Below are 44,738 nucleotides of genomic sequence, written 5' to 3' on the forward strand. Positions count from 1 at the left end.
CCGCCGGTCTGGACGCCGCCGAGACCGAGGCCCTCGCCCGGATCCTGGCGGCCCTCGCCGCCGACGGCCTGACCGTCCTCGTCGTCGAGCACGACCCGGAGCTCGTCGCGGGCCTCGCCCACACCGTCCACACCATGGAAGGGGGCCGGATCGTGTCATGAGCGTCGAGATCGCGCTGCGCGCGGCCCACGTCCGCTACGGCCCCCTGGAGGCCCTGCACGGCCTCGACCTGCCCGTCCCGGCCGCGACCGTCACCGTCCTCGTCGGCCGCAACGGCTCCGGCCGCACCTCCGCTCTGCGCGCCCTCGCCGGTACGGTCCCGCTCGCCGCCGGCCGGGTCCTGTGGCGCGGCGCGGACGTGACCCGACTGCACGCCCACGCCCGGGCCCGGCGCGGACTGTGCTTCGTACCGGATCTCCGCGCGGTGTACGCGACGCTCACCGTGGCGGAGAACCTGGACCTGGCCCCCGGGGACCGGGAGCGGGCCCTCGCCGCGTACCCCGAACTCGGCCCCCTTCTCCCCCGCACCGCCGGCACCCTCTCCGGCGGAGAGCGCCGGATGCTGGCGCTCTCCCGGGCCCTGCTGACCCCCGCCCGCGTGGTCCTGGTCGACGAGCCGTCCCTCGGTCTTTCGCCCGAGGTCTCCTCGCGTACGTACCGGCTGCTCGCCGCCCTCGCCCGACCGGGCGGCGCCGCCGTCGTCCTCGCCGAGCAGCGCCCCCCGCCCGGTCTGCCGTCCGGCACGCTCCTGCACGAACTGCGCCGCGGCTCCCTCGCGTTCAGCGGGGAGGCGGCGGAGTTCACCTCAGCACGGTGAGCGGCGAGATCCGCAGCATCGTGCCGACGAGCAGCCGGTTCGGGTCCGCCCCCACCAGGCTCCGGTTCGCCTTGTAGAGCGCCTGCCAGCCGCCCGCGATCCCGAATCGCTTCGCGACCTTGCTGAGTGTGTCGCCCGGCTGCACCACATGGGCCCGTCCGCTCAGCCCGTACCGCTTCGAGCAGACCGGCCAGGCCCCCCAGCCCTGGGTGCGGAGCACCTCCTCGGCGACCAGGATCTGCTGCTGGCGGGTCGCCAGGTCGGCGCGCCTGGCGTACTTCAGGCCGCCGTGCTCCTCCCAGGTCGGCTGCCAGAACTGGAGTCCGCCGTAGAAGCCGTTCCCGGTGTTGATGTGCCAGCGGCCGCTGCTCTCGCACTGGGCGACGCAGCCCCACGGCCACTGGTCCTTGGCGCAGGCGTAGGCGGGCGCCGCGGGCGTCTGCCGTTCGGCCGCCGCCCGGGCCGGCGCCGCCGCCTGGGCGGGTGCGGGAACGAGCGCGAGAAGCGCTGCCGCCGACGCGCCTGCTGTCCACCATCTGATCTTCGACATCGCGGCAGGCTAGGCAGCACGACGGGGTGCCGGCGTCGTGCCGCGCGGGAGGACGCGCGTGCCCCACCCGGTCGGAGTCACACAAGTTGCCGCACCCGGACGCGTGACCCCGGCCGATCCTTCCCCGTTGAACTCGTCATGAGACGAGCCGGGAACCGCCCGGCGTCGCACGTACCGAGTCCAGGGAGCCCCCCGTGCCGCGCATGCTCGACGTCAGCGAGGACGTACGCGCCGAGATCGGCGACGAAGAAGCCGACCGGCTGCTCGCCGGCGACAATGCCCCGGGCAGCTACGACTGCACCTCCTGCCGCACGCCGGGCGACTCCGAGCAGGAGCGCACGAGCACGGTGCTGTTCGTCGGCGAGGAGACCGCCGTCCTGGCGTTCGCCCACGCCAGCTGCATCCCGTCCCAGGTCGTCAAGGTCGCCGAGGAGCAGCTCCAGGGCGCCGTCCGCTCCATCGCCGCCACGGACGCGGCGGACGAGCTGAGCGCCGCCCACCCCGAGCAGGCGGTCCTCGGTGTCACCAGCGGTCTCGTCCTGATCGAGGGCGAGCTGCACCCGGCGCTGGTCGTCGAGCCGACGGCTCCGGTGGCCCGCCCGGGTACGGACGGGCTGAGCGACGAGTTCCTGCCGCTCCTCGTCGAGCAGGGTTTCCAGCCGGTCGCCGACGTGAACCAGAAGCCGGGCACCCTCGCGGGCTGGTCGGTGCTCGTCGCCATGGGCCAGCTGCACTCGGTGCTCCAGCCGGGCACGGGCGGCACCGGTCAGGCCGCCTGGTGGCAGGCGCACCAGCCGCTGCAGGTCACCGAGGGCTGGCGCGCGGCGGCCAACAAGTCGCACACGGTCCTTGTCTTCGCCGCCCCGGTGGGCTCGATCGGCCAGCAGCCGCGCGAGGACCTGCTCCGCGACGCCCTGGAGAAGGCCGCGGCGAACGGCCGTCTGGTGGCCGCCGCGATGCCGCTGGCCGGCACGTGACGGAGCACGGGCGCCGAGGCATAGGACCAAAGGGTTTCGGCCCCTGGGTCCCGACCGTGCCCCGGCCTCGGCAGGCGCCTCTTTCGGAGAGCCGCCCGCATCCGACGGAGGGCGGGGTCGTTGGCACGTACGTGCACACATACGACCCACTCCGCCAGCCCGTTCCGAGTCCGATCCCGTCCATGCGCCCGGCGCAGGACCTCGTGGGAGGCCAGTCGGCGACGCCGATCTACGACGCGCTGTACTCGGAGTACCGCCGGTCGTTCCGCGCGCTGCCGGGTGATCGCAGCGGCGAGGAGGACCTCGGCTTCCGGGCCTTCGGGACGCCGGTGAGCACGGGTCTCTACGGGAACCACGGGAGCCAGGGACACCGGTACACGGCGCACCCGACGGCGTGGTCGGCGCAGCACCACGTCCCGGCGGCACTTCCGCCGGGGCCCCGCAGGGGGCTGTAGGACCGAGCGGGACGGACCCTTGGACAACGGCGGAGGGCCGGGGCAGATCGCCCCGGCCCTCCGCCGTTGTCCGTACCGCCGTGCGGCCTGCTACTTCTTCCGGCCGCGCTTCTCGCGGACCCGCACCGAGATGTGGATCGGCGTGCCCTCGAAGCCGAACTCCTCGCGCAGCCGGCGCTCGATGAAGCGGCGGTAGCCGGCCTCGATGAAGCCGGAGGCGAAGAGCACGAAGCGGGGCGGCTTGGTGCCCGCCTGCGTGCCGAAGAGGATGCGGGGCTGCTTGCCGCCGCGGACCGGGTGCGGGTGGGCGGCGACCAGCTCGCCGAGGAAGGCGTTCAGCCGGCCGGTGGGGACGCGGGTCTCCCAGCCGGCGAGCGCGGTCTCGATCGCCGGGACGAGCTTCTCCATGTGGCGGCCGGTCTTGGCGGAGACGTTGACCCGGGGCGCCCAGGAGACCTGCTGCATCTCGGTCTCGATCTCGCGCTCCAGGTAGTAGCGCCGCTCCTCGTCCAGCTCGTCCCACTTGTTGTACGCGATGACGAGCGCACGGCCCGACTCCACGGCCATCGTGATGATGCGCTGGTCCTGGACCGAGATGTTGTCGGTGGTGTCGATGAGGACGACGGCGACCTCGGCCTTCTCGACCGCGGCGGCGGTGCGCAGGGAGGCGTAGTAGTCCGCGCCCTCCTGGAGGTGGACCTTCTTGCGGATGCCGGCGGTGTCGACGAACTTCCAGACCTTGCCGCCGAGCTCGATCAGCTCGTCGACCGGGTCGCGGGTGGTGCCGGCCAGCTCGTTGACGACGACCCGGTCCTCGTTGGCGACCTTGTTCAGGAGCGAGGACTTGCCGACGTTCGGACGGCCGATGAGGGCGATACGGCGGGGGCCGCCGATGGCGTTGCCGAAGGTCTGCGCGGGCGCCTCGGGCAGGGCCTCCAGGACGGCGTCGAGCATGTCGCCGGTACCGCGGCCGTGCAGCGAGGAGACCGGGTGCGGCTCGCCGAGGCCGAGCGACCACAGGGCGGTCGCGTCGGCCTCGCCGGAGGGGCCGTCGACCTTGTTGGCGCACAGGACGACGGGCTTGCCGGCCCGGCGCAGCAGCTTGACGACGGCCTCGTCGGTGTCGGTGGCGCCGACGGTGGCGTCGACGACGAAGACACAGGCGTCGGCGGCCTCGATGGCGTACTCCGCCTGGGCGGCGACGGAGGCGTCGATGCCGAGGACGTCCTGCTCCCAGCCGCCGGTGTCGACGACCTTGAAGCGGCGGCCGGCCCATTCGGCCTCGTAGGTGACGCGGTCGCGGGTGACGCCGGGCTTGTCCTCGACGACGGCCTCGCGGCGGCCGATGATCCGGTTCACCAGGGTCGACTTGCCGACATTGGGGCGGCCGACGACGGCAAGGACGGGGAGCGGGCCGTGCCCGGCCTCCTCGATCGCGCCTTCGACATCCTCGACGTCGAAGCCCTCTTCCGCGGCGAGCTCCATGAACTCCGCGTACTCGGCGTCGCCAAGTGCCCCGTGGTCGTGCTGGTCGTTCATGAAGTCCGTTCCTTGATCATTCGTGGTCGGTGGGTCTTCGGCGGTCCGATCCGCCGGGCCCACTACTGAGAGTGTCGCTCAGCGCCCGGTGAGGCGCCTGGCGTTTTTCAGGTGGCCGGTCAGCCGCTCCTGAATGCGTACGGTGGCCTCGTCCAACGCCTTGCGGGTGCGCCGGCCGGTGCCGTCGCCCGCCTCGAAGGCCTCGCCGAAGACGACGTCGACGCGGCTGCGCAGCGGAGGCAGCGCCTTGACCAACCGTCCGGAGCGCTCGGAACTTCCGAGCACCGCCACCGGGACGATCGGCGCGCCGCTGCGGACGGCGAAGTAGGCCAGGCCCGCGCGCAGGGAGGCGAAGTCTCCTTCACCGCGGGTGCCCTCGGGGAAGATCCCGAGGACTCCGCCGTGCTCCAGGACCGCGAGTGCGTTGCCTATCGCGTTCCGGTCGGTGCTGTCCCGGTCGACCTTGAGCTGCCCGATGCCCTCCAGGAAGGGCCCGAGGGGCCCGACGAAGGCTTCCTTCTTGATCAGGAAGTGGACCGGCCTGGGGGCCGTGCCCATGAGCATGGGGCCGTCGATGTTGTGCGCGTGGTTGACGGCGAGGATGACGGGTCCGGCGGCCGGCACCCGCCAGGCGCCGAGGACGCGCGGCTTCCACAGGCCGTACATCAGCCCGATGCCGATGCCACGCCCGACGGCGGCGCCCTTCGCGGAGGGCTGGGTCACTTCGCGGCCGCCCTCTTCTCCTCCACCAGCGTGACGACGCACTCGATGACCTGGTCGAGCGTGAGGTCGGTGGTGTCGACCTCGACGGCGTCGTCGGCCTTGGCGAGCGGGGAGGTCTTGCGGCTGGAGTCCGCCGCGTCCCGCTTGATCAGGGCCTGCTGGGTGGCGGCCACGTCGACGCCCTTGAGCTCGCCGGAGCGGCGGGCGGCACGGGCCTCGGGGGACGCGGTGAGGAAGATCTTGAGGTCGGCGTCGGGCAGGACGGTGGTGCCGATGTCCCGGCCCTCGACGACGATGCCGCCCTCGGCGTTCCGCGCGATGGACCGCTGCAGTTCCGTGATCAGCGCCCGCACCTCCGGGACGGCGCTGACGGCGCTGACCTTCGAGGTGACCTCTTCGGTACGGATGGGTCCGGCGGCGTCGGCGCCGTCGACCGTGATCGTCGGCCGGGACGGGTCCGTGCCGGAGACGATCACGGGCTTGGAGGAGGCGTTGGCGACGGCCTCGGTGTCGTGGACGTCGACGCCGTTGCTGATCATCCACCAGGTGATGGCCCGGTACTGCGCGCCGGTGTCGAGGTAGCTCAGCCCCAGCTTGGCGGCAACCGCCTTCGAGGTGCTCGACTTGCCCGTGCCGGAGGGCCCGTCGATGGCGACGATCACGGTTTCCACGGTGGGGAACACCTTCCTGGGGTGAGCGGAGAGGCCTCGCGGAACGCGGGGGGCCACCCCAAGGTTACCGAGTCCCGGCCACCCGTCCGGCCGAGTACCCCTGAGGGCGGCCCCGGTCACCCCGCTGAGGGCCTCCCGGTCACCCCGCCCGCAGCGCCCAGCCCCGCTCCCGCAGCGCCGCGCCGAGCGTGGGCGCGGCCGACGGCTCCACCATGAGCTGGACCAGACCCGCCTGCTGCCCGGTCGCGTGCTCGATGCGGACGTCCTCGATGTTGACGCCCGCGCGGCCCGCGTCGGCGAAGATGCGCGCCAGCTCGCCCGGCTGGTCGCTGATGAGGACGGCGACGGTCTCGTACGTCGTCGGGGCGGCGCCGTGCTTGCCCGGGACCCGGGCGCGCCCGGCGTTGCCCCGGCGCAGGACGTCCTCGACGCCGTCGGTGCCCTCGCGCCGCTTGTCCTCGTCGGAGGACTGGATCGAGCGGAGCGCCCGGACGGTCTCGTCCAGGTCGGCCGCGACGCCCGCGAGGACGTCGGCGACGGGTCCGGGGTTCGCCGACAGGATCTCGACCCACATGCGCGGGTCGGAGGCGGCGATCCGGGTGACGTCGCGGATGCCCTGCCCGCAGAGCCGTACCGCCGTCTCGTCGGCCTCCTCCAGTCGGGCGGCGACCATCGAGGAGACCAGCTGCGGGGTGTGCGAGACGAGGGCGACCGCGCGGTCGTGGGCGTCCGCGTCCATGACGACCGGGACGGCGCGGCAGAGCGCGACCAGCTCCAGGGCCAGGTTCAGGACCTCGGTGTCGGTGTCGCGGGTCGGGGTGAGGACCCAGGGGCGCCCCTCGAAGAGGTCGGCGGTGCCGGCCAGCGGTCCGGAGCGCTCCTTGCCGGACATCGGGTGCGTGCCGATGTAGGCGGTGAGGTCGAGGCCGAGCGTCTCCAACTCCCGCTTCGGGCCGCCCTTGACGCTGGCGACGTCGAGGTAACCGCGCGCGACGCCCTCGCGCATGGCGGCGGCCAGGGTGGCGGCCACGTGCGCCGGGGGTACGGCGACGATCGCGAGGTCGACGGGTCCCTCGGGCGCCTCGTCCGTGCCGGCGCCGAGCGCGGCGGCCGTGCGGGCACGGGCGGGGTCGTGGTCGCGGAGGTGGACGGCGATGCCGCGGCCGGCCAGCGCGAGCGCCGCCGAGGTGCCGATCAGGCCGGTTCCGATGACGAGCGCGGTTCTCACTGGGCGATGTCCTTGCGCAGGGCGGCCGCGGCACCGAGGTAGACGTGCGCGATCGCGGACTTGGGCAGCTCCGACTCGATGTGCGCGAGGAGTCGGACGACCCTCGGCATGGCACCCTCGATGTCCAGCTCCTGCGCGCAGATCAGCGGCACGTCGACGATGCCGATGCGGCGCGCCGCGGCGGCCGGGAAGTCGCTGTGCAGATCGGGCGTGGCGGTGAACCAGATGCTGATCAGGTCGTCGGGGTCAAGGCCGTTGCGTTCGAGGACGGCGGTGAGCAGCTCCTCGACCTGCTCGCTCATGTGCCCGGCGTCGTCCCGTTCCAGCTGGACGGCGCCTCGGACCGCTCGTACCGCCACGTCGTGCTCCTTACCTGACCTGCCCATGACCCGCGCGCTCGGTGCGAGAGTGCTCCGATCAGCCTAGTCAGCCGCGCGGACAGCCCGTCGCGGCGACCGCCCTCCGAGACGAGGGGGCCGCCGCGGGGTGGGCCGGGTCAGAGCTGCTGTGCCTTGATGAGGTCCTCCAGGGAGCCCGACGGCACCTGGCCCGAGGGGGTCAGCTTGTCGACGGCCTGCGGCAGGAGGTGGGCGATCTCGTCGGCGGCCTGCTGGGGGCTGACCCCGTTCTCCTGGGCGACCTTCTGCAGGGCCTCGTCCGGGAGCGCCTCGGCGATCTGGGCGCCGCTGACGGGCTGGTTCTGGCCGTTGCCGACCCAGGACTGGGCCTGGTCGGCGAGGCCCGACCTGGTCAGCATCTCCATCAGCCCGCCGAGCGGGTTGGAGCCGCCGCCCGCGCCACCGCCCGCGCCGCCGCCCATCAGCGCGCCGAGCAGCGAGCCGAGGATGTTGCCGCCGCCGGCGCCCTGCTGACCGCCGCCGCCCAGGAGGCCGCCGAGCAGACTGCCGAGATCGTTTCCAGCCATGGTCCTGCCTTTCACTCCGGTACGGAACACGGCCAATGTCACCCAGACCACCCCCTTCCGCCACTCGGGGTATCCGGCGCCGACGGGAGGCGCGGTACAACTGTCGGCATGCTGCTGCACGTCGTACCGCTGGACGAATGGTCCGCCGATCCCGAACTCCCCTACGCCCCGCCCTCGCTGGCCTCTGAGGGCTTCGTGCACTGCTCGCCGGACGAGCACGCGGCCCTGACGGTCGCGGACGCGCACTACCGGGGGGTGCCGGGACCGCTGCTCGTCCTGGTCGTCGACGAGCGCCTGCTGGGCGCCGAGGTGCGCTGGGAGGGCTCGGAGGACGCGCTCTTCCCGCACGTGTACGGGCCGATCGAACGGGCGGCCGTCACGGGCCTCCTGGAGGTGCGCCGGGACTCCGACGGCCGTGCGAGGGAGCTGACGCCCTGGGCATAGGGCGTGTTGCCCACCCGGGGCGGGGCCCGCGGCCAAGCTGTACGGCATGAATCCTGAAGCCACGAACCGCCGTACCGTGCTCCTCGCCGGGGCGGGTTCCGTCGCCGTGCTCGCCACCGGCTGCGGCTCCGACGGCGACAACGGCGGGACGACCGAGAGCCCGACGCCGAGCGGCCCGGCCACCACGGCCGAGCCGACCGCCTCGGCGTCGGAGACCGCCGTGCCGCCGCCCACGGCTCCGGGCGGCGACGCCCTGACGAGCACGACCGACGTCCCGGTCGGCGGCGGCACGATCTTCAAGGAGGAGAAGGTCGTCGTCACCCAGCCCACTGCCGGTGACTTCAAGGCCTTCTCGGCGATCTGCACCCACCAGGGCTGCATCGTCGCCAAGGTCGAGAACGGCACGATCGACTGCGCGTGCCACGGCTCCAAGTTCCGCATCACGGACGGCTCGGTGGTCAACGGGCCGGCCACGCGCCCGCTCCCGGCCGAGGAGATCACCGTGTCGGGGGACAACATCACCCTCGCGTAGCCTGACCCGCATGACTTCGGCAGACCTGGTGCGCGACCACACGATCTACTCCTGCGTCATGGGGTCGCGTGCCTTCGGTCTGGAGACCGAGGACAGCGACACCGACCGCCGGGGTGTCTTCCTCGCCCCGACCCCGCTGTTCTGGCGCTTCGACAAGCCGCCGGCGCAGGTGGAGGGGCCGGCCGAGGAGCAGTTCAGCTGGGAGCTGGAACGATTCTGTGAGCTGGCGCTGCGCGCGAACCCGAACGTCCTGGAGTGCCTGCACTCCCCCGTCGTCGAGCACATCGACGACACCGGCCGCGAGCTGGTCGCGCTGCGCGAGGCCTTCCTCTCCCGCCGGGCGCACCAGACCTTCGTCCGGTACGCGGGCGGGCAGCGCAGGAAGCTCGACGCGGACGTCCGCCAGTACGGCCGTCCGCGCTGGAAGCACGCGATGCACCTGCTGCGGCTCCTGATGAGCTGCCGCGACCTGCTGCGCACCGGTGAGCTGACCATCCACGTCGGCACCGACCGCGACCGCCTCCTGGCGGTGAAGCGCGGCGAGGTGCCGTGGGCGGAGGTCGAGACCTGGATGAACCGGCTCACCGAGGAGGCCGACGCGGCCGCGAGCGGTTCGCCGCTGCCGGCCGCCCCGGACCACGGCCGCGTCGAGGACTTCCTGATCCGCGCGCGCCGCGCCTCGGCCCTGCGCGCCCTGGGGGCCTAGCGGCCCAGGACGCCGTCCTGCCGCACCCGTACGACGAGGTCGTGCAGTGCCTCCTGGGCCTTGGGCGCGTCCCCGAGCGCCGTCGCCGCGTGCGCGGCGTCCAGCACCCCGTGCAGCGCCTCCACGTCCTCCCGGACCCGGACCAGGTCCACCTCGGCGAGCCCGTGCTCGGCGTCCGCCTTGGCGGCGATCAGCTCCGCCCCGTAGGCGGGCGCCTCGGCGACCTCCCCGAGCAGCGTGGGCAGATGGGCCTGGACCTCGCCGGAGCGCATCAGGTGGATGCCGGTGAGCAGCGCCCGGAAGGTGTAGAGCAGCGGCTTCAGCTCCTCCGTCTTCTCGAAGAGCCGCCACTGTGTCGCGGCGAATCCACGGTAGTGATGGGCGTGGTGGTGGGTGAGCACATCGGGTGCCAGGGCGACGAGTTCGGAGTGTGCCTCCGAGGTGTGGGCCACCAACGGGGAGAGCAGCTGCTCCAGTACGTATCCGTTGCGGCGCAGCATGAGCCGGACGAACTTGCGCAGGTCGTGCGTGACGAGGTCCATCTCCACGCCGTCCCGGTCCCACATCCGGCTGCGGGTCTCCTCGGGCTCGCGCAGCCCGATCAGCCCCGCCACCGGCAGCAGGTGCACACCGCGCAGGTCCACGTCCGAGTCGCGGGACGGGAATCCGTACAGGTGCGCCCCCGAGACGGTGGCGAAGAGCTGGGGGTCCCCCCACGCCCGCAGGGCGTAGGGGGAGGATCGGGCTGTTCCGCGACGACGGCGGAGAGGTCGACTTGCGGTACCAGGGCTACGGTCATGGCCCCAGCTTCCCAGTCCCGGCTCACGCGTCCCAGAGGGCACCGAACGTGAGGAGTTCGGAGCGGTGCTCGACCTGCTCCTCCCACTCCTTCGGCCATGCCCCCGCGCCCAGGTGCGCGCCCGCGAAGGCACCCGCCAGGCAGGCGATCGAGTCGGAGTCGCCGCGGGTGCAGGCGGCCCGGCGGAGGGCGGTGAGGGGCTCCTCGGGGAAGAGCAGGAAGCAGAGCAGGCCGGTGGCGAGGGCCTCCTCGGCGATCCAGCCGTCGCCCGTGTAGGTGCAGGGGTCGAGCTCCGGGTCCGCGGTGCGCTGGACGGCGTCGAGGCGTTCCAGGACCGCCAGGCACTCGTCCCAGCCGCGCTCGGCGAAGTGCCGGGCCGACGGGTCCTGGGAGCGGGTCCACAGGTCGCCGAGCCAGCTCTCCCGGTACACGGACCGGTTCTCGTACGCGTACGAGCGCAGGTGCCCCACCAGGCCCGTCGGGTCGACGCCCTGGGCGAGCAGGTACACGGCGCGGGCGGTCAGGTCGGAGGCGGCGAGCGCGGTGGGGTGGCCGTGGGTCAGGGCCGCCTGGAGCTGGGCCGCGCCGGCCCGCTGCTCCTCGCTCAGTCCGGGCACGAGCCCGAGCGGCGCCACGCGCATGTTGGCGCCGCATCCCTTGGAGTGGATCTGGCTGGCGTCCTGCCACACCCGGTCGCCGTCGAGGAGGTCGCAGGCGCTCAGACAGGTGTTGCCGGGCGCCCTGTTGTTGTCCGGGGAGTGGTACCAGGCGACGAACTCCTCCCGGACCGGCGGCTCCATCGACTGCGGGGCGAGCACGCCCCGGTCCATGGCGGTCCTGATGCCGCGCGCCAGGGCGAGCGTCATCTGGGTGTCGTCCGTGATGTACGCGGTGCCGCGCTGCACCGGCAGCTCCATGGACCTCCAGGGTCCGGACTTCGCCAGGATCGCGGGCACGTCGTGGAACTCGGTCGGGAAGCCGAGCGCGTCCCCGAGCGCAAGCCCGATCAAGGCGCCGGTGGCGCCCTGCTTGGTCGCGCGCTGTGTCATGGGCTGGGTCATGTGGATCGTCCCTCCGGTCGCAGCAACGGCGGGTGGAGGGCCGTGGCCTCCCCCGCCCGGTAGAGAGCGGCCGGTTTCCCCCGTCCGCCGGTGAGGCGCGGCGGTCCCTCCACGGCCTGGACGAAGCCGGGCGTGGTGAGGACTTTGCGCCGGAAGTTGGGGCGGTCGAGTTCGACGCCCCAGACGGTCTCGTACACCTGCCGCAGCTCGCCGAGGGTGAACTCGGGCGGGCAGAAGGCGGTGGCGAGACCGGTGTACTCGAGCTTGGCGCCGACGCGGTCGTGCGCGTCGGCGAGGATCCGGTCGTGGTCGAAGGCGAGCGGCGCCCCGGACGCCCGGCGCCCGTACGGCACCCACTGGGCGTGCGCCGCGTCGCCGCCGCCGCGCGGTTCCGGGGCGTCGGGGACGAGGGCGGCGAAGGCGACGGAGACGACCCGCATCCTCGGGTCGCGGTCCGGTTCGCTGTACGTCCGCAGCTGTTCGAGGTGGAGCCCGGAGACGGTGGCGTCGGACAGTCCGGTCTCCTCGGCCAGTTCGCGGCGGGCGGCGGACTCGGCGGACTCGCGCGGCAGGACGAAGCCGCCGGGGAGCGCCCAGACCCCCGCGTACGGCTCCTGGCCGCGTTCCACGAGCAGGACGTGCAGCTGCTCGTGGCGGATCGTGAAGACGGCCAGGTCCGCGGTGAGGGCGAAAGGCTCGAAGGCACGGGCGTCGTAGCCGTGCGCGGTCGGGGTGGGGTTCATCGGCGCTCCGGAAGAGGATCGGCGAGGTCCCAGCCCTCGGCGAGCAGCGCGTCCACGGCGGCGACCGCCGCGGCGAGGCGTTCCTCGTGCGGTCCGGTGAGCAGGGCCGTGCGGCGCCCGGTGTGGGCGAGCTGGGTGTGGAAACGGGCCGTCATCCAGGGCCGCAGGTGCTCCCCGTCGCGCAGCCCGTCGTCCTCGAAGGCGACCCCCCGGTGGTCGGTGAGCAGCCACAGGTGCTGCCGACCGCGCGCGGCGATCTCGCCGGTCGCGGGGCTCGTGGTGCCCATGTACCGCTCGTGCCAGATGGTGGTGGCGAAGGCGTCGGTGTCGCAGAAGAGGACCGGCGAGCCGGTCCGGGCCGCCTCCTCCTCCCGCTCGGCCTGGCGCAGCGCGATGAGCGGGAAGTCCTCGGAGTGGAAGGACACGTCCTCCCAGCCGGCCTCGGGGCGCAGGGCCCGCAGCTCGGCGAGCTTGAGCTCGCTGAACTCGCGGCCGAACTCGGGCACCCAGCGCGTGCGCGCCCAGACCCCGCCGCGGGCCCGGTAGTACTCGGCGAGGGCGCGGGCCATCGTGGTCGTGCCGGTGGACTCCGCGCCGAGGACCACCACGCGACGGGTGAGCGCGGCGCGCACCGGGGCTTCGAGGAAGTCCCAGGAGCCGACGGGGTCCTTGCGGACGCCGGTGCCGGAGACGGGGAAGAGAGTGCGGTCCGGGTCGACGCAGACGGCGTCGGCGCCGAAGCGACGGCCCAGCTCCTCCCCGTACGGCTCGGAGGTGAAGACGGCGTCGACCGGCTCGCGCACCGCGCCCCGGAAGACCGCCATGTGGGCCTCCCACACATCGGGGTCGTGCAGATCGACGGGGATGTCGTCGACGGCCCCCACGACCAGCGCGTCGGGGTGGACCTCGCGCATCCAGGCCACGCGCTCGTCCAGGGTCAGGCTCTCCACGGAGGAGGCGCAGACGAGCACGGTGAGGCGCTCGCACCGGTCGCGGGCGGTGCGGACGAGGTGGTGGTGGCCTGCGTGCGGCGGATAGAACTTGCCGAGGACCAGGCCGTGTCCGTAGCGCTTCATGCGACCGCCTCCCTCTCGACCGTACGGCCGCGGGCGGCGAGGTCGCGGCTCCAGCCGCGCAGGCCGAGGACGCAGAGCGTCATGAAGCCGACGTACAGCAGGGCGGTCAGGTACAGCTCCTTGTACGCGTACAGCGGCACGTACACGACGTCGGCGGCGATCCAGAGCCACCAGGACTCCAGGCGCTTGCGGCACTGGCCGTAGGTCGCCATGAGGGAGAGCGCGGTCGTCAGGGCGTCCCAGAACGGGACGGTCGAGTCGGTCGCGCGGTCGAGGAGCAGGGTGAGGCCGAGGGTCCCCACCACCCCCGCCGTGAGCAGCCAGGTCCATTCGGCGCGCGTGGTGCGGCGCACCGGGAGGGTGCCGGAGCCTGGTCCACCCCCGTGGGTCCAGGTCCACCAGCCGTACACGGCGAGGGTGATGAAGACGATCTGGAGGCCCGCGTCGGCGTACAGACCCGCCTGCGTGAAGAGCAGGACGAAGAAGAGGTTGTTGGCGATGCCGACGGGCCAGTTGGCGAGGTGCTGGCGGGCGACCAGCCAGACGCAGAGCGCCCCGCTGCCGAAGCCGAGCACCTCGGTCCAGCTGACCGGGGTGTCGAGCAGGGTGAAGAGCGGCTGCTGCAGGGGTTCGAGTACGTCGGCGAGGCTCACGCCCACCTCCTTAAGAGTCATGTTGACTATAAAGGTCTGCGGGCTTCGCCCACAAGTACGAAGAAGCCCGCGACCGCCGAGCGGTCACGGGCCTCTTCGTGTCGGGCGTGTACGGACTACATGCCGACTTCCTTCATCAGCATGCCGACCTCGGTGTTGGTCAGGCGGCGCAGCCAGCCGGACTTCTGGTCGCCGAGCGCGATCGGCCCGAAGGCCGTGCGGACCAGCTTCTCGACCGGGAAGCCCGCCTCGGCGAGCATGCGGCGCACGATGTGCTTGCGGCCCTCGTGCAGCGTGACCTCGACCAGGTAGTTCTTGCCGATCTGCTCCACGACGCGGAAGTGGTCGGCGCGGGCGTAGCCGTCCTCCAGCTGGATGCCGTCCTTGAGCCGCCGGCCGACCTCGCGGGGCAGCGGTCCTGTGATGGCGGCCAGGTAGGTCTTCTTCACGCCGTACTTCGGGTGCGTGAGGCGGTGGGCCAGCTCACCGTGGTTGGTGAGGAGGATGATGCCCTCGGTCTCGGTGTCGAGCCGGCCGACGTGGAACAGCCGCGTCTCACGGTTGGTGACGTAGTCGCCGAGGCACTGGCGGCCGTCGGGGTCCTCCATGGTGGAGACGACACCGGCCGGCTTGTTCAGCGCGAAGAAGATGTACGACTGGGTCGCCACGGTCAGACCGTCGACCTTGATCTCGTCCTTCTCCGGGTCCACGCGCATGCCCTGCTCGAGCACGATCTCGCCGTTGACCTCGACCCTGGCCTGCTCGATGAGCTCCTCGCAGGCACGCCGCGAGCCCATGCCGGCCCTGGCCAGCACCTTCTGCAGCCGCTCGCCCTCCTGCTCGGCGCCGGGGAAGGTCTTCGGGAGCTTCACCTCCGGCTTGTTCGCGTACCGCTCCCTGTTGCGCTCCTCGGCGCGGGCGTCGTACTCGCGCGAGCGCGCCGGGGCCGTACGCCCGCCACCGCGCTGCGGGGACTGCTTCGGTCCGCCCTTGGCGCCGCCGCGGGCGGCCGCGCCACGGCCGCGCCTGGGGCCGTCGGAGGGGCCGCTCACGTCGTACTGGCGCTCCTCGGGACGCGGCTTGCGCGGGCGACCGCCGCCACCACTGCCACCACTGCCGCCGCCCTGCCGGTCGTCACGGCTGTTGCCGGCGCCCCGGTAATTGCCGCGGCCACCGCTGTTGCCACCACGGCTCCCGCCGTTGTTTCCGCTGTTCCTGCCGCTGCTGCTTCGCATCAAATGTCCGTCGTCTTGTCGTCTTCGTCTTCGCGGTCCGGGAGATCCGGATCGAACGACGGGACCCCTTCCAGCGTGTCCGCCTCGATCGCGTCCGCCTCGGGGAGGAAGGGCGCGAGCTCCGGGAGCTCCTCAAGGCCGCGCAGGCCCATCCGCTCCAGGAAGTAGTTCGTCGTCCTGTACAGGATCGCACCTGTTTCGGGTTCCGCGCCCGCCTCCTCCACGAGACCGCGCTGAAGGAGGGTGCGCATGACCCCGTCGCAGTTCACTCCGCGCACGGCGGAGACGCGGGAACGGCTCACCGGCTGGCGGTACGCGACGACGGCGAGGGTCTCCAGGGCCGCCTGGGTGAGCCGGGCCTGCTGGCCGTCGAGGACGAACGCCTCGACGGCGGCGGCGTGCTCCGGACGGGAGTAGAAGCGCCAGCCGCCCGCGACGAGCCGCAGCTCGAAGCCGCGCCGCTGGACGGTGTACTCGTCGGCCAGCTCGCGCAGGGCGTCGCCGACCTCGCGCGGGGTCCGCTCCAGGACCTTGGCCAGGTGGACCTCGGTGGCCGGCTCGTCGACGACCATGAGGACGGCTTCGAGGGCGGGCTTGAGGTCGTGCTCGGTCTCGCTCACGCCTTCTCCTCCACTACGTGGTCGAACTCGTCGGTGACCTGGGCGTCCTGCTCCCCGCCGACCCACGTGACGGTCAGCTCGCCGAGCGCGTCCTCCTGGTCGAGGGCGACGGCCTTCTCCCGGTAGAGCTCCAGGAGGGCGAGGAAGCGGGCGACGACGGTGAGGGTGTCGGCGGCGTCCTCGGCGAGCTCCCGGAAGCTGACGCTCCCGCGCTCGCGCAGCAGGGCCACGACGAGACCGGCCTGCTCGCGGACGCTGACCAGGGGGGCGTGGATGTGGTCGACGTACACCTGCGGCTTGGCCCTGGGCTGCATGGCCTTCACGGCGAGCTTGGCGAAGCCCTCGGCGCCGATGGAGATGACGACCTCGGGGAGCAGCTCGGCGTGGTGCGCCTCCAGACCGACGGTACGGGGGTGGCGCCGGCCCTCGGTCTGCCAGCGGTCCTCGAAGATCGCCGCGATCTGCTTGTACGCCCGGTACTGGAGCAGGCGTGCGAAGAGCAGGTCCCGCGCCTCCAGGAGCGCGAGGTCGGCCTCGTCCTCCACCTCGGCGGCGGGCAGCAGCCGGGCGGCCTTGAGGTCGAGCAGGGTCGCGGCGACGACGAGGAACTCGGTGGTCTGGTCGAGGTCCCAGTCGGGACCCATGGCCCGGATGTGCGCCATGAACTCGTCGGTGACCTTGGAGAGGGCGACCTCGGTGACGTCCAGCCTGTGCTTCGAGATGAGCTGGAGCAGGAGGTCGAAGGGCCCCTCGAAGTTCGCCAGCCGAACGGTGAACCGCCCGTCGTCGCCGGCCCCCTCGGGGCGCGACGGCGTCGTGGAGACCGACGGTTCGACGGGCTCCGCGACGGCCGCCGCAGGGGCGTCCGCGAGCGCTTCGGGTTCGGTCTCCGCCGGGTCCTGTGCCGCCGCTGCCGGGGGCTCGGTGGCCCACGGTGTTTCCGGCCCGTCGGCGGGCGGCCCGTCGGCGGGCAAGGGGGCCTCGGCGGCCTCCGTCGGCTCCTCCGGGACCGGGCCGGCCCCGGAGACCTCGGGTGCCTCTGGGGCCTCGGGCCCCGCGGGTCGGGGCGTGCCCGTGCCAGGGCCCTGGCCCAGGGCGCGGCGGCGCGGCGGGCGGGACGTTTCGGCAGGGGGTGGGGGCATCGGGGTCCAGAGAGGGGCAGGGGGCTTCGCAGCCCGCAGGCTACCCTCAGCGACCGCGCAGGCGGCGCACGAGGATGCTCGCGTCGCCCCGGGACTCCAGGTCGGCGAGGACCACCGCGACCGCCTCGCGCACGATCCGGCCCCGGTCCACGGCCAGGCCGTGCTCGCCCCTGAGCACCAGACGGGCGTGCTCCAGGTCCATCAGCTCCTCGGCGGAGACGTAGACCGTGATCTTCTCGTCGTGCCGCTCGCGCCCGCTCGGCCGCCGGTTCGGCGACCGCCCGCGCCTGCGCGCCTGGGCGGCCGGCGCCGGCACGGGAGCCGGGGACTCCGCGGCGCGTGACCGCGACTCGGGCTGCTCGGCGGACTGCGCCGTCGAGTGCTCGGCGGAGGCCGAGCCGGCAGCGGGACCCGGGGCGGACCCGGACCCGGCGCCGCTGCCCGAGCCGGAAGCCGCGCCCTCCGCGGCCTCCGTGTCGCTCTCACCCGCGGGAGCCGGTACCCGGCCACGGGGCGAGGAGGACTGCAGCGCCATCCCCCCGGTCGTACGGAACAGTTCGTCGGCGCCGGGCAGACTCACTCGGCGTGACACCGGGCGAGCACCTCCCTGGCGAGCTGACGATAGGCGGCGGCACCCACCGAGTTCGACGCGTACGTCGTGATCGGCTCACCGGCGACCGTGGTCTCCGGGAAGCGCACGGTACGGCCGATGACCGTGTGGTAGACGTGGTCGTCGAAGGCCTCGACCACCCGCGCCAGGACCTCACGGCTGTGCACCGTACGGGAGTCGTACATCGTGGCGAGGATGCCGTCGAGCTCCAGCTCGGGGTTGAGCCGCTCCTGGACCTTCTCGATCGTCTCGGTCAGCAGCGCCACACCGCGCAGCGCGAAGAACTCGCACTCCAGCGGCACGATGACCTTGTGAGCCGCCGTCAGGGCGTTCACGGTCAGCAGGCCGAGCGAGGGCTGACAGTCGATCACGATGTAGTCGTAGTCGTTCATCAGCGGCTTCAGGGCGCGCTGCAGCGTCGACTCGCGCGCGACCTCGCTGACCAACTGCACCTCGGCGGCCGAGAGGTCGATGTTGCTCGGCAGCAGGTCCATGTTGGGCACGGCGGTCTTGAGCAGCACCTCGTCCGCCGACATGCCCCGCTCCATGAGCAGGTTGTAGACGGTGAGGTCGAGCTCCATCGGGTTGACGCCGAGACCGACCGACAGGGCTCCCTGCGGGTCGAAGTCGACGAGCAGCACCCGCCGTCCGTACTCCGCGAGCGCGGCACCCAGGTTGATGGTCGACGTGGTCTTGCCGACGCCGCCCTTCTGGTTGCACATCGCGATGATCTTCGCGGGGCCGTGGTCGGTCAGCGGACCCGGGATCGGGAAGTACGGCAGGGGCCGTCCGGTGGGGCCGATCCGCTCGCGGCGCTGACGGGCAGCGTCGGGTGCGAGGGTGGCCGCGTACTCCGGGTCGGGCTCGTACTCGGCGTCAGGGTCGTAGAAGTGCCCCTCGGGCACCTCGTCGTAGGCGGCGAAGTGGGTGGACTCTCGGCCACTCTCGTTGCCGGCCGTGGCGTTCACGTGTAGGCCGTCCATCATCTTCATCGTGTGGGCTGTCGTCACGGGCTGAAGCGTCGCGTGGGTCTCGTGGTTCGCGGCGGTCGCGAACGTCCGGACGGCGACGGAGCCGACAGGGATTCCTGGCTGTCCGCCCCCGGGAGTAAATGTCGACTCATTCACAAGTCGTCTTACCTCCTTGGATGTGACCAGGAACATTTATCGATAGGTCAGCGTGGCACCATGCCGACGGTTGGCGACTCTATGGCGTGTCACCGCTCCGCAGCAACACAATCCGCCGGACCCGGCCCGATGTGTCGGCAACCGAACACCTCTCTGTCAAGGGTGCACGGCGATGCATCCGCACGTTTCGGGGGTGTGCGAAACGGTTAAAGGGTTACGTTCGAGGCGAGTTGCACGGCGCCCCGGACGTGGCCGGACGCACATCCGGCCGGACCTTGGTGCACAAGGTCCGGCCGGATGCGTGAGGTTGACGGCGCGCCTTGACGCGACGCCGGGGAGGATCAGCCCAGGAGGGTGGTCAGCTCGACGTGCTCGAGGCCGTGCGCCTCGGCGACCTCCTTGTAAACCACCTTGCCGTCATGGGTGTTGAGGCCCAGGGCGAGGGCGGCGTCGCGGCGCAGCGCCTCGACCCAGCCGTTGTTCGCCAGCGACACGATGTAGGGCAGCGTGGCGTTGGTGAGGGCGTACGTGGAGGTGTTCGGCACCGCGCCCGGCATGTTGGCGACGCAGTAGAAGACCGAGTCGTGGACCTGGAAGGTCGGCTCGGCGTGGGTGGTCGGGTGCGAGTCCTCGAAGCAGCCGCCCTGGTCGATCGCAATGTCGACAAGGACACTTCCGGGCTTCATCTTGGCGACGAGCTCGTTGGTGACCAGCTTCGGGGCCTTGGCGCCCGGGATGAGGACGGCGCCGATGACGAGGTCGGCCTCGATGACGGCCTTCTCCAGCTCGTAGGCGTTGGAGACGATCGTCTTCACCTTGGTGCCGAAGATCTTGTCGGCCTCGCGGAGCTTGTTGATGTCGCGGTCGAGCAGGGTCACGTGGAAGCCCATGCCGACGGCGATCTGGGTGGCGTTCCAGCCGGAGACGCCGCCGCCGATGACGACGCACTCGCCGGCGTGGGTGCCGGGGACGCCGCCGGGCAGGACGCCGCGGCCGCCGACGGAGCGCATCAGGTGGTAGGCGCCGACCTGCGGGGCCAGCCGGCCCGCGACCTCGGACATCGGGGCGAGCAGCGGCAGGGCGCGGTTCGCGGTCTCGACGGTCTCGTAGGCGATGGCGGTGGTGCCGGACTCGAGCAGCGCGTCCGTGCACTCGCGGGAGGCGGCGAGGTGCAGGTACGTGAAGAGGGTCTGGTCCTTGCGGAGGCGGTGGTACTCCTCCGCGATGGGCTCCTTGACCTTCAGGAGCAGGTCGGCCGTGGCCCAGACCTCGTCGGCGGTGGGCAGGATCTGCGCACCGGCGGAGACGTACTCCTCGTCCGTGATCGAGGAACCCACACCGGCGTTCTGCTCGATGAAGACCTGGTGGCCGTTGCGGACGAGCTCGTGGACACCGGCGGGGGTGATGGCCACGCGGAACTCGTTGTTCTTGACCTCGCGGGGGATGCCGACCTTCATCGTCGATCACGGTCCTTGAATCAGGGGGAAACGGGGGTGCACTGCGATACATACCCGGATGCAAGGGGGCGCACCGGGGCAGACCGCGGTCGATCGCGGCGCACCCAGTCTAATGAAGGAGTTCCCCGTGTCTAGCCTTGCAAAGCATTATTCTTCGACGGAAGCACTGCGGATTTCGCAGGCGGAAGCCTCGCCTCCAAGGAGTCTTTCGGCCGCGGACCGGTGCAAACGGGCCGCCGCGGGGTCCCCGAGCCGGTCGAGGGTGTCGGCGAGCCGGAGCTGGAGCGCCGCCTGAAGCCGCACGTCCTGGGCGCGCCGGGCCCACTCCACCGCCTCCTCGCAGGTCCGCAGGGACTCCTCGGGCCGTCCGGCGTACTCCTGGACCCGGGCCGCCTCGCTCAACGCCCGCGCGTGGCCGGGGAGATCGGCCAGGCGCCGGTAGCCCGCCGCGGCGGCGCGCCAGTTCCGCAGCGCCTCGCCGTACCGGCCCGCGTAGGTCTGCACCGCGCCGAGCCGGGCGTACAGCCGGGCCTGGTCGGCCCGCTCGTCCCGGGCGAGGCGCTGGGCGAGGGCCCGCCCGTACCAGTCCGCGGCGCGCTGCCAGTCCCCCAGCTCCTGGTAGGAACCGCCTACGGATTCCATCGCGCGGCCGGTCGCGTACGGGTCGTTCGCGGCCCGTCCGGCGTCCAGAGCGGCCCGGTAGCGGGCCAGGGCGTCCTGGGTGCGACCGGTCCTGGCGTCGAGATCGGCGAGATTGAGCAGCGCGGCGGCCCGCTCCCGGTGCAGTCCGCGCCGCTCGGCCACGTCCAGGACCAGCTGGTGCAGCCCGTACAGCTCGGGCGCGGCGGCCTCGGCGCCGCGGTGCGCGGTCTCGGCCCTGACCAGGGCGGCGACCAGCCGGCGGGCCAGGGTGTCGAGCTCGCCGTCGGCGACGGCGAGGCGGGCGGAGGCAAGGAGCACGGGCCGCCGGCTCTGCAGCCAGTCGGCGGCCGCGGGCACGTTCGGGAAACGCAGGGCGCGCGGCAGTCCGGCGAGCTTCTTGCGGGCCGGGGACCCCTCGGGCTCGGTGACCGCCCGGCAGGACTGGAGGAGCCGTACGGTCCGCTCCAGCATCCGGGCGCGGGCGAGCTGCACCTCGGCGGGGCGGTCGCGCTCCTCCAACTGCTCCCGGAGCGCCGGGACGAGATGACCGGGCAGCTCGTACTGGCCGTCCTCCCCCTCCGTGACGAGCCCGAGCCCGACGAAACCGGCCAGGGTGGTCGCCGCCGCGGAGACGGAGCAGCCGGCCAGGGCGGAGGCGGTGTGGGCGTCGGCCCGGCCGAGCGGGGCGAGGGTCAGGTAGCGCAGTATCCGGGCGGCCGGCTGTGCCAGGGAGTCGTGGACCAGCTGGAACGCACGGGAGAGCGGGTCGCCGGAGAGGGCGCGCAGTCGCTTGGCGAGGTCGGCGACGGAGGCCTTGGGGCGGGCGGCGAGCCAGCCGCCGGCCAGCACGACGGCGGCGGGCTGGCCGCCGCACTCCTCGACGAGGCTCTCGGCGGCCTGCGGGTCGACCGTGACCCGGACGGAGCCGGTGTAGCCGGTGAGCATCTCGATCGCCGACTTGGGGTCGAGGCCGCCGAGGGTGCAGGGGCGGACGTCGGGGATGCCGGTGAGCGGTCCCGTGGCGACGGCGACGACGAGCGCGTCGGGGTTGTCCGGGATCAGCGGGTCGACCTGTTCGGCGTCGACGGAGTCGTCCAGGACGAGGACCGCCCGCCGGTCGGCGAGGGCCGCGCGGACGAGTTCGGTCAGCTCGTCCTCGCCGGCGCCGGGCGGCTCGTCGACGCCGAGGTCCCGCAGCAGGGCCTGGGCGGCCCGCGCGGTGGGGACCGGGGTGCCGCCGGGTTCGGTGAGCCGGGCGCGGAACACCCCGTCGGGGTAGCCGGTGGCGAGTCCGGCGACGAGTTCGTGGGCGAGCGCGGTCCGCCCGGAACCGGGGCGACCGGCGATCAGGAGGACGCGCGCGCGGGGTGCCTTGTGGCCGGCGAGGGTGTCGAGTCCGGTCCGCTCGATGTCGGAGCGCAGCGCCTTCAACTCCCGCTGTCGGCCGTAGAAGTTCCGCACCCCGCCCGCCGCCACCGCCTGATCCGTCACGGGCCACGCTCCCGTCCACCTGCGCACGAGCCGATCCCGCGGGGGTCTCCGCACGGGTGATCCGAGCGTAGTTCAGCGCGTGCGCGGGACCCGGCGGAGCAGGGCGGAACAATCCCCCGATCGGATCAGCGGATGTTCACACCGGCGGACCATGGGACCGGCCGGGCGGCAGGCGGCCAGGGCCTCCACGCCCCGGCGGAACCCCCGGCCGCACCGCCCGCCCGAGGCCTACGCCTCGAACGGCCGGGCCGGCCACTCCGCGTCGGCCGGGCGGAGCGCGTCGAGGCCGTCGCCCGCACGCGCGGCGACCAGCGAAAGGACGCCCAGGACGAGGCAGTTGTTGTGCAGCTCGCCCGCGAGCGCACCGCGCACGGCCTCGGCGAGCGGGACCCGCGCCAGCTCCATGTCGGCCTCCTCGTCGGAGACCTCGTACCGCTCGCCCTGCGCCTCGGACAGGTCGCGTGCCAGGAAGATCCGCACCGCCTCGTCGCTGCCGCCGGGTGTCGTGTAGACGTCGGTCAGGACCCGCCAGTCCTCGGCCTTGACGTGCGCCTCCTCGTACAGCTCGCGCTGGGCGGCGTGCAGCGGGTTCTCGCCGGGTACGTCGAGGAGACCGGCCGGGATCTCCCAGAGCTTCTGCCGCACGGGGTGCCGGTACTGCTTCAGGAGCAGCACCCGGTCCTCGTCGTCGAGGGCGACGACCGCCACCGAACCGGGGTGGACCTGGTAGTCGCGGCGCGCGACGGAGCCGTCGGGCATGACCACTTCGTCCGTGCGGACGCTCGTCTTGGCGCCCTGGAACGGGGTCGTGGTCGCGGTGACCCGCCACTCCTCCGGGCTGTCCTGCAACTCCATGTTCGTCCTCCCACACACACGAAAGCCGGGGTACCGGCCCTGGCAAGGCCTGCGTACCCCGGCAACGTTAACTCCTCGGCCTACTTGGCCGTCTTCCGCTCGACGGCCGCCTTGACCAGCCCGGCGAAGAGCGGGTGCGGACGCGTCGGACGCGAGCGCAGCTCCGGGTGGGCCTGGGTCGCGACCAGGTAGGGGTGCACCTCGCGCGGGTACTCGACGTACTCGACGAGCTTGTTGTCCGGAGAGGTACCGGAGAAGACCAGACCGGCCTTCTTCTCCAGCTCCGCGCGGTAGGCGTTGTTCACCTCGTAGCGGTGCCGGTGGCGCTCGTCCACGTACGGCTGGTCACCGTAGACCTCGCGCACGATGGAGCCCTCGGCGAGCTTCGCCGGGTACAGGCCCAGGCGCATCGTTCCGCCGAGGTCGCCGGCGCCCTCGACGTACGCGAGCTGCTCCTCCATGGTCGAGATGACCGGGTGCGCGGTGGCCGCGTCGAACTCGGTGGAGTTGGCGTCCGGGATGTCGGCCAGGTTGCGGGCGGCCTCGATCACGATGCACTGCAGGCCGAGGCAGATGCCGAGCAGCGGCACCTTGTTCTCGCGGGCGTACTGGATCGCGCCGATCTTGCCGTTGACACCGCGGTCGCCGAAGCCGCCGGGGATCAGGATGGCGTCGACGTCACCGAGCTGCTTCTTCGCGCCGGCCGCGGTCTTGCAGTCGTCGGAGGTGACCCACTTGACCTTGACCCGCGCCTTGTTGGCGAAGCCGCCGGCCCGCATGGCCTCGGTGATCGAGAGGTACGCGTCGGGCAGGTCGATGTACTTGCCGACGAGCGCGACCGTGACCTCGTGCTCCGGGTTGTGGACGCGGTCGAGCAGGTCGTCCCAGGTCGTCCAGTCCACGTCGCGGAACGGCAGGTCGAGCTTGCGCACGACGTAGGCGTCCAGGCCCTCGGTGTGCAGCACCTTGGGGATGTCGTAGATCGACTTGGCGTCGATCGCGGCGACGACGGCGGCCTCGTCCACGTCGCACATCAGCGAGATCTTGCGCTTGATGGCGGTGGGCACGTCACGGTCGGCGCGCAGCACGATGGCGTCCGGCTGGATGCCGATGTTGCGCAGCGCGGCGACGGAGTGCTGGGTCGGCTTGGTCTTCAGCTCGCCGGACGGGCCGATGTAGGGCAGCAGCGAGATGTGCACGACGAAGACGTTGTCGCGGCCGACCTCGTGGCGGACCTGACGGACGGTCTCCAGGAACGGCAGCGACTCGATGTCGCCGACGGTGCCGCCGACCTCGGTGATGACCACGTCGACGTCGTCGGTGGCCATGCGGCGGATCCGCGACTTGATCTCGTTGGTGATGTGCGGGATGACCTGGACGGTGTCGCCGAGGTACTCGCCGCGCCGCTCCTTGGCGATCACCTGGGAGTAGACCTGGCCGGTGGTGACGTTGGCCGAGCCGTCGAGGTCGACGTCGAGGAAGCGCTCGTAGTGGCCGATGTCGAGGTCCGTCTCGGCACCGTCGTTGGTCACGAAGACCTCGCCGTGCTGGAACGGGTTCATCGTGCCGGGGTCGACGTTCAGGTACGGGTCGAGCTTCTGCATCGTGACCCGCAGGCCCCGCGCCTTGAGGAGCGCACCCAGGCTGGAGGCGGTCAGGCCCTTCCCGAGGGAGGAGGCGACACCCCCGGTGACGAAGATGTGCTTGGTCGTCGTGGTTTTGGGCGGCATCGCCAAGAGGGGGCTCCCGTGGTCGCGTTCTGGAGGTGCGTTCCGGCGTGCCCTCCGGAAGAATCGGGGGGTGCCGTCGCTGCGGTTGCGGGGGCTCGGCTGTCGCCGTTTCCCACCGGTCCACGGGGTACCAGGGTATCAGCGACATCGGGAGACCGCTTCCGGCCACACGGGGCAGTCGGGCGCGCACGGACGGCTACGCGCCCTCCGGGTGCGCCGGAAGCGCCGGGTGGCTGCGGCGTCAAGGGATGCTCACCCGATCGGCGCAACGACGTTACGAGAGCGTGCCGAAACGCGTCGTATCCTGCTCGGACACTTGCCGCCGATCGTCAACATCCGTTGACCGCTGATCAGTAGGAAACGCCCCGAGGGGCGGACGTGGCCGTTCGATCTGGAGAGAGCACGTGGCCGGGCGCATCGAGGATTACGCACTCATCGGAGACATGCAGACCGCCGCCCTGGTCTGCCGGGACGGCAGTGTCGACTGGCTCTGCCTGCCCCGCTTCGATTCGCATGCCGTCTTCGCGGGACTCCTCGGGACCGAGGAACACGGCTTCTGGCGGGTCGGCCCCGCCGGCCCCGACGGCGCTCCCCCGGCGCCCGCCGACCGACGCCACTACCGCGGCGACTCGCTCATCCTGGAGTCCGAGTGGGACACCCCGCGCGGCACGGTCCGGGTGACCGATTTCATGCCCCCGCGCGACGGGGCGCCGCAGCTGATCCGGATCGTCGAGGGCGTCTCGGGCCGGGTGCCGATGCGCTCCGCGCTGCGGATGCGGTTCAGCTACGGGCGCGTGGTGCCGTGGGTCCACAAGGTCGGCGACCGCACGGTCGCGGTCGCAGGACCCGACTCGGTGTGGCTGGACACCGACGCCGAGACCCACGGCGAGCACCTCACCACGTACTCCGACTTCACGGTGACCCCCGGCGACCGGATCACCTTCACCATCAGCTGGCAGCCCTCGCACAAGGAGCCGCCCGCCCTGCCGGACCCCGAGGGCTCGCTGGAGGCGACCGAGGAGTTCTGGCGCGAGTGGGTGGAGCACTGCACGTACCACGGCCCGTACCGCGAGGCGGTCGTCCGCTCCCTGATCACCCTCAAGGCCCTCACCTACGCCCCGACCGGCGGCATCGTCGCCGCCCCGACCACGTCCCTCCCCGAGGAGATCGGCGGCGTACGGAACTGGGACTACCGCTACACCTGGCTGCGCGACGCGGCGATCACCCTCTCCTCGATGCTGCGCACCGGCTACCGCGAGGAGGCCCGCGCCTGGCGGGACTGGCTGCTCCGCGCGGTCGCGGGCGACCCGGAGAACCTGCAGATCATGTACGGGATCGCGGGCGAGCGCGAACTCGGCGAGGCGGAGCTGGACTGGCTGCCCGGATACGAGAACTCCGGCCCGGTCCGGGTCGGCAACGGCGCGGCGAACCAGCTCCAGCTGGACGTCTACGGCGAGGTCACCGAGGCGCTGCACCTGGCGCACATGACGGGCCTGTCCCGCAACGACTACGCCTCGCTCCTCCAGCTCAAGCTGATCCGCTACCTGGAGACCCACTGGGACCAGCCCGACGAGGGCATCTGGGAGGTGCGCGGCCCGCGCCGCCACTTCGTGCACTCGAAGGTCATGGCCTGGGTGGCGGTCGACCGCACGATCAAGCTGATCGAGTCCGGGGACGCGGACGGCCCGCTGGAGCGCTGGCGCACGCTGCGCGACGACATCCACCGGGACGTCTGCGAGAAGGGCTACGACAAGGAGCGGAACACCTTCACGCAGTCGTACGGCTCCAAGGAGCTGGACGCCTCGCTGCTGCTGATCCCGCAGATGGGCTTCCTGCCGCCGGACGACAAGCGGGTCATCGGCACGATCGAGGCGATCCAGCGGGAGCTGTCCACGGAGGACGGCTTCGTCCTGCGCTACCCCACGGCGGGCGAGGAGGCCGGCGTGGACGGCCTGGAGGGCGACGAGGGCGCGTTCCTCGCCTGCTCGTTCTGGCTCGCCGACGACCTGGCGATGATCGGCCGCGTCGACGAGGCCCGCCAGCTCTTCGAGCGCCTCCTGGCCCTCCGCAACGACCTGGGCCTCCTGGCCGAGGAGTGGGACCCCCGCCTCCAACGCCAGGTCGGCAACTTCCCCCAGGCCTTCAGCCACGTCCCTCTGATCGACACGGCCCTCCGGCTCACGGCGAGCGGGGCGTACGGGGGCTGAGGCGTTCAGGGGCGTCACCGAAGAAGTGACGTGACGGCGCTTGGGGCGCGGGCTTCGCCGCCCCGGAATACGCTGAAAGGGTCCTGTCCCCCCTCAGGAAGGGGGGCTCTCCATGGCTCCCCAGAAGGACGTGCCGGCTGCGGCGCTGGCCGGGCTCCGTGAGGATCTGGCCGGTGAGGTGTTCGTGCCGGGCGATGCCGGGTACGACGAGGCCCGGAAGATCCACAACGGCATGATCGACCGGCGCCCCGCCGTCATCGCCCAGTGCGCGACGCCCGAGGACGTGGCCAACGCGGTCCTCTTCGGCCGGGAGACCGAGCTGCCGATCGCCGTGCGCGGCGGCGGGCACAGCGTCGCCGGCTCGTCCGTCGTGGACGGCGGTCTCGTCGTCGACCTGCGCCGGATGCACGCGGTCGTCGCCGACCCGGAGCACATGACCGTACGGGTCGAGGGCGGCGCGACCATGAGCCACCTCGACCACGCGACCCAGCCCTTCCACCTGGCCACCACCGGCGGCCGGGTCTCCACCACGGGCGTCGGCGGGTTCACGCTCGGCGGCGGTTCGGGCTGGCTGGAGCGGAAGTTCGGGCTCGCCTGCGACAACCTCCTCGCGGCCGAGCTGATCACCGCCGACGGCAAACACGTCCACACCGACGCCGAGACGCATCCGGAGCTGTTCTGGGCGCTGCACGGCGGCGGCGGGAACTTCGGCGTGGCGACCTCGCTCACCCTGCGGCTGCACGAGCTGCCCGAGATGAGCTTCGCGATGCTCTTCTTCCTGCCCGAGTCCGCGCCCGAAGTCGTCCGCACCTACCGGGAGCTGGCGGCCCACGCCCCCGACGAGGCGGGCGGCGGGATCATCTATTTCCCCGCGCCTCCCGAGCCGTTCATCCCCGAGGACCTCGTCGGCAAGCTGGTCTGCGGCACGCTGTTCTCGTACGCCGGCCCCGTCGCCGAGGTCCGCGAGTTCGCGGCACCGCTGTTCGCCCTGAAACCCGTGGTGGAGCTGGTGTCGGACATTCCGTACGTGGAGTTCCAGTGCATGCTCGACGACCCGCCGGGCCTGCGGAACTACTGGTCGGCGGAGTATCTGAACACCCTCCCGGACGAGGCCGTGGACGCCTTCTGCGCGCGTGCGGAGCTGATCCCCGCCCCGACCGCCACCCAGCACGTGCTGTTCATGCTGGGCGGCGCGCTCGCGGCCGGGCCCGCCGACTACCCGATCCCGTGGCGCTCGGCACCCTGGGTCGTCCACCCGTTCGCGACCTGGGAGAACCCGGCGGACGACGAGCGGGCGATCCAGTGGGTGCGGGACGTGCGGGCCGACGTACGGCCGTGGTCCACCGGAGCCGTGTACCTCAACTTCATCGGCTCCGAGGGCGACGAGCGGGTCGTCTCGGGCTTCGGCGCCGACAACTACCGCCGGCTCGCCGCCGTGAAGGCCACGTACGACCCGGACAACGTCTTCCGCTTCAACCACAACATCACGCCGGCAGCGTCGTGACGCACACCACACGAGACAGAGAGTCGCGCAATCGGCCTCCGGGGGCGACGAGTTGTCGAGCCCCGGGACGGACTGTCGAGTCCCGTGATCATCGAGTGATGTTGTCGGGCGGGATCCGCGGGTAGCGTCCGGCCATGGACAATCAGGGCGGGATCACCGTGCAGCGGGCGCTGGAGCTGCCCGGGCTCCGCAGCGGCCTCCCGGAGGTGGTCGCGGGAGCGGACCGGCTGAACCGGACCGTGCGCTGGGTGCACGCGGGCGAGGTCCCGAACATCGCGTCGCTGCTCAAGGGCGGCGAGCTGCTGCTCACGACCGGCCTCGGCCTCGGCACCCGCCCGGCGGAGCAGCGCGCGTTCGTGCGCCGGCTCGCGGACCGGGGCATCGCGGCCCTGGTCGTGGAGCTGGGCCCGCGCTTCTCCCGGCTGCCCGCGACGATCGTGGAGACGGCGCGCTCGGCGGGCCTCCCTCTCGTCCAGCTGCACCGCGAGGTCCCCTTCGTGGCGGTGACCGAGGAGATCCACACCGAGATCGTGAACGGCCACTACGCGCTGCTGCGGCAGGCGGAGGAGGTCCACCGCCAGTGCACGGAGGCGCTGCTCGGCGGGGGCGGGGTGCCGCAGGTGCTGCGGATCCTGGCCGACTTCACGGCGAACCCGGTCTTCCTGGAGACGGCGGACGGCCAGCTGCTCTACGCGGCCGGTACGGAGTCGGGTCCTGCCGACCCGCTCCAGGTCTGGGACGGGCTGCGGGGCCAGCGGGCGGCGCGCGAGTCGGGCCCGCCGACGGGCGCGGTGCTCGTGGACGTGCCCGGGGGCGGGCCGGGTACGGGCTCGGTCCGCGCCCGGCTCGTCCTGCTCGCGGTCGACGGCCCGCTGTCCCAGGTGCACCGCATGGCGGCCGAACGGGCGGCGGGGATCCTGGCGGTCGTCCTGATGCAGGCCAGGCAGGAGGAGGAGCTCGCGGCGCGGGGCCGCGGCGACTTCCTGACGGACCTCGCGGAGGGCCGGATCACTCCGGAGGACGCCCCGGCACAGGCCCGCGTCCTCGGCTTCCGCCCGGGTGACGGCCCGCTCCTCCCGGTCGTGATGCGCCTGGCCTCGGAACTCTCCCCGTCCGGCAACTGGGCGCTGCTGGCGCGGGCGGTCCTGGAGGAGCTGTCCTCGGTGGGCGTCCCGGTCCTGCTGGGCGTGCGCCCGGTGGAGGGCCGGGTGCCGCTCCTGCTCGGACTGCGTTCGGAGTCGGAGCGTACGGCGGTGGCGGACCGGGTCGCGGCGGCGCTGCGCGCGGGCCTGGAGCGGGCGGGCCTTGAGCGCGGCGGCGGCCACCCGCCGGTGGTCGTCGTGGGCGTCGCGGGCGGCTGGGCGGCGGCGTCGGCGTCCCTGCGGCACGCGGGCGAGACGGCGACGGCGGCACAGGGCCTCTCGGACCGCCCCTGGTACGACGCGCGGCGCCTGGACATCGACCTGCTCCTGTGGCGCCTGCGCGACCACCCGGACCTCGCGGCCTTCGTGGACCGCGCGATCGGCCCCCTGAGGGACCACGACCGCACGTCCCGCCCCCCGCTGCTCCCCACCCTCCAGACCTACCTGGCCCACGCGGGCCGCAAGGCGGAGACGGCACGGGAACTCCACCTGAACCGCCAGACGCTCTACAACCGCCTGGCCCGCATCTCCGAACTCCTGGGCACCGACCTGGACGACCCCCAGACAGTCCTGGCCCTCTCCCTGGCCCTCCGCGCCAGACGCCACACACCGTAGCCACGCCCAAGGGCCTCAGGGTCGGGGAGCCTCACTCCTGTGCCCCACACCGCGACGCGCAGCCGTCGCGCCCCGGGGGTACGGGGGCGGAGCCCCCGGTCTAGTCAGGGTTTCGGGGAGGGGCGGCGTGGGGGGAATCCCCTCGCCCCTCCCCTCTCAGCGCCGCAGCGACAACTCGTCGTACACGCTCAGCACATGCGCGATCGTCTCGTCCTCCGTGGGCCACGTCCGCGCCTGCACCCGCCCCGCCGCCGCCAGGTCCATCCGCCGGTCCGTGTCCTCCAGCAGCTCCCGCACCGCCCCCGCCAGCGCCGCCGCGTCGCCCCACGGGACCAACTCCGCCGCGTCCCCGACCAGTTCCGGCACCCCGCCCACCGCCGTCGCGACCAGCGGCACACCGAGCCTCAGGGCCTCCTGCGCCAGCAGGGAGCGGGCCTCCCAGCGCGACGGGAGCACCGCCACGTCCGCCGCCGCCAGCAGCTCCGCCACATCGTCCCTGCGGCCGATCAGCCGGACCGCGAGCCCCTCCGCCTCGATCCGCCGCTGCAGGTCGGCCCGCTCCCGCCCCTCCCCCGCGATCACCAGCAACGGCTGCGGATCCAGATCCCGCCACTCGCGCGCCGCGTCCAGCAGCAACCCGTACCCTCGCTCCGGCACCAGCGCCCCGACCGCCATCAGCAACGGCCGGTCCACCGCGCCCAGTTCCGCCCGCGCCTTGCCGTCGTGCAGGCACACCGGCGCACGGGACGCGGGCACCGTCACCGGCGCCAGCCGCGCGTCCCGCGCCCCGCGCCTGCGCGCCCGGTCGACCAGCTCCGACGAGGTGCCGAGGACGACGGCCGCCGCCCGCGCCGTCCTGCGCTCCAGGAGCCGCAGCAGACCGCCCCGCGCCCCGTCCACATGGTTGCGGGTGTGCCACGTCGTCACGAGCGCGGGGCCCCGCACCGTGCCCGACAGGGCGAGCGTCGCCCGTACCGAGGCGTGCAGGCCGTGCGCGTGCACCACGTCCGCGCCGATACACGCGTTACGGAGCTGCGCGACCGTCGCGGGGTCGTTGCGGCGCGGTACGGGCACGAAGTGCGCGCCGGCACCGATGAAGTCGTAGGCGCGGTCGAGTTCGGGCGGGGCGCACACGGTCACCCGCACGCCTCTCGCCACCAGCCCCGAGGCAAGTGATCGGACGTGAGCGCTGCTGCCCGCGCTGCCGCCGCCCAGCACTTGGACCGTACGGAGCTGTGTCACGGCCCCAAGGATGCCAGCCCGCACGCACGTTCCGGCACCGAAGCCCCGTCATGGCCGTGTCGTCGCCTTGTCGTCGCCTTGTCGTGGCCGCGCGGTGACCGTGTCCAAGGCCTGGATTCGCCGCGCACTTTCACTCACACGGGTGAACGTGCGAGGTCGCTGACCTTGTCTCCGTACACCGCCGCCGCGACAAGTCCCGCCGCGTGGACGGCGAGTCCGAACCGGCCGTTCCCGGCGGCGATCGCACTGCCGACGGCGGCGCCGAGCGCGTGCGCGCCCGTGTCGCCGAGCATGGTCCGCTCACCGAGGTCGTCGGCGAGGACGGCGGCCGCGGCGCCCATCGGCGCGGCGGCGAGCGTCCCGCGCAGCAGCCCGGGCGCGCCGAGCCCGAGGACCGTCAACGCGGCGCGCCCCGGGGCGACGTCCACGAGGTTGACGAAATGCGCGGTGCCCGCGATCACGACACCCGCCAGGACCTTGTCGACGGGCCGTTCCTTCAGCAGCGCCCCGGCGGCGAGCCCGGCCGCTCCGATCCCGATGAGCTTCACGGCCCCGCTGGTGACCTCGCCGTCGCGCAGGGCGCCGAGGTGCGCCCGGAAGCCCCGACGGTGGTCGCCCTTCCAGTCGTCGTACGCCCCGCAGGCCCCGGCGGCGAGCACGGCGAAGGCGGCAGGCGCGCTCCCGGCCGCCACAGCGGCTCCGGCGGCCCCGACGGTGGTGGCGGGCCCGGCCCACAGGTCGACGCTCCGCCCGGCGTGGTTCTCGCGCCGCCACCGCGCACCGCCGCGCCCCCGCAGAGCCACGTACGCGGCCCGCCCGAGCCCTGCGGCGACGACGAACGCTCCGGCCCTGCCCCACTTCCCACTCATGCGCCCCAGCGTAGGCACCGCCCTCACGGCCCCGGCGAGCGCCCCCAGGAGGGCGCAGGCGGGACCGTCAGCCGCACCCCGTGAGCCAGAGGCCCGTCAGCCGTCCGCCCGCGCCGTCGCGAGGAGTTCCTCCGCGTGCGCGCGCGCCGTTTCCGAGTCCTCCTGGCCCGCCAGCATCCGCGACAGCTCGCGCACGCGGTCCTCGCCCTCCAGGACGGTGACGCCGGACCGCGTCACGGAGCCGTCGTTGGTCTTCTCGACCAGCAGCTGCCGGTCGGCGAAGGCCGCCACCTGCGGCAGGTGGGTGACCACGACGACCTGCGCGGACTTGGCGAGCTTCGCCAGACGCCGGCCGATCTCCACGGCCGCCTTGCCGCCGACGCCCGCGTCGACCTCGTCGAAGAGGTACGTCGGCACCGGGTCCGTGCCCGCGAAGACGACCTCGACCGCAAGCATCACCCGGGACAGCTCGCCTCCGGACGCGCCCTTCGCGATCGGCCTCGGCGGCGCGCCCGGGTGCGGGGCGAGCAGCAGCTCGACCTCGTCGGCGCCGGACGGCGCGTACGCGACCCGGCGGCCGCCGACCTCGACCCCGTCCGGGTCCTCGGTCTGGCTGATCGCGAAGGACACACGCGCGTGGGGCATGGCGAGCGAGGCCAGTTCGGCGGTCACGGCCTCGGCGAACCGCGCCGCCGCCTCCGTGCGCGCGTCGGTGAGCGCCTGCGCCAGGACGGACAGCTCGGACCGCAGCGCGTCCCGCTCGGCGGTCAGCTCCCCGATCCGGTCGTCGTCGCCCTCCAGCTCGGTGAGCCGGGCCGCGCTCTCCTGCGCCCACGCAAGGACGGCCGCGATGTCCGCGCCGTACTTCCGGGTGAGCTGCGTCAGTGCCGCGCGCCGCTCCTCCACGGCCGCGAGCCGGAGCGGGTCCGCGTCCAGGTTGTCGGCGTACCCGGCCAGTTCCCCGGCCACGTCGGCGAGCAGGATCGAGATCTCGCCCATCCGGTCCGCGAGCGCGGCGAGCGCCGGGTCGTGCGACCGTACGGCCTCCAGAGCGCGCCCCGCACCCGCGACCAGGGTCGTCGCGTCGACGGCCTCCGGGTCCTCGGGCTGGCCCGCCAGGGCCGCGTGCGCGAGCGCGGCGGCGGAGGCGAGAGCCTCGGCATGCCCGAGCCGCTCCGCTTCGGCGGCCAGCTCGACGTCCTCACCGGCCAGCGGCTCGACGGCCTCGATCTCGCCGAGCCCGAAGCGCAGCAGGTCGGCCTCCTGGGCCCGCTCCCGCGCCCGGGTGGTGATCTCGTCCAGTTCGGCGACGACGGCCCGCAGCCGCCGGTACGCCTCCGCGTAGGCGGCCAGCGGTACGGCGACGGCCTCGCCCGCGTACCGGTCGAGCGCGCCGCGCTGCCGGGCGGGCTTGAGCAGCCCCTGCTGGTCGGTCTGGCCGTGCACGGCGACGAGTTCGTCGGCGAGTTCGGCGAGCAGTCCCACCGGCACCGAACGCCCGCCGAGATGCGCGCGCGAGCGGCCCTCGGCGGAGATCGTGCGGCTGACGAGCAGCGCGCCGTCGTCCAGCTCGGCGCCCGCCTCCTCGGCGCGCGCGGCGACGCCCGCGCCCTCGGGCAGCGTGATCCGCCCCTCGACGACGGCCGAACCGGCACCGATCCGCACCAGGGCGGGGTCGGCGCGCCCGCCGAGCAGCAGCCCCAGGCTCGTCACGACCATCGTCTTGCCCGCACCGGTCTCGCCGGTCACCGCGGTGAAACCGGGCGACAGCTCGACAACCGCGTCGTCGATGACCCCGAGCGACCGTATCCGCATCTCCTCCAACACGGGGAAGACCTTACGAGGTCCGGCCCCACCTGTGCGACGGCCCCTGCCGGAAGTGGGCGAACCCGCAGGTCGGACGGGCGGCTGTCACCCGTGGGGGTGGGTACGGATCCCGGCCGTGCCGGCCTAGATGAATGAGTCCGATGTCTGTGCTGGTCGCGACCATGGCGAAGGGCGCCCGTTGGTCAGTGTGTGAAGACAAACCTGGACGCCCTTCTGGCGGCACTGTACGTGTTCATCGACGACCATGTGGCCCCTCGTCGCCGGATCGGGCGACCTCCGAAACTCACGGACGCCGAACTGCTGTGCCTGGCCGTGGCCCAGGTCCTGCTGGGCTTTCCCTCGGCCCGGCACTGGATCCGCTTCGCCCACGCCCGGCTGGGGCACCTGTTCCGCTACCTGCCCCAGCAGTCCGCCTACAACAAGCGCCTCAACGCCGCCGGACCGCTGGTCAGCCACGTGATCGGGGCGCTGGCCCGGCAGGTGCCCACATGGAACGACGACCTGCGGCTGATCGACTCCACCCCGCTGCCCTGCGCGGCCTCCCGCGAGACCGTCAAACGCTCCGACCTCGCCGGGCACTGCGGCTACGGCTACTGCCGCAGCCACTCCCGCTTCTTCTGGGGCTTCCGCCTCTACCTCGTCACCACCGCCGAGGGCATGCCCGTCACCTGGTGCCTGGCCAACCCCAAGATCGGCGAACGCGAGGTGATGGCCGCCCTGCTGGAACGCGACCACCACCTCGTCCGCCAGGGCCAGGTGATCCTCGCCGACAAAGGCTTCGCCGGGAAGGAGTTCGAGACCTTCGTCAGCGAGCGCCTCGGAGCCCACCTCGTGCGGCCGGACCGCAAGGACGAACCGGCCCGCCACGGCAAGATCGCCCGTGTCCGGCAGTGGATCGAAGCCGTCATCGACACCCTCAAAGGCCAGCTCAGCCTCGAACAGCACGGCGGCAGAACCCCGGTCGGCGTCTTCGCCCGCACCGGACAACGACTCCTCGCCCTCGCCGCCGGCATCTGGCACAACTGGACCACCGGCGCCCCGATCAAACGATCACTGATCGCCTACGACCACTGAAGACATCGGACTCAGTCATCTAGGGCCTGTCCGGCCCTGATCCGCCGGACAGGCCCTAGTGCGGCGCGCCCCGCCACCCCGACACCGGCAGCGCGAACTTCGCGACCAGCCGGTCCGTGAACGAGGCGTGGTGCAGCCGGGCGAGCCGTACCGGCACCTCGCCGCGCCGGACCTCGACCCGCGCACCCGCCGGGAGTTCCACCGTCCGGCGGCCGTCGCACCAGAGGACGCCGTGCGGGGTGTGCGGCTCGACCTCCACCGCGAGCACCGACTCCGGCGTGGTCACGAGCGGCTTGGCGAACAGGGCGTGCGCGCCGATCGGCACCATGAGCAGCGCCTCGACCTCGGGCCAGATCACCGGCCCGCCGGCCGAGAAGGCGTACGCCGTCGACCCGGTCGGGGTCGCGCAGATCACGCCGTCGCAGCCGAAGCCGGTGACCGGCCTGCCGTCGATCGCGAGCACGACCTCCAGCATCCGTTCCGGGGAGACCTTCTGCACGGCCGCCTCGTTCAGCGCCCAGTCCCGGTGCAGCACGTCACCGTTCTCGTAGACGACGACGTCGAGGGTCATGCGCTCCTCGACCTCGTACGCCCGCGTCACGACCCGGTCGACGACCTTGTCGAGGTCGTCGCGCTCGGCCTCCGCGAGGAAGCCGACCCGGCCCAGGTTGACGCCGAGCATCGGCACGCCGGACGCCCGGGAGAACTCGGAGCCGCGCAGCAGCGTCCCGTCGCCGCCGAGGACGACGAGCAGCTCGCAGCCCTCCAGTGCCTCGACGCAGGCCTCGGGCACGGTCTCCACGGACGGCGGCAGCGGCAGGTCGGCCGCCTCCGCCTCCAGGACGCGTACGCCGATCCCGCTGCGCAGCAGCCCGAGGACGACGAGTTCGGCGCTGCGCACGGCGGCCGGGCGGCCGGTGTGCGCGAGCAGGAAGACGGTACGGGTGTCCGTACCTGTACCAGTACCAGGTGGTGCGGTCGTTGAGCTCAACGAGGTCCCTCCGCCACGGCGCGGTCGACATCCGCCGGATCCAGCGCGGGCGCCCCTGCCCGCAGCCACAGAAAGTACTCGACGTTGCCGGAGGGGCCTGGCAGCGGGCTGGCGGTCACGCCCATGACGCCGAGTCCGAGCTCGCCGGCCTGGCGGGCCACGTTCTTCACCGCGTCGCCTCGCAGCTGCGTGCTGCGCACCACGCCTCCCGTGCCGAGGCGTTCCTTGCCGACCTCGAACTGCGGCTTGACCATGAGCACGAGGTCCGCGTCGGGCGCGGTGCAGCGCACCAGGGCGGGCAGGACGAGGCCGAGCGGGATGAAGGAGAGGTCGCCGACGACGAGGTCGACGGGGGTGTCGTCGATCGCCTCGAGGGTCAGCTCGCGTACGTTCGTGCGGTCCTTGACGGTGACCCGCTCGTCGCTCTGCAGGGACCAGGCGAGCTGGCCGTAGCCGACGTCGACGGCGACGACGTGCGCCGCGCCCGCCCGCAGCAGGACGTCCGTGAACCCGCCGGTCGAGGCGCCCGCGTCCAGGGCCCGCCGTCCCTCGACCGTCAGCCCCTTCGGTACGAAGGCGGCGAAGGCACCGGCCAGCTTGTGGCCGCCGCGCGAGACGTAGTCGGGGTCGGCGTCGTCCTGGGACACGACGATGGCGGCGGCGGTCTCGACCTGGGTGGCGGGCTTCGTCGCGACCGTCTTGCCGACGCTCACCCGCCCCGCCGCGATCAGCTGGCTGGCGTGCTCGCGCGAGCGGGCGAGCTTCCGGCGTACCAGCTCGGCGTCCAGACGGCGGCGTGCCACTCCTGCCACGTTGGGTTCAGCTCCTGGGGTCGTACGACGATGACGATGTCGGCGGGGTCGGTCCGGGACCGGGGGCCGGTCCTGAACCAGGGGTCGGTCCGAAACCGGGGGTAGGTCCGGAGCGGACGGCGTCGAGCGAGGTCAGTTCGTCGCGCAGTCCACGGTGTACATCCTCGTACACCTCCAGGTGTCCGTCCGCCGGGAGGCGGTCGGCGTCGGAGAGCCGGTCCAGGAGGGCGTCCACGCCGGGCCGCCCGGTGGGAACGCGCTCGACGCCGAGCGGCGCGGGCCCGACGGGCTCGAACCCCATGTCGTCGCCCGTCCCCGCCTCCGGCCCTTCTCCGCCCGGGGACTCGGCCGTCGCCGCCGTGTCCACCTCCGGCTCTGCGTCCGTCACGTCGCTCATGCACCCGACGCTATCGCGAAGCCCTGGGGTACGGTCGACGGCGATGGCCACGATCGAGGAGTGCCGCAGCGCACTCGACAGACTTTCGGACAATCTGACGCGCGCCGACGGCGAGGTCCGCAGCGCCGCCGCGCTCGACCGCAGCCTGAGCTGCCACATCACGGACCTGGACACGACGTTCACCGGCCGCCTCGCGGAGGGCCGGATCGCGGTCCAGGACACGGTGGCTGGCCCGCCGCCCGCCAAGGCGCAGATCCGCCTGGCGATGACGGGCGACGACCTGGTGGCGATGGTGGACGGCGAGCTGAACTTCGCGAAGGCCTGGGCCTCCGGCCGGGTCAGGCTGGAGGCCGGCTTCCGCGACCTGCTGAAACTGCGCTCACTTCTGTAGCGCGGAGCGCGCGGACTGGGTGGACGGCGCGGACGGAGTGGACGGCGCGGAAGGCGTGGACCGCCCCGCCGGCCGGTCCTTCGCCCGCGCCTTGCGCCCCGCGGGCACGACCAGCGGCGTCCCCGTCTCCGGGTCCTCGATGACCTGACAGCGCACTCCGAAGACCCGCTCGACGAGCTCGGCCGTGACGACCTCGGCGGGCGGGCCCTCCGCGACGACCTCGCCGTCCCGGCAGGCGATCAGGTGCGTGGCGTACCGGGCCGCGTGGTTGAGGTCGTGCAGCACGGCGACGAGCGTCCGGCCCTGGGTCTCGTGCAGCTCGGCGCACAGGTCGAGGACATCGATCTGGTGCTGGATGTCGAGGAAGGTCGTGGGCTCGTCGAGAAGCAGCAGCGGGGTCTGCTGGGCCAGCGCCATCGCGATCCACACCCGCTGGCGCTGGCCGCCGGAGAGTTCGTCGACGTACCGCTCGGCGAGCTCCGCGACGCCCGTCGACTCCATCGACTCCTGCACGATCCGCTCGTCCTCGGGCGACCACTGACGCAGCAGCCCCTGGTGCGGGTAGCGGCCCCTGGCCACCAGGTCGGCGACCGTGATGCCGTCGGGGGCGATCGAGGACTGCGGCAGCAGACCGAGCGTCCTGGCGACCTTCTTGGCCGGCATGGAGTGGATACTCTGCCCGTCGAGGAGCACCCGGCCCTGAGAGGGCTTGAGCATCCGGGAGAGGGCGCGCAGGAGCGTCGACTTGCCGCACGCGTTGGGTCCGACGATGACCGTGAACGAGTGGTCGGGGATCGCCACGGACAGCTCGCGGGCGATGACCCGCTGGTCGTAGGCGAGGGTGACGGACTCGGCGCTGAGCCGCTGGGCCTGACGGTCCATGGAGGTGCTCCTGAGGTTCGTGTCGTACGAGTCGTCCTGCGCATCCGTCAGGCGCTCCGGGGGCGTCATATCCGCCCCGCCTTCCGCTCCGTGACGAGCAGCCACAGCAGATAGCAGCCGCCGAGCACTCCGGTGACGACGCCCACCGGCAGCTGCCGGTCGCCGAAGGCGTTGGTAGCAGTCCAGTCGGCGACCAGCAGCAGCGCCGAGCCCATGAGCGCGGAGGCGGCGAGGTTCGGGCCCGGCACGCGGGTCAGCCGCCGGGCCAGCTGCGGGGCGCTCAGGGAGACGAAGACGATGGGCCCGGCGGCGGCGGTCGCCACGGCGACGAGCACGACGGCCGAGGACATCAGCACGATCCGGGTCCGCTCGACCCGGACCCCGAGGGCGTACGCGGAGTCGTCGCCCATCTCCAGCATCCGCAGCGCCCGCCCGTGCCCGAGGACCAGCGGGATCAGGACGCAGCAGACGGCGAGCAGCGGCCAGAACTGCGCCCAGTCCCGCCCTTCCAGCGAGCCGGTCATCCAGACCGTCGCGCGGGTGGCGTCGACCAGGTTGGCCTTGGTGATCAGGTAGTGGATGACGGCGGTGAGCATCGCGGCCGCGCCGATACCGACGAGCACGAGCCGGTAGCCGTGGATCCCGCGCTTCCAGGCGAGGAGGTAGATCACGGCGCCGGTGACCATACCGCCGACGACGGCGCCGCCCGCGGCCGCCATGGCGCTGCCCTGGAAGAGGACGATGACGCCGAGCGCGCCCACGGTGGCGCCCTGGCCGAAACCGATGACGTCGGGGCTGCCGAGGGGGTTGCGGGAGATCGACTGGAAGACGGCGCCGCCGATGCCGAGCGCCGCGCCGACGAAGACGGCGACCAGGACGCGCGGCAGCCGCAGTTCCATCACGGCGATCTCCTGCACGGGCGTGCCGTCGCCGAGGAGCGTGGCGAGGACATCGCCCGGGGCGATCGGGAAGTCCCCGCTCCCGATGAGGACGACCCCGGCCGCGAGGGTGACCACGAGCAGCAGGAGCACCGAGAGCGCGGCGCGGGGCTCGTACCGTACGGAGAACCCGCCGCCGGTCCGTATCGAGTTCACAGCTGGGCCATCCTCTTGCGGCGTACGAGGTGGATGAAGACGGGTCCACCGACGAGCGCGGTGACGATGCCGACCTGGAGCTCGGAGGGGCGGGCCACGAGCCGGCCGATCACGTCCGAGCCGAGGAGCAGGGCGGGCGCGAGAACGGCCGCGTACGGGAGGATCCAGCGCATGTCCGGTCCTGTCACGGCGCGGACGAGGTACGGGACCATGAGACCGAGGAACACGATGGGCCCGCAGGCCGCGGTCGCCGCGCCGCACATGAGCGTGACGGCGACCATCGCGAGGATCCGGGTGCGGTTCAGGTTCGCGCCGAGGGCGCGGGCGGTGTCGTCGCCCATCTCCATGGCGTTGAGCGGCCGGGAGATCAGCAGGGCGAGGACGACCCCGACGAGGATGAAGGGCGCGACGCGCCGCACGGTGTCCATGTCGGCGGAGGCGAGCGAGCCGACGGTCCAGAAGCGGAGCCGGTCGAGCGCGGCGGAGTTCAGGAGCTGGACGGCGTTGACATAGCCGTAGAGCGCGGCGGTGGCGGCGGTTCCGGCCAGCGCCAGGCGCACGGGCGTGGCGCTGCGGCTGCCGCCGAGGACGTACACGACGACGGAGACGACGGCGGCGCCGAGGAACGCGAACCAGACGTAGGCGTCGACGTCGGTGATCCCGAGGAACGCGATCGCGGACACGACGGCCGCCGCCGCGCCGGCGTTCACACCGAGCAGCCCGGGTTCGGCGAGCGGGTTACGGGTGAGGCCCTGCATGACGGCCCCGGAGAGCCCGAGCGCGACGCCGACGAGCAGCCCGAGGACGGTCCGGGGGACGCGGAGGTCACGGATGATGATGTCGTTGCCGGTACCGGTGTTCTGGAACAGCCCGTGCCACACATCGCCCAGGGGCACGGGCTTGGCACCGATCATGATGCTCAGGACACAGACCAGCAGCAGCACCACGACACCCACGACAAGGCCCAACGCCCGCAAGGAATGCCTGCGGCCCGTCGCCTGGGGGGATTTCGTAGCCTCCGCGCTCGCTCGGGAGGAACTCTCGACCAACACGAGGTTAGGCTAACCTACCCTACCTTTCCCCAGTCCCGACGGCCCCAAGCTCCCCGCCGACCTCACGGCCCGCACGACCCCCACGGACCGCACAGTCCTCGGCACCCCCGCCCGACGGGCGGGAGGGATCCGGGAGACCCGCCCGTCAGCGGGGGGACCGTCAGATCCCCAACCGCTCCAGCGCCTTCCCCGCGTCCAGCCCACAGGCCCCGGTCCCGGCCTCCGACCACGCCGCCCCGCAGAGCGCCCGCACCCCTTCCATGACGTCGAGCGCGCCGGTCTCCCCGCCCTCGACACCCTCGGCATCCTCAACACGCTCCAGCAGCAGCGCGCCTCCGCTCGCGGACGCCCGCCACCCCCCGCACAGGAACGCCCCACCCGTCTCCACGACCTCCGGCTGGCCCACCAGGAGCCCCCGCAGATCCGCCGCGACGTACGTCGGCCGGTGCTCCGGCACCGCCGCGAGCAGCTGCGGCACATCCGTCACGCCGGTGAACACCAGAAGCGAGTCCACGCCTCCGTTGAACGCGCCCTCGATGTCGGTGTCCAGCCGGTCCCCCACCACCAACGGCCGCCGTGCGCCGGTCCGCAGCACGGTCTCCCGGTGCATCGGCGGCAGCGGCTTCCCCGCGACCTTCGGCTCCACGACACCGCCCGTGGCGATCCGTACGACCTCCACCGCGGCCCCGTTCCCCGGCCCGATCCCCCGCGCGCCGGGAATCGTCAGATCGGTGTTGGACGCGTACCACGGCACACCCCGCGCCACTGCGTAGCCCGCCTCCGCGAACCGGGCCCACGGCATGTCGGGCCCCCCGTACCCCTGGACCACCGCCGCAAGGCCCGGCACGTCCGCCGACTCCACCGGCTCGAGGCCCCGCTCGCGCAGCGCCACCCGAAGCCCCTCCCCGCCGACGACGAGCACCGGCGAACCGGCCGGCACGTCGTCGGCGATGAGCCGCGCCACGGCCTGCGCCGAGGTGATGACGTCCCCCGCCTCGGCAGGCACCCCCAGCTCGGTGAGGTGCGCGGCCACCGTCTCCGGCGTCCGGAGGGCGTTGTTGGTCACGTACGCGAGGTGCATCCCACCGGCCCGGGCCACCGCCAGCGCGTCGACCGCGTGCGCGATGGCCTCGCCACCCGCGTACACGACCCCGTCGAGGTCGAGGAGCGCCGTGTCGTAGGCCTCGCTCAGCGCGACCGCACTGCCACCGGGCACCGTCCTGACGAGCCGCCCGTCCTGGCCACCGTCACCCATACCCACCACGTACTCCTCACCTGTCGGCCGTCCCCGCTCCCCCGATCATCGCTCATTGCCACCGCGCACTTACGATTGCTCAATGAACACCAGAGGTCCTGCGGCCGACGACGGTCTGCACCTGGTCCCGTTCCGGGGACTCCGATACGTCCCCGAGCGGGTCGGCAGCCTGGCCGCCGTGACCTCACCCCCGTACGACGTCGTCGTCCGGCCCGACGGACTCCACCATCTGGAGTCCGCCGACCCCCACAACATCGTCCGACTGATCCTGCCCCAGGCCATCAGCCCGGGCACCCGCCACCGCAAGGCCGCCGTCACCCTCGACCGCTGGCTCGCGGACGGCGTCCTCGCCCCTGACCCCGAGCCCGCGCTCTACGTGTACGAGCAGAGCAGCGGCGACATCCTCCAGCGCGGCATCATCGGCGCCCTGGAGCTCACCACCCCGGCCGAGGGCATCGTCCTCCCCCACGAGGACGTCATGCCGCACGTCGTCGAGGACCGGGCCGCCCTGATGCGGACCACGGCCGCCAACCTCGAACCGCTCCTCCTCACCTACCGAGGCGGTGTCGACGGCCCGGCCGACGTCATCGAACGCACCGTCCAGCGGGCCCCCCTCCTCGCCACGACCACCGAGGACGGCTTCAGCCACCGCCTCTGGGCGATCACGGACCCGGCCGAACTCGCGGCGGTCTCCGCCGGTCTGGCCGAGCACCAGGCGCTCATCGCCGACGGCCACCACCGCTGGGCGACATACCTCCGCCTCCGCGAGGAGCACGCCCAACCCGGGCCCTGGAACTACGGCCTCGTCCTGCTCATCGACACGGCCCGCTACCCCCTCCGCGTCCGCGCCATCCACCGCCTGCTCCACCGGCTCCCCGTCGCGGACGCCCTGGCGGCGCTCGGCGACGACTTCCGGATCCGCCGGCTCGACGACACCGCGCTGCCGGAAGCCATGGCGTCGCTCGCGTCCGCCGCGGCGGACGGCAACGCCTTCCTCTTCGCCGGCGACGGCACGTTCCACCTCGTGGACCGGCCGGCACCGGCTCTTCTCTCCCGTACCGTCCCCGAGGACCGCCCCGAGGCCTGGCGCACCCTGGACGCCACGGTCCTGCACGCCACGCTCCTCGACCACCTCTGGCACATCCCTGACGCCCCCGAGGACATCAGCTACATCCACGACACCGAGGCAGCCGTGGCCCAGGCGGAACGCCGCGGCGGTACGGCGGTCCTCATGCACCCGGTACGGGAGGACGTCGTACGGGACCTGGCACAGCAGGGCGTCACCATGCCCCGCAAGTCGACGTCGTTCGGCCCGAAGCCTGCCACGGGCCTGGTGCTCAGAAGCCTGGCGCTCGACTGAGGACAGTCGGCCGACGACATGCGAAAGGGCGGTACCCCCGAGGGGGTACCGCCCTTTCGTCACACCGTCAGCCCCGGTCGCCCGGCTGCTCCTCGTCGGTCGCGTCGGCCTCGACCTCGGCGGCGGCGTCGTCGGCCTCGGCGCTCGCGGAGCGCTCGCCGTCCTCGGTCCTGTCCTCGGCCGCGTCCTCGTCGTCGATCTCGTCGATGGCGTCCACGAACTCGACGCCGTCGAGCTCGGCGAGACGGTCGGAGGCGTCCGTGGCCCCGTCCTTGTCCGCCTCGAGCGCCTTGGCGAACCACTCCCGCGCCTCGGTCTCCCGCTCGGCCGCGAGCAGCGCGTCGGCGTAGGCGTACCGCAGGCGCGCGGTCCACGGGTGCACGGCGGTGGAGGCGAGCTCGGGGCTCTGCAGCGTCACGATGGCGGCGTCCAGCTGCCCCATGTCACGACGGGCGCCGGCGGCGACGAGCCGCATCTCGACCTGACCGGCCTTGTCCAGCTTCTGCACCTCGGGCTCACCGGCCATGGCCAGCGCTCGCTCGGGCCGGCCCATGCCGCGCTCGCAGTCGGCCATCACGGGCCACAGCTCGACACCACCGGTCATCCGCCGCGCGGCCCGGAACTCGGCCAGCGCCTCGGAGTACTTCTGCGTGGCGTACGCGGCGAAACCGGCGGCCTCACGGACGGCGGCGACGCGCGAGGCCAGCCGCAGCGCGATGCGCGAGTACGCGTACGCCTGCTCCGGGTCCTCGTCGATCAGGTCGGCGACCATGACGAGGTTACGAGCGACGTCCTCGGCGAGCCCCTTGGGCAGGCTCATGAGCTCCTGGCGCACATCGTCGTCGATCTCGTCACCGGTGACCTCCGGCGGGATCGGCAGCCGCTTGATCGGCGCCCGGTCGGACCGCTCACGGTCGTCACGCCGCCCCTGGCCGCCACGGTTGTCGTCCCGCCCGCGGTAACCGCCGCCCCGGCTGTCGTCACGCCGGTCGTCGCGACGGAACCCGCCGCCACGGTTGTCGTCACGCCGCGGCCCACGGGGCCGGTCGTCCCGACGGTCGTCCCGCCCGCGGTAGCCACCGCCACGGTTGTCGTCCCGACGGTCGTCGCGCGGACGCTCGTCACGGCGGTCGTCACGGCGGAACCCGCCGCCACGGTTGTCGTCACGGCGGTCGTCACGACGGAAGCCGCCACCGCGGTTGTCGTCACGACGGTC

Annotated in this window: 45 protein-coding genes (1 of these 45 running past the window's edge); 13 read left to right on the forward strand and 32 right to left on the reverse strand. The window is 72.8% G+C overall.

Translation table 11 applies throughout. The features are described 5' to 3' along the window. Positions 1 to 161, forward strand: partial view of an ATP-binding cassette domain-containing protein gene (locus ACF09C_RS22375; RefSeq protein ID WP_392093601.1) — the 3' portion only. Its footprint begins 2,479 nt before the window's first position; only the last 161 of its 2,640 coding nucleotides appear in the window; the start codon falls outside the window, past its left edge; the stop codon is at positions 159 to 161. Then, complete coding sequence (locus ACF09C_RS22380; protein WP_392093602.1) at positions 158 to 817, forward strand: ATP-binding cassette domain-containing protein; 660 nt, start codon at positions 158 to 160, stop codon at positions 815 to 817. The genes ACF09C_RS22375 and ACF09C_RS22380 overlap by 4 nt, the downstream gene beginning before the upstream one ends. Here ACF09C_RS22380 and ACF09C_RS22385 read toward each other — a convergent pair. Next, entirely contained in the window at positions 801 to 1,367 is a 567-nt protein-coding gene (locus tag ACF09C_RS22385) for a transglycosylase family protein (protein ID WP_392093603.1), read from the reverse strand. The genes ACF09C_RS22380 and ACF09C_RS22385 overlap by 17 nt on opposite strands. Positions 1,368 to 1,561: 194 nt before the next feature. Between ACF09C_RS22385 and ACF09C_RS22390 the strand changes: the two genes are divergently transcribed. Both ACF09C_RS22390 and ACF09C_RS22395 read left to right on the forward strand, forming a co-directional pair. Beyond that, positions 1,562 to 2,344 carry a hypothetical protein gene (locus ACF09C_RS22390; RefSeq protein ID WP_392093605.1) on the forward strand — a complete coding sequence of 261 codons (783 nt, stop codon included), beginning with the start codon at positions 1,562 to 1,564 and terminating at the stop codon, positions 2,342 to 2,344. Positions 2,345 to 2,475: 131 nt separating this feature from the next. Continuing rightward, positions 2,476 to 2,799, forward strand: a complete 324-nt coding sequence (locus tag ACF09C_RS22395; protein ID WP_392093607.1) for a hypothetical protein — start codon at positions 2,476 to 2,478, stop codon at positions 2,797 to 2,799. Between the two features lie 90 nt (positions 2,800 to 2,889). Here the strand turns inward: ACF09C_RS22395 and der are convergent, their stop codons facing one another. The 6 genes from der to ACF09C_RS22425 form a co-directional block, all read right to left on the reverse strand. After that, positions 2,890 to 4,338 carry a ribosome biogenesis GTPase Der gene (gene der, locus ACF09C_RS22400; protein WP_392093608.1) on the reverse strand — a complete coding sequence of 483 codons (1,449 nt, stop codon included), beginning with the start codon at positions 4,336 to 4,338 and terminating at the stop codon, positions 2,890 to 2,892. A gap of 78 nt (positions 4,339 to 4,416) precedes the next feature. After that, positions 4,417 to 5,004, reverse strand: a complete 588-nt coding sequence (locus tag ACF09C_RS22405; RefSeq protein WP_362416275.1) for a lysophospholipid acyltransferase family protein — start codon at positions 5,002 to 5,004, stop codon at positions 4,417 to 4,419. 53 nt (positions 5,005 to 5,057) lie between these two features. Continuing rightward, the gene (gene cmk / locus ACF09C_RS22410; protein ID WP_392093610.1) at positions 5,058 to 5,744 is read right to left on the reverse strand and encodes a (d)CMP kinase; all 687 of its coding nucleotides are present in this window, start codon (positions 5,742 to 5,744) and stop codon (positions 5,058 to 5,060) included. Positions 5,745 to 5,871: 127 nt separating this feature from the next. Then, a complete protein-coding gene (locus ACF09C_RS22415; protein ID WP_392093612.1) occupies positions 5,872 to 6,960 on the reverse strand; it encodes a prephenate dehydrogenase in 1,089 nt (362 codons plus the stop codon). Then, positions 6,957 to 7,319: a chorismate mutase gene (gene aroH / locus ACF09C_RS22420; protein WP_392093614.1), complete on the reverse strand. Its 363-nt coding sequence runs from the start codon at positions 7,317 to 7,319 to the stop codon at positions 6,957 to 6,959. Before aroH ends, ACF09C_RS22415 begins: the two co-directional genes overlap by 4 nt. Positions 7,320 to 7,456: 137 nt before the next feature. Beyond that, positions 7,457 to 7,885 carry a YidB family protein gene (locus tag ACF09C_RS22425; RefSeq protein ID WP_392093615.1) on the reverse strand — a complete coding sequence of 143 codons (429 nt, stop codon included), beginning with the start codon at positions 7,883 to 7,885 and terminating at the stop codon, positions 7,457 to 7,459. Positions 7,886 to 7,993: 108 nt separating this feature from the next. Between ACF09C_RS22425 and ACF09C_RS22430 the strand changes: the two genes are divergently transcribed. The 3 genes from ACF09C_RS22430 to ACF09C_RS22440 are packed head-to-tail and all read left to right on the forward strand — an operon-like array spanning position 7,994 to position 9,567. Next, a complete protein-coding gene (locus ACF09C_RS22430) occupies positions 7,994 to 8,329 on the forward strand; it encodes a DUF952 domain-containing protein (protein WP_392093617.1) in 336 nt (111 codons plus the stop codon). Positions 8,330 to 8,375: 46 nt separating this feature from the next. Continuing rightward, positions 8,376 to 8,861: a Rieske (2Fe-2S) protein gene (locus ACF09C_RS22435; RefSeq protein ID WP_392093619.1), complete on the forward strand. Its 486-nt coding sequence runs from the start codon at positions 8,376 to 8,378 to the stop codon at positions 8,859 to 8,861. Positions 8,862 to 8,871: 10 nt separating this feature from the next. Continuing rightward, the gene (locus ACF09C_RS22440; RefSeq protein ID WP_392093621.1) at positions 8,872 to 9,567 is read left to right on the forward strand and encodes a DNA polymerase beta superfamily protein; all 696 of its coding nucleotides are present in this window, start codon (positions 8,872 to 8,874) and stop codon (positions 9,565 to 9,567) included. Here ACF09C_RS22440 and ACF09C_RS22445 read toward each other — a convergent pair. The 14 genes from ACF09C_RS22445 to ACF09C_RS22510 all read right to left on the reverse strand — a co-directional run bounded on the left by ACF09C_RS22445 (position 9,564) and on the right by ACF09C_RS22510 (position 24,808). After that, positions 9,564 to 10,292 (reverse strand): DNA polymerase beta superfamily protein, encoded by a 729-nt coding sequence (locus tag ACF09C_RS22445; protein WP_392093692.1) that lies wholly within the window; start codon positions 10,290 to 10,292, stop codon positions 9,564 to 9,566. The genes ACF09C_RS22440 and ACF09C_RS22445 overlap by 4 nt on opposite strands. Before the next feature lie 97 nt (positions 10,293 to 10,389). Then, positions 10,390 to 11,415: an ADP-ribosylglycohydrolase family protein gene (locus tag ACF09C_RS22450; protein ID WP_392093694.1), complete on the reverse strand. Its 1,026-nt coding sequence runs from the start codon at positions 11,413 to 11,415 to the stop codon at positions 10,390 to 10,392. Positions 11,416 to 11,423: 8 nt separating this feature from the next. Further along, positions 11,424 to 12,170, reverse strand: a complete 747-nt coding sequence (locus ACF09C_RS22455) for an NUDIX domain-containing protein (protein WP_392093623.1) — start codon at positions 12,168 to 12,170, stop codon at positions 11,424 to 11,426. Then, positions 12,167 to 13,246, reverse strand: a complete 1,080-nt coding sequence (locus tag ACF09C_RS22460; protein WP_392093625.1) for an AAA family ATPase — start codon at positions 13,244 to 13,246, stop codon at positions 12,167 to 12,169. The genes ACF09C_RS22455 and ACF09C_RS22460 overlap by 4 nt, the downstream gene beginning before the upstream one ends. After that, positions 13,243 to 13,899, reverse strand: coding sequence for a nicotinamide riboside transporter PnuC (gene pnuC, locus ACF09C_RS22465; protein ID WP_392093626.1), 657 nt, complete (start codon positions 13,897 to 13,899; stop codon positions 13,243 to 13,245). Before pnuC ends, ACF09C_RS22460 begins: the two co-directional genes overlap by 4 nt. Positions 13,900 to 14,015: 116 nt before the next feature. Further along, positions 14,016 to 15,134 (reverse strand): pseudouridine synthase, encoded by a 1,119-nt coding sequence (locus tag ACF09C_RS22470; protein WP_392093628.1) that lies wholly within the window; start codon positions 15,132 to 15,134, stop codon positions 14,016 to 14,018. After that, a complete protein-coding gene (gene scpB / locus ACF09C_RS22475) occupies positions 15,134 to 15,706 on the reverse strand; it encodes an SMC-Scp complex subunit ScpB (protein ID WP_392093696.1) in 573 nt (190 codons plus the stop codon). The genes ACF09C_RS22470 and scpB overlap by 1 nt, the downstream gene beginning before the upstream one ends. A gap of 44 nt (positions 15,707 to 15,750) precedes the next feature. Next, positions 15,751 to 16,896 (reverse strand): segregation/condensation protein A, encoded by a 1,146-nt coding sequence (locus tag ACF09C_RS22480; RefSeq protein WP_392093630.1) that lies wholly within the window; start codon positions 16,894 to 16,896, stop codon positions 15,751 to 15,753. A gap of 46 nt (positions 16,897 to 16,942) precedes the next feature. Continuing rightward, on the reverse strand, positions 16,943 to 17,488 hold the full coding sequence (locus tag ACF09C_RS22485; RefSeq protein WP_392093632.1) for a hypothetical protein: 546 nt from the start codon (positions 17,486 to 17,488) through the stop codon (positions 16,943 to 16,945). Further along, on the reverse strand, positions 17,473 to 18,498 hold the full coding sequence (locus tag ACF09C_RS22490; RefSeq protein ID WP_329125763.1) for a ParA family protein: 1,026 nt from the start codon (positions 18,496 to 18,498) through the stop codon (positions 17,473 to 17,475). The genes ACF09C_RS22485 and ACF09C_RS22490 overlap by 16 nt, the downstream gene beginning before the upstream one ends. Before the next feature lie 476 nt (positions 18,499 to 18,974). After that, entirely contained in the window at positions 18,975 to 20,090 is a 1,116-nt protein-coding gene (gene ald, locus ACF09C_RS22495) for an alanine dehydrogenase (protein ID WP_392093634.1), read from the reverse strand. 147 nt (positions 20,091 to 20,237) lie between these two features. Then, entirely contained in the window at positions 20,238 to 22,223 is a 1,986-nt protein-coding gene (locus ACF09C_RS22500) for a tetratricopeptide repeat protein (RefSeq protein WP_392093635.1), read from the reverse strand. A 228-nt stretch (positions 22,224 to 22,451) separates the two neighbouring features. After that, the gene (locus tag ACF09C_RS22505; protein WP_392093636.1) at positions 22,452 to 23,078 is read right to left on the reverse strand and encodes an NUDIX domain-containing protein; all 627 of its coding nucleotides are present in this window, start codon (positions 23,076 to 23,078) and stop codon (positions 22,452 to 22,454) included. 80 nt (positions 23,079 to 23,158) lie between these two features. Then, a complete protein-coding gene (locus ACF09C_RS22510) occupies positions 23,159 to 24,808 on the reverse strand; it encodes a CTP synthase (protein WP_362416034.1) in 1,650 nt (549 codons plus the stop codon). Positions 24,809 to 25,212: 404 nt separating this feature from the next. Between ACF09C_RS22510 and ACF09C_RS22515 the strand changes: the two genes are divergently transcribed. The 3 genes from ACF09C_RS22515 (at position 25,213) to ACF09C_RS22525 (ending at position 30,276) form a co-directional block, all read left to right on the forward strand. Further along, positions 25,213 to 27,015 carry a glycoside hydrolase family 15 protein gene (locus ACF09C_RS22515; RefSeq protein WP_392093638.1) on the forward strand — a complete coding sequence of 601 codons (1,803 nt, stop codon included), beginning with the start codon at positions 25,213 to 25,215 and terminating at the stop codon, positions 27,013 to 27,015. A 112-nt stretch (positions 27,016 to 27,127) separates the two neighbouring features. After that, entirely contained in the window at positions 27,128 to 28,519 is a 1,392-nt protein-coding gene (locus ACF09C_RS22520) for an FAD-binding oxidoreductase (protein WP_392093640.1), read from the forward strand. A 134-nt stretch (positions 28,520 to 28,653) separates the two neighbouring features. After that, positions 28,654 to 30,276, forward strand: coding sequence for a PucR family transcriptional regulator (locus tag ACF09C_RS22525; protein WP_392093642.1), 1,623 nt, complete (start codon positions 28,654 to 28,656; stop codon positions 30,274 to 30,276). A gap of 156 nt (positions 30,277 to 30,432) precedes the next feature. Here ACF09C_RS22525 and ACF09C_RS22530 read toward each other — a convergent pair whose 3' ends face one another. The 3 genes from ACF09C_RS22530 to recN form a co-directional block, all read right to left on the reverse strand. Further along, positions 30,433 to 31,518 (reverse strand): glycosyltransferase family 4 protein, encoded by a 1,086-nt coding sequence (locus tag ACF09C_RS22530; RefSeq protein ID WP_392093644.1) that lies wholly within the window; start codon positions 31,516 to 31,518, stop codon positions 30,433 to 30,435. A gap of 134 nt (positions 31,519 to 31,652) precedes the next feature. Further along, positions 31,653 to 32,387, reverse strand: a complete 735-nt coding sequence (locus ACF09C_RS22535; protein ID WP_392093645.1) for a hypothetical protein — start codon at positions 32,385 to 32,387, stop codon at positions 31,653 to 31,655. 96 nt (positions 32,388 to 32,483) lie between these two features. Beyond that, a complete protein-coding gene (gene recN / locus ACF09C_RS22540; protein ID WP_392093698.1) occupies positions 32,484 to 34,202 on the reverse strand; it encodes a DNA repair protein RecN in 1,719 nt (572 codons plus the stop codon). Positions 34,203 to 34,403: 201 nt separating this feature from the next. Here recN and ACF09C_RS22545 point away from each other — a divergent pair, with 201 nt between their 5' ends. After that, a complete protein-coding gene (locus ACF09C_RS22545; RefSeq protein ID WP_392093647.1) occupies positions 34,404 to 35,288 on the forward strand; it encodes an IS982 family transposase in 885 nt (294 codons plus the stop codon). Positions 35,289 to 35,343: 55 nt separating this feature from the next. Here ACF09C_RS22545 and ACF09C_RS22550 read toward each other — a convergent pair whose 3' ends face one another. From ACF09C_RS22550 to ACF09C_RS22560, 3 genes are read right to left on the reverse strand one after another with little or no spacing between them, the layout of a single operon-like run. Continuing rightward, entirely contained in the window at positions 35,344 to 36,279 is a 936-nt protein-coding gene (locus ACF09C_RS22550; protein ID WP_392093649.1) for an NAD kinase, read from the reverse strand. Further along, complete coding sequence (locus ACF09C_RS22555) at positions 36,276 to 37,091, reverse strand: TlyA family RNA methyltransferase (protein WP_392093651.1); 816 nt, start codon at positions 37,089 to 37,091, stop codon at positions 36,276 to 36,278. The genes ACF09C_RS22550 and ACF09C_RS22555 overlap by 4 nt, the downstream gene beginning before the upstream one ends. Positions 37,092 to 37,098: 7 nt before the next feature. Continuing rightward, positions 37,099 to 37,488: a hypothetical protein gene (locus ACF09C_RS22560; protein ID WP_392093653.1), complete on the reverse strand. Its 390-nt coding sequence runs from the start codon at positions 37,486 to 37,488 to the stop codon at positions 37,099 to 37,101. 43 nt (positions 37,489 to 37,531) lie between these two features. Here ACF09C_RS22560 and ACF09C_RS22565 point away from each other — a divergent pair, with 43 nt between their 5' ends. Continuing rightward, the gene (locus tag ACF09C_RS22565) at positions 37,532 to 37,879 is read left to right on the forward strand and encodes an SCP2 sterol-binding domain-containing protein (RefSeq protein ID WP_392093654.1); all 348 of its coding nucleotides are present in this window, start codon (positions 37,532 to 37,534) and stop codon (positions 37,877 to 37,879) included. Here ACF09C_RS22565 and ACF09C_RS22570 read toward each other — a convergent pair. The 4 genes from ACF09C_RS22570 to ACF09C_RS22585 form a co-directional block, all read right to left on the reverse strand. Further along, positions 37,868 to 38,761 (reverse strand): ABC transporter ATP-binding protein, encoded by an 894-nt coding sequence (locus ACF09C_RS22570; protein ID WP_392093655.1) that lies wholly within the window; start codon positions 38,759 to 38,761, stop codon positions 37,868 to 37,870. The genes ACF09C_RS22565 and ACF09C_RS22570 overlap by 12 nt on opposite strands. Before the next feature lie 65 nt (positions 38,762 to 38,826). Then, positions 38,827 to 39,855, reverse strand: coding sequence for a FecCD family ABC transporter permease (locus tag ACF09C_RS22575; RefSeq protein ID WP_392093657.1), 1,029 nt, complete (start codon positions 39,853 to 39,855; stop codon positions 38,827 to 38,829). Continuing rightward, positions 39,852 to 40,811 (reverse strand): FecCD family ABC transporter permease, encoded by a 960-nt coding sequence (locus ACF09C_RS22580; protein WP_392093700.1) that lies wholly within the window; start codon positions 40,809 to 40,811, stop codon positions 39,852 to 39,854. Before ACF09C_RS22580 ends, ACF09C_RS22575 begins: the two co-directional genes overlap by 4 nt. Positions 40,812 to 41,067: 256 nt before the next feature. Beyond that, complete coding sequence (locus ACF09C_RS22585) at positions 41,068 to 42,162, reverse strand: HAD hydrolase-like protein (protein WP_392093702.1); 1,095 nt, start codon at positions 42,160 to 42,162, stop codon at positions 41,068 to 41,070. An 82-nt stretch (positions 42,163 to 42,244) separates the two neighbouring features. Here ACF09C_RS22585 and ACF09C_RS22590 point away from each other — a divergent pair, with 82 nt between their 5' ends. Continuing rightward, positions 42,245 to 43,522: a DUF1015 domain-containing protein gene (locus ACF09C_RS22590; protein WP_392093658.1), complete on the forward strand. Its 1,278-nt coding sequence runs from the start codon at positions 42,245 to 42,247 to the stop codon at positions 43,520 to 43,522. 67 nt (positions 43,523 to 43,589) lie between these two features. Here the strand turns inward: ACF09C_RS22590 and ACF09C_RS22595 are convergent, their stop codons facing one another. Continuing rightward, positions 43,590 to 44,357 (reverse strand): hypothetical protein, encoded by a 768-nt coding sequence (locus ACF09C_RS22595; protein ID WP_392093704.1) that lies wholly within the window; start codon positions 44,355 to 44,357, stop codon positions 43,590 to 43,592. Positions 44,358 to 44,738 lie beyond the last annotated feature (381 nt).

Source organism: Streptomyces sp. NPDC014870 (assembly GCF_043081505.1).
In the GTDB taxonomy this organism is placed as follows: domain Bacteria; phylum Actinomycetota; class Actinomycetes; order Streptomycetales; family Streptomycetaceae; genus Streptomyces.

Bases quoted from the DNA above. Each gene is read 5' to 3' on its own strand.
- ACF09C_RS22380 (WP_392093602.1), top strand. From the start codon at position 158: ATGAGCGTCGAGATCGCGCTGCGCGCGGCCCACGTCCGCTACGGCCCC.
- ACF09C_RS22385 (WP_392093603.1), bottom strand. From the start codon at position 1,367: ATGTCGAAGATCAGATGGTGGACAGCAGGCGCGTCGGCGGCAGCGCTT.
- der (WP_392093608.1), bottom strand. From the start codon at position 4,338: ATGAACGACCAGCACGACCACGGGGCACTTGGCGACGCCGAGTACGCG.
- ACF09C_RS22405 (WP_362416275.1), bottom strand. From the start codon at position 5,004: ATGTACGGCCTGTGGAAGCCGCGCGTCCTCGGCGCCTGGCGGGTGCCG.
- ACF09C_RS22425 (WP_392093615.1), bottom strand. From the start codon at position 7,885: ATGGCTGGAAACGATCTCGGCAGTCTGCTCGGCGGCCTCCTGGGCGGC.
- ACF09C_RS22430 (WP_392093617.1), top strand. From the start codon at position 7,994: ATGCTGCTGCACGTCGTACCGCTGGACGAATGGTCCGCCGATCCCGAA.
- ACF09C_RS22435 (WP_392093619.1), top strand. From the start codon at position 8,376: ATGAATCCTGAAGCCACGAACCGCCGTACCGTGCTCCTCGCCGGGGCG.
- ACF09C_RS22440 (WP_392093621.1), top strand. From the start codon at position 8,872: ATGACTTCGGCAGACCTGGTGCGCGACCACACGATCTACTCCTGCGTC.
- ACF09C_RS22450 (WP_392093694.1), bottom strand. From the start codon at position 11,415: ATGACACAGCGCGCGACCAAGCAGGGCGCCACCGGCGCCTTGATCGGG.
- ACF09C_RS22455 (WP_392093623.1), bottom strand. From the start codon at position 12,170: ATGAACCCCACCCCGACCGCGCACGGCTACGACGCCCGTGCCTTCGAG.
- ACF09C_RS22460 (WP_392093625.1), bottom strand. From the start codon at position 13,246: ATGAAGCGCTACGGACACGGCCTGGTCCTCGGCAAGTTCTATCCGCCG.
- ACF09C_RS22470 (WP_392093628.1), bottom strand. From the start codon at position 15,134: ATGCGAAGCAGCAGCGGCAGGAACAGCGGAAACAACGGCGGGAGCCGT.
- scpB (WP_392093696.1), bottom strand. From the start codon at position 15,706: ATGGTCGTCGACGAGCCGGCCACCGAGGTCCACCTGGCCAAGGTCCTG.
- ACF09C_RS22480 (WP_392093630.1), bottom strand. From the start codon at position 16,896: ATGCCCCCACCCCCTGCCGAAACGTCCCGCCCGCCGCGCCGCCGCGCC.
- ACF09C_RS22490 (WP_329125763.1), bottom strand. From the start codon at position 18,498: ATGAAGATGATGGACGGCCTACACGTGAACGCCACGGCCGGCAACGAG.
- ald (WP_392093634.1), bottom strand. From the start codon at position 20,090: ATGAAGGTCGGCATCCCCCGCGAGGTCAAGAACAACGAGTTCCGCGTG.
- ACF09C_RS22505 (WP_392093636.1), bottom strand. From the start codon at position 23,078: ATGGAGTTGCAGGACAGCCCGGAGGAGTGGCGGGTCACCGCGACCACG.
- ACF09C_RS22510 (WP_362416034.1), bottom strand. From the start codon at position 24,808: ATGCCGCCCAAAACCACGACGACCAAGCACATCTTCGTCACCGGGGGT.
- ACF09C_RS22520 (WP_392093640.1), top strand. From the start codon at position 27,128: ATGGCTCCCCAGAAGGACGTGCCGGCTGCGGCGCTGGCCGGGCTCCGT.
- ACF09C_RS22525 (WP_392093642.1), top strand. From the start codon at position 28,654: ATGGACAATCAGGGCGGGATCACCGTGCAGCGGGCGCTGGAGCTGCCC.
- ACF09C_RS22535 (WP_392093645.1), bottom strand. From the start codon at position 32,387: ATGAGTGGGAAGTGGGGCAGGGCCGGAGCGTTCGTCGTCGCCGCAGGG.
- recN (WP_392093698.1), bottom strand. From the start codon at position 34,202: ATGCGGATACGGTCGCTCGGGGTCATCGACGACGCGGTTGTCGAGCTG.
- ACF09C_RS22560 (WP_392093653.1), bottom strand. From the start codon at position 37,488: ATGAGCGACGTGACGGACGCAGAGCCGGAGGTGGACACGGCGGCGACG.
- ACF09C_RS22565 (WP_392093654.1), top strand. From the start codon at position 37,532: ATGGCCACGATCGAGGAGTGCCGCAGCGCACTCGACAGACTTTCGGAC.
- ACF09C_RS22570 (WP_392093655.1), bottom strand. From the start codon at position 38,761: ATGGACCGTCAGGCCCAGCGGCTCAGCGCCGAGTCCGTCACCCTCGCC.
- ACF09C_RS22585 (WP_392093702.1), bottom strand. From the start codon at position 42,162: ATGGGTGACGGTGGCCAGGACGGGCGGCTCGTCAGGACGGTGCCCGGT.
- ACF09C_RS22590 (WP_392093658.1), top strand. From the start codon at position 42,245: ATGAACACCAGAGGTCCTGCGGCCGACGACGGTCTGCACCTGGTCCCG.